The sequence below is a fragment of the Streptomyces sp. 3330 genome (assembly GCF_031456635.1).
GTDB lineage: Bacteria > Actinomycetota > Actinomycetes > Streptomycetales > Streptomycetaceae > Streptomyces.
Map to the genome: position 1 here is coordinate 1 of NZ_JAVDVA010000032.1, position 56,454 is coordinate 56,454.

Sequence of the window (56,454 nt, forward strand, 5' to 3'; positions counted from 1 at the left end):
CCCCCGGACCCCCGGACCCCCGGACCCCCGGACCCCCGGACCCCCGGACCCCCGGACCCCCGGACCCCCGGACCCCCGGACCCCCGGACCCCCGGTCCCCGGACCCCCGGTCCCCGGACCCCCTGACTCCCTGACTCCCCGGACCCCCGGACTCCCCGGACCCCCGGACTCCCCGGACCCCCGGACTCCTGGTCTCCCGGACTCCTGGTCCCCGGTCCCTGGCGACCCTGACGGGTCTCGGACTCCCGGACTCCCGGGCCCTGACGGCCCTGACGGCCCTCAGGGGCGTCGGGCTTCCAGGCCCTGACGGCTCGGCCCTGAAGGGCCTCGTCCTCGGACGCCGGACGGGCCCGCCGACCGGCCGACCGGCCGCCCGTCCGGCGGGCCGGCGGGTCAGACCCCCGAGGTGCTGGTCGGGGACGACGGTTCCGTCTCCGCCACCCGCCGCCTGCGCCGGCGCTTCAGCAGGGCCCAGGGGCCCCGGGGGCCCGTCGGCATCGCCGCGGTGACCTCCGTGCCGGCCTCCGCGGCCGCTTCCGCCGCCGCCCGGGCCACGGGCAGGAACCCCTCGCGGCGGGAGACGTCCGGGCGTTCCTCGTCGGCAGGCCAGAGGCCGAGGGCCGCGCAGACCGTGGGCAGGACCGCCATCGCCGCCGTCGCGTACCCTTCCGCCGAGGGGTGGTAGTGGTCGGGGCCGAACAGCTCGCGCGGATTGGCCTCGAACTCGGGGCCCAGCAGGTCGCCCAGGGAGACCGTGCGGCCGCCCTGCTCCACGGCGCCGATCGTCTGGGCGGCCGCCAGCTGGCGGGACGCCCGGCGGGCCAGCCAGCGCAGCGGCTGCTGGACCGGCTCGATCGTGCCCAGGTCGGGGCAGGTCCCGACGACGACCTCGGCGCCGGCCGTGCGCAGCCGCCGTACCGCCGAGGACAGATGGCGGACCGAACGGGTGGCCGGCATCCGGTGGGTCACGTCGTTCGCGCCGATCATGATCACGCAGACGTCGGGCACCTGGTCGCAGTCCGAGAGGACCAGGGCGACCTGGCGGTCCAGATCGTCGGACTGCGCACCCGGGAGCGCCACGTTGCGCAGCTCCACGGGGCGTTCCGCGACCGCCGCCAGGCCCGAGGCCAGCAGCGCGCCCGGGGTCTGCCCGGAGCGATGGACGCCCTGGCCCGCGGCCGTGGAGTCGCCCAGCATGGTCAGGCGCAGGGGTTCCTTGCCGGGCCCGGGCGCGTCATAGGCGAGGCCGTAGCGGCCGTCCGCCTGCGGGACGTGCGGCTGCGTCCCGTTGTTCACCTGGCGCCGCGCCAGATGCACCTCCGCCAGTACCAGCCCCACGGTCGCCGCCCCGGCCAGCCCGATGCCGCCGCCGCCGTAGGCCGCCCCGGCCGCGATGCGCCGGGCCACTCTCGCCCTCGACATGCTCGTCATGCCTCGACGCCACCTCCTCGTGTCCGTACACCCACTCCTTGCCCCGTACGGACCGTCGCCCAATCTCGACCAGGAGTGAACATGCCGACCCGGCCACCGCCCGGGCCGTACCCTGGCGTCACCACTACGACCACAGTTTTTGCAAGCAACCGGAGACAACGGTGCAATTCCACGACTCGATGATCAGCCTCGTCGGCAACACCCCGCTGGTGAAGCTCAACAGCGTGACCAAGGGCATCCAGGCCACCGTCCTGGCCAAGGTGGAGTACTTCAACCCGGGCGGTTCCGTGAAGGACCGCATCGCCCTGCGCATGATCGAGGCGGCGGAGAAGAGCGGGGAGCTCCTGCCCGGCGGCACCATCGTGGAGCCGACCAGCGGGAACACCGGCGTGGGGCTGGCCATCGTGGCGCAGCAGAAGGGGTACAAGTGCATCTTCGTGTGCCCCGACAAGGTGAGCACCGACAAGATCAACGTGCTGCGCGCGTACGGCGCCGAGGTCGTCGTGTGCCCGACCGCCGTCGACCCCGAGCACCCGGACTCCTACTACAACGTCTCCGACCGGCTGGTGCGGGAGACGCCGGGCGCGTGGAAGCCGGACCAGTACTCCAACCCGAACAACCCGCTCTCCCACTACCACTCCACCGGCCCTGAGCTGTGGGAGCAGACGGAGGGGCGGATCACCCACTTCGTCGCCGGCGTCGGCACCGGCGGCACCATCTCCGGGACCGGGCGCTATCTGAAGGACGCCAGCGAGGGCCGGGTCCAGGTCGTCGGCGCCGACCCCGAGGGATCGGTGTACTCCGGCGGCTCCGGGCGGCCGTACCTGGTCGAGGGCGTCGGCGAGGACTTCTGGCCGACCGCGTACGACCGGACCGTCGCCGACGAGATCGTCCCGGTGTCCGACAAGGACTCCTTCCAGATGACCCGGCGGCTCGCGAAGGAGGAGGGTCTGCTGGTCGGCGGCTCCTGCGGGATGGCCGTCGTGGCCGCGCTGCGCGTCGCCGAGCGGCTCGGCCCGGACGACGTCGTGGTCGTCCTGCTGCCCGACAGCGGTCGCGGATACCTCTCGAAGATCTTCAACGACGAATGGATGGCCGACTACGGCTTCCTGGAGGACGAGGGCCCCAGCGCCCGCGTCGCCGACGTCCTGAACGACAAGGTGCACGGCGCCATCCCGTCCCTCGTCCACATGCACCCCGACGAGACCGTCGGCCAGGCCATCGAGGTGCTGCGCGAGTACGGCGTCTCCCAGATGCCGATCGTGAAGCCGGGCGCCGGTCACCCGGACGTGATGGCCGCCGAGGTCGTCGGGTCGGTCGTGGAGCGGGAACTGCTCGACGCGCTGTTCACCCAGCGGGCCTCCCTCGACGACCCGCTGGAGAAGCACATGTCCGCCCCGCTGCCGCAGGTCGGCTCCGGTGAGCCGGTCGGCGACCTGATGTCCGTGCTCGGCACCGCGGACGCGGCGATCGTCCTCGTCGAGGGCAAGCCCACGGGGGTCGTCAGCCGCCAGGACCTGCTGGCCTTCCTGGCCAAGGGCGGGAAGTAACTTCCGGGGGCGGGGGCCGAAACCTCGGGGAAACCTCCGGTGAACGGCCCTCGCGGGCACCGAACTTCCGTTTGCCTACCGAAGTGGTGGACTTCGCGGAAGTGGTACGAGGGTGTCACGTCCACGCAGCACTCGGTTAACACACGTCCGGCATATTTATGGGTGTCGGCAGGGCGGGAGCGGCTCCCCGCCCCACCGGCACCGAAACGGCGTCACGGACCTCCGGAGCGGCTCCCGGACCTCCACCGACGCCACGGACGCGCAAGCCCGGCCTGACCCGGCCCGCGTCCCTCGCGGGGACCGCCGTCGTCCCGCCCCCCGGTAACGGGGGTGCGGCGGTCCCCGCGCAAGCTTTCACCAGGGCCTGTCCGCCGGACAGGCCCTGGTGCCGTGTCCGGACTCCGTCGCCGCGCGGCCGCCCGGGAGCCGCGGCCGCTGCGGGTGCCGGATCCGCTCCACCCGTACGCGCGCTCCCGGACCGGATGGCCGGCGGGTGCCGCCGGCCCGGCAGGCGCGAACCCCGGCGCCCGGCCCGGGTCAGTCCTCCCAGCCGCCGTCCTTCGGGGAGCGGCGACGGGTGCCGAAGAGCCCGGGGTGGGAGCGGGCGGCCTGGACCACGTTGACGCCGACGATGCCGACCCAGGAGACGATCAGGCCGGGCAGGTGCCCGGTGCCCGCGCCGATCGCGGACAGCGGGATCGCCAGCACCAGCGAGACGATGCCGAAGCCGAAGCGCTCGCCCCACGAGTCCGTCGCCCCGGGCGAGCGGGCGTCCCGGGCCGCCACCATCTGCTGCTCCGCGAACTGCCGTCGCACCCGGCGCTCCACCGCGCCGTCGATGCGCTGGTCGACCTTCTCCAGGAACGAGTCCACCAGCGCGGACTCGTACTCCTCGCCCAGTTCCCTGCGGGTCGCCAAGGTGGCGTCGAGTTCCTTCTTCAGGTCCGTGTCGCGCGCTTCCATGGTGGTCTCCCGTCCCGTCGTCGTGACCAGGCTAGGGAGCCGGAACGCCCGCCGCACTGGGGATAGCCCCCCTGTACGGCGTCGGGTTCGCGGGAGGGACGCGCGTCGCACCGGATCACGCGTCGCCCCTTGCCCGGCTGTATGACGTCATGCAGAGTTCTCGGTAGGTGAATAGCCCGCCGGCGGCCCGGTGGCGATCCGGGGCGGCGGACGACCGGCGGGCAGGAGCGGGTGTCCGGACCGATGGGAGTGCGTGGCCTCATGGCGACTCGGGTGAGGGGAGCCCCCTCCCGGGTGGGCTGCGCCCCCGCCGTCCTCGACGGGGAGGCTCCGGGCGTCGCGGACGGCGTGCGCCTCACCGGCCCGGGGCCCGCGTCCCCCGGCAGGACGACCCCCGCGTACGCCGCCGCGGCCGCCCCCGGTGACCTGCAGGCCTGCTCGGCGCCCGCCCCGCCCGGCCACGCTGTACTCTCCCGGGGCGTCGAGGAACAGGCCGGGCTGCCGGACCGGTTCAGGGACATCTGGAGGGGGATCGGGGCATGAGCGCGGAGACGGACAGCGGTGGGGGAGTGCCGGGACCGGAGGCGCCGGGTGCGCAGGCGCCGGGCGCCGCTGTGCCCGACAGTCCCGCCGCCCGGCTGCAGGCGCTCTTCGAGGGGCACCGGCTGACGCCGACCCAGCGGCGCATCGCGCACAGCATGGTGCGGCGCGCCGCCGACGTGCCGTTCCTGTCCAGCGTGGAGCTGGCCGAGCTCGCGGGCGTCAGCCAGCCGTCGGTGACCCGCTTCGCGGTCGCCCTCGGCTTCGACGGCTACCCCGCCCTGCGCAAGCACCTGCGCGAGGTCGCCCCCGCCGAGCAGACGGCCGGTCCGGTCTCGTACAACGAGTACCAGCAGGCCGTCGAGGCCGAGATCGAGAACCTGAAGCACCTCGCCGACCTGCTCGCCGATCCCCGGCCGGTGCAGCGGGCGGGGAGGCTGCTGGCCGCCTCGCGGCCGCTTCCCGTGCTCGGGCTGCGGGCCGCCGCCTCCCAGGCGTACGGGTTCGCCTACTTCGCCGCCAAGGTCCATCCGGACGTACGGCTGCTGAACGAGGGCGGCACGATGATCCACGACCGCATCGACGCCGCCGTCCGGGCGGGCGCCTCGGCCCTGCTCTGCTTCGCGCTGCCGCGGCATCCGCGCGAGGTCGTCGACACCCTCGCCTACGCCCGGGAGGCGGGACTGAGCGTGGTGACCGTCGCCGACTCGGCGTTCGCGCCGGTCGCCAAGGTCTCCGACCTGCTGCTGCCGGCCGCCGTCGGCACCGGCCTCGCCTTCGACACCGCGTGCGCGCCGATGCTGCTCGGCCGGGTGCTGCTGGAGGCGATGTGCGACGACCTGCCGGACGCGCAGGCCCGGTTGGAGGAGTTCGACGCGCGGGCGGCGGCGCGCGGGCTGTTCGTCGAGTAGGACCTTCGTGTTCTCTCAGACTCGTCTCACGTTCGCTCACTAGTCTGAACGGTCACAGAATGGTGCCGGAGAGACCAGGAGGCGGAGTGGCGCGCGGAGGGCAGGGGCTGGCTCGGGTGGCCGTCGTCGTACGGGCCGGAGCCGCGCCGTTGTGGTGGTGCGGGGTGTTCGCGGCGGGGGTCGGCGTCCTGGTGCCCGGCCTCACGGGACGGCGGATCGGGGTGCTGGCCGGCGCCGCGCTGTTCGTCGTCGCCGTCGCCGTGGCCGCGTGGCGCGGCCGCAAACGGATCGCCGGGCTCGGACGCGGCGCCGCCCGGGCCGGCAAGCACGACGTGCTCCAGGACCGGGCGGTGACCGTGCGCACCTGGCGGCGAGGTCACCGCTGGTGGCTGCTGCTCGCCTTCGTGGCCGCGCTCGGCAGTTCCTTCGTGCTGCCCGCGGCCGCCGGCCTGCTGCTCGCCGGCTGGGGGACGGGACTGCGGCTGAAGGCCGCCTGGCTGGGGCGGCGTGAGCGGGCCGACGACGCGCTGCTGTGGGTGCGCGTCGACTGGCTCGACCGGCGCGGCGGACGCCCGGCGGGCAAGGCCGTCAAGGCGTACCGCAGCACCGGCATCGCGGCCGGCGACGCGGCCCCGGGCGGGTCCCGCCGCCGCACCGCGGCGCTGGTCTAGCCACGGACCGGTCCGGCCGGTCCGGCCGCTCCGGCTACACCTCGAGGTCCTCCTCGATCTTCTTCAACTGGTGGCGGGCCATCGCCAGGTTGGCCCGCTTGGCGTCCAGGACCAGGTACATGAAGAGCCCGTTGCCGCCGCGGCCGCTGATCAGCCGGATCAGGTGGTACTGGTCGTTCAGCGTGATCAGGATGTCCTCGATCTGGCCCTTGAGCCCCAGGTGCTCCATGGTGCGCATCTTGGCGCGCACCACGTCGGTGTTCCCGGCGGCGGCGACGTTCAGGTCGAAGGTCTTGCTGCCGCCCATCGTGCCCAGCGCCATGCCGCTGGTGTAGTCGACGAGTGCCACGCCGGTCGCGCCCTCGATCGAGGCGAGACACTCTTTCAGTGTGGTTTCGGTGTTGGCCATGACTGTGCTCCTCGGTTCCTTCTCAACTTTCCGTGGTGGTGCGCGCGTTGGGCGTCGCCGATCCGCGCGCCGATCTGGTCCGTACGACGGGTGGCTTGGCGGGCGTCCGCACGGGCGCCTTCGCGGGGGGCTTCGCGGGGATCCTGGCGGCCGGCGCGGCGGCGTTCGCCTCCCGCACCTTCGCCTCCCAGGCGTCGACGAGCTCCCCGATGCGGGCCCCGGCCCGGCGGCCCTCCAGATGCAGCCGGCCGACGTTGACGCGGTCCTGTGCGAGCAGGGTCAGCACGGCGCTCTCACCGGCCGCGTAGGTCGCGACATAGCCGTAGACCCCGCGCACGAGCAGCTCGCGGAAGTCGCCCTGGCCGGTCGTGTCCGCCATCCGCACCGCGACGCCGAGGGCGGCGGCGGTCAGCGCGGCCACCACCTCCGGCTCCACACCGGGCGTGTCGTGGGCGAGGACGAGCCCGTCCACGCCGGCCGTGAGGGCGCCGGTCAGCTGGGGCACCCGGGCCCGCAGGCGCCGGAGTTCGTCGAGTATCTCGGGCTCGGACACCATCAGCTCGCTCCTCTCGGCGCGCGGTCGCTGCCGTTCAAAGGGCCTCCAGCGCATCCCTGAGCCTTTTCAGCAGGGTGATGTCGGGATCGTTGACACGGGGCAGGGTGATGCCCGGTGGCGGTTCGGGGTCGGGGGCGACGGGGCTCACGGCGGGACCTGCGGCCGGCCCGGGGCGGAGCGGGGGCGCGGCGGGCTGCGTGCGCGGCGGCCGGGGCGGCGGGAAGAGGGCGGTCAGCAGACCCGCCGCGGCCAGCCGCCGCACGTCCACCAGGGTGTGGAAGGCCTGCCGGCCCAGTTCCCGGGCTATGTCCGACGCGGTGCGCACGCCGTCCACCGAGGCCAGCACCGCGCTCTGCCGGGCGGTCGGCGCGGGCGCCGCGACGGTCTCGGCCCGCCGCAGCGGGGCCCCGTCGGTCAGCGGGTCCGGCCACAGGCGGTGCAGCAGTTCCCGCCGGCGCAGCGTCTCGCGCTCGACCGCCGCGACCGGGACCGGCCGGAGCGTGCCCAGCCAGTGCCCGGCGCCGTACCGGAAGCGGCCGGGGGTGCTGCTGGGGGTGAGCGCGAAGTACGCCGCGTCGTAGACCGCCTCCAGGTGGCACAGTTCCAGCGCGCCGCGCGGGACGCGCCCGGCGTCGAGCAGCAGCCGGGCGACGCCGTACTCCTCGTCGGCCCGGTCCACCGCGTCCTGCCAGACGGCGGGCGCGAGCGTGCCGTGGGCCAGGAGGAGCACGTCGAGGCCCGGGGCGAGGGGGCTCTCGGCGTGCACCACGCGGCCCTCGGCGAGGTAGAGCGAGCCGCGCTCGCGCTCCAGGACACCGGTTGCCCGCTCGGCCGCGAGACGGGTCAGCATCGGCGAAAGGCCGCCGCCGCGCTCCCGGGCGGCGGTCTTCTCCCGCACGGGCAGCCGGGGCGGCGGGGTGGTCCCCTGCGGGGTCGTTCTCACCGCGGTCACCCCAGCACCAGCCGCCCGGCCATCTCGCCCAGCCGGATCCGGGCCAGCGCGAGGTTGCCGTCCGGCCGGGCCAGCCACACGTGCAGGAACACGCTGCTGTCGAAGGACGTCGGTACGAAGCGGAGCACGTGGTAGCTGTCCCGGTTGCTGATGATCAGGTCCTCGACCGGAGGATCGGCGACCCCGCCCCCGCTGCCTCCGCCCTCGGGGCCGCCGGGGCCGTCCTGACCGTCGTAGCCGTCGGGTGCGAACGCCCGCTGTTCCGCCGTGAGCCGGGCCACCTCGGCCGCCTCGGCGGCCGCCGCCTCGTGGTCGCCGCCGGGGAACTCCCCGACCGCGCCCAGGGCGAGCCCGCTGGTCCAGTCGACCAGCGCGGCACCACGGGCACCGGGCAGCCGCATGGCCTCCAGGAGACACTCGTCGATTCCGGGCACCGTTCGGCTCCCCTCCCGCCTTCGGTTCGGATGAGTGAGGAAGAAGCTACGCAACGTAGGCGAGGCGGGGTGAGTGTTCTGGCATTTTCCAGCGGAACATGCGGAGGGCGGCTAACGTGGGTCGACTGACCCCGTTACGGGCTGAATCGGCGCCCCATGCGCCCCTCCTCCACCGTTCAACACCGGCCCACCGGCGCGCGTCAACGGCGCGCGTATTGCTGCGGGGTGGTGAACGTGACAGCGCGCGCCCTCTCTTTCGCTCCCGCGTCCCCGTGTGCCGTGACCCCGGTGCTGCGGCCCGCTGTATTGACTAGTCCTATTCATCAGGTCAGGATGTGAATAACAACAGCAAAAACCGCCGGGATCACCCATCCGCAAGGAGGCCGACCATGTCAGGACCCCGCCCCGTACGAGCGCCACGCGGTACGGAACTGAGCGCCCTGGGATGGCAGCAGGAAGCCGCCCTGCGGATGCTCCAGAACAACCTCGACCCCGAGGTCGCCGAACACCCCGACAAGCTCGTCGTCTACGGCGGCACCGGCAAGGCGGCCCGCGACTGGCGCTCCTTCGACGCGATGGTCCGCACGCTCAGGACCCTCAAGCAGGACGAGACCATGCTCGTGCAGTCCGGCCGCCCGGTCGGCGTCATGCAGACCCACGAGTGGGCCCCGCGCGTCCTCATCGCCAACTCCAACCTCGTCGGCGACTGGGCCAACTGGGAGGAGTTCCGCCGCCTGGAGCAGCTGGGCCTGACCATGTACGGCCAGATGACTGCCGGTTCCTGGATCTACATCGGCACCCAGGGCATCCTCCAGGGCACCTACGAGACCTTCGCCGCCGTCGCCGCGAAGAAGTTCTCCGGCACCCTCGCCGGCACGATCACCCTCACCGCCGGCCTCGGCGGCATGGGCGGCGCCCAGCCGCTCGCCGTCACGATGAACGACGGCGTGGCGATCTGCATCGACTGCGACCCGCGCGCCATCGAGCGCCGCATCGAGCACCGCTACCTGGACGTCAGGGCCGACGACCTGGACCACGCGCTCCGGCTCGCCGTCGAGGCCCGTGACCAGCGCAGGCCGCTCTCCATCGGCGTCCTCGGCAACGCCGCCGAGCTGGTGCCGCAGCTGCTCGCGACGGGCGCCCCCATCGACATCGTCACCGACCAGACCTCCGCCCACGACCCGCTGGCCTACCTGCCGACCGGGATCGCCTTCGAGGACATGGCCGACGCCGCCGAGAAGGACCCGGCCGGCTTCACCGCCCGGGCCCGCGAGTCGATGGCGAAGCACGTCGAGGCGATGGTCGGCTTCATGGACGCCGGCGCCGAGGTCTTCGACTACGGCAACTCCATTCGCGGCGAGGCCCAACTCGCCGGATACGACCGGGCGTTCGCCTTCCCCGGTTTCGTCCCCGCCTACATCCGCCCGCTGTTCTGCGAGGGCAAGGGCCCCTTCCGCTGGGCGGCGCTCTCCGGCGACCCGGCCGACATCGCCAAGACCGACCGGGCGATGCTCGACCTCTTCCCGCAGAACGAGTCGCTGGCCCGCTGGATCAAGCTGGCCGGTGAGCGCGTCCACTTCCAGGGCCTGCCCGCCCGGATCTGCTGGCTCGGCTACGGCGAGCGCGACCGGGCCGGCGAGCGCTTCAACGACATGGTGGCCTCGGGCGAGCTGGCGGCCCCGCTGGCCATCGGCCGCGACCACCTCGACTGCGGTTCCGTCGCCTCCCCGTACCGCGAGACCGAGGCGATGCTCGACGGCTCCGACGCGATCGCCGACTGGCCCCTGCTGAACGCCATGGTCAACGTGGCGTCCGGGGCGTCCTGGGTGTCGATCCACCACGGCGGCGGCGTCGGCATGGGCCGCTCCCTCCACGCCGGCCAGGTCTCCGTGGCGGACGGCACCAAGCTCGCCGGCGAGAAGATCCGCCGCGTCCTCACCAACGACCCCGGCATGGGCGTCATCCGGCACGTGGACGCCGGGTACGACATCGCGGAGTCGGTCGCGGACGAGCGGGGCGTGCGGGTGCCCATGCGTGAAGGTGACGACGCGTGACCTTCCACAGCATGTGGGCGGAGCTGCTGCCGGTCGGCCGCAGCTCCGCCTCCGGCGGCTACCGCCGCTACGCCTGGACCGCCGCCGACGCCGACTGCCGGGCCTGGTTCAGGGACCGGGCCGAGGCACGCGGCCTGACGTACGAGGTCGACCGCAACGGCAACCAGTGGGCCTGGCTCGGGGACCCGGCGGCCGGCGACGCCGTCGTCACCGGATCGCATCTCGACTCGGTGCCGGACGGCGGCGCCTTCGACGGGCCCCTGGGCGTGGTGTCCGCCTTCGCCGCGCTCGACGAACTCCGCGCGCGCGGCGTCACGTTCACCAAGCCGCTCGCTCTCGTCAACTTCGGGGACGAGGAGGGTGCCCGCTTCGGACTCGCCTGTGTCGGCTCCCGGCTCACCGCGGGCCGGCTCACCGTGGAGCAGGCCCACCGGCTCACCGACGGCGACGGGATCACCCTCCCGCAGGCCATGGAGACCGCCGGTCAGGACCCCGACGCCATCGGCGCGGACCCGGAGCGGCTCGCCCGGATCGGGGCCTTCGTGGAACTGCACGTGGAGCAGGGGCGCGCCCTCGACCTGAGCGGCGACCGGGTCGGCCTGGCCAGTGCCATCTGGCCGCACGGACGCTGGCGGTTCGACTTCCGGGGCGAGGCCAACCACGCCGGCACCACCCGCCTCGTGGACCGGCGCGACCCGATGCTGCCGTACGCCGAGACCGTGCTGGCCGCCCGCCGCGAGGCACGGCTCGCGGGCGCCGTGGCCACCTTCGGCAAGATCTCCGTCGAGCCGAACGGCGTCAACGCCATCCCCTCCCTGGTGCGCGGCTGGCTCGACTCCCGCGCCGCCGACCAGGCCACCCTCGACACCGTCGTCGGCGGTGTGGAGAAGGCCGCCCGCGAGTACGCCGAAGGCCACGGCATCGACCTGGACGTCGTCCGCGAGTCGTTCACGCCCGTCGTCGAGTTCGACCACGCCCTGCGCGACGAACTCGCCCGCATCCTCGGCAGCGACACGGACCTCAAGGTCCCGGTCCTGGGCACCGGCGCCGGACACGACGCCGGAATCCTCTCCGGGACCATCCCGACCGCCATGCTGTTCGTGCGCAACCCCACGGGCGTCTCGCACTCCCCGGCCGAGTTCGCCACCGAGGACGACTGCGTGGCCGGGGTGCACGCCCTCGCCGACGTACTGGAAGGACTGGCCTGCCGGTGACCCCCACGCAGCGGACACGGACGTACTGGCTGGAGCACGCCTGGCTCGACACGAACGTCGAGCCGGGCGTCGCCCTGGAGGTGACGGACGGCCGCATCACCGCCGTCCGCACCGGCCTCGGCACCCCGCCGCCCGGCGCCGAGATCCTGCGCGGCCTCACCCTCCCGGGCCTGGCGAACGCCCACAGCCACGCCTTCCACCGAGCCCTGCGCGGCACCGTCCAGGTCGGCTCCGGCACCTTCTGGACCTGGCGCGAGGTCATGTACTCCGTCGCCGACCGGCTCACCCCGGACACCTATCACCAGCTGGCCCGTGCCGTGTACGCCGAGATGGCGCTGGCCGGCATCACGGCCGTCGGCGAGTTCCACTACCTGCACCACGCGCCCGGCGGCACCCCGTACGCGGACCCCAACGCCATGGGCGAGGCCCTGATCGAGGCCGCCGCCGAGGCCGGTGTCCGCATCACCCTCCTCGACACCGCCTATCTGTCCGCCGGCTTCGGACAGCCTCCCGACGCCCACCAGCTCCGCTTCTGCGACGGTGACGCGGACGCCTGGGCCGAACGCTGTTCACTTCTCAAGGAACGGGATCACGCGAGGATCGGCGCGGCGATCCACTCCGTACGGGCCGTGCCCGCCGGGCAACTGGCGACCGTGGCGCGCTGGGCCGAGGAGCGCCGGGCGCCGCTGCACGTGCACCTGTCCGAGCAGACCGCCGAGAACGACGCCTGCCGCGCGGCCCACGGCCGCACGCCCACCGAGCTTCTCGCCGAGCACGGCGTCCTCGGACCGCGCACCACCGGTGTCCACAACACGCACCTCACCGACGAGGACATCGCCCTCCTCGGCCGCTCCGCCACCGGCACCTGCATGTGCCCGACGACCGAACGGGACCTCGCCGACGGCATCGGCCCGGCCGTGGCCCTCCAGGCCGCGGGCTCACCGCTCTCCCTGGGCTCCGACAGCCACGCCGTCATCGACCTGTTCGAGGAGGCCCGCGCGATGGAGCTGAACGAGCGGCTGCGCACCCGCACCCGGGGTCACTGGACCGCCGCCGCCCTGCTGCGCGCCGCCTCCGCCGACGGCCACGCGGCCCTCGGCAACCCGGACGCGGGCACCCTGGAGACCGGCGCGGCCGCCGACTTCACGACGATCGCGCTCGACTCGGTCAGGACGGCGGGCCCGGCGCCCAGGCTCGGCGCCGAGACGGCCGTCTTCGCGGCGACCGCGGCGGACGTACGCCACACGGTCGTCGCCGGGCGCCACGTCGTACGCGACGGGGCGCACACGCTCGTACCGGACGTGCCGCAGGCCCTCGCGCGGGCCGTGGCCGCTCTGCACGCGTAGCGCCCCCCACCGGATCCCGCCCCCACGAGGACACCACGATGAGCAGCAGCACCGGCACGACCACCGTCATCAGCAACATCGCCACGCTGGTCACCAACGACCCCTCCCTCGGTGACGGTTCTCCCCTCGGCGTGGTCCGGGACGCGGCCGTCGTCATCGAGGGCGACCGCGTCGTGTGGACCGGTGAATCAAGCAAAGCACCCGCCACTGACAACCGGGTCGACGCCGGCGGCCGGGCGGTCCTCCCGGGCTTCGTCGACTCCCACTCCCACCTGGTCTTCGCGGGCGACCGCACCGAGGAGTTCAACGCCCGGATGTCGGGCCGCGGTTACACGGCGGGCGGCATCCGCACGACGGTGGCGGCCACCCGGGCGGCCACCGACGGGGAACTGGAGGCGAACCTCACCCGTTTCCTCTCCGAGGCCCTCCGCCAGGGCACCACCACCTTCGAGACCAAGTCGGGTTACGGCCTGACGGTCGCCGACGAGGCCCGCGCCCTGCGTCTCGCCGCCGCCCACACCGACGAGGTCACCTACCTCGGCGCGCACATCGTCTCCCCCGACTACGCCGACGACCCGGCCGGTTACGTGGCCCTGGTCACCGGCGAGATGCTCGACGCCTGCGCCCCGCACGCCCGCTGGATCGACGTCTTCTGCGAGAAGGGCGCCTTCGACGGCGACCAGGCCCGCGCGATCCTCACCGCGGGCCGGGCGAAGGGACTGCACCCCCGCATCCACGCCAACCAGCTCTCCTACGGCCCCGGCGTGCAGCTGGCGGTCGAGCTGGACGCGGCCAGCGCCGACCACTGCACCCACCTCACGGACGCGGACGTGGACGCCCTCGCGAGCGGCGACACGGTCGCCACGCTGCTGCCCGGGGCCGAGTTCTCCACCCGGGCCGCGTGGCCGGACGCGCGCCGGCTGCTGGACGCGGGCGTCACCGTCGCCCTGTCCACGGACTGCAACCCCGGCTCGTCCTTCACCTCGTCCGTGCCGTTCTGCATCGCGCTCGCGGTGCGGGACATGGGGATGACGCCCGACGAGGCGGTGTGGTCGGCGACCGCGGGCGGCGCGGCGGCCCTGCGCCGCACGGACGTGGGGCGCGTGGCCCCCGGCGCCTACGCCGACCTGACCCTCCTGGACGCCCCGAGCCACGTCCACCTGGCCTACCGGCCCGGTGTGCCGCTCGTCTCGGGGGTGTGGCGGCGCGGCGTGCGGGTCGTCTGAGCCGGTTCCGGCCCGCTGCCGCGGTCGGCCACCGAGCGGCCCCAGCCGGTGCCGAGCAGCACCAGCACCGCGCCCACGAAGCCGAGCCACCCCGGCCGGTCGCCGGCCAGCGCGATGCCGACCGCCGCCGCCCACACCGGCTCGGTGCCCAGCAGCAGGCTGACCCGGGACGGCGAGGTGCGGCGGACCGCCCACATCTGGACGAAGAACGCGAACAGCGTGCAGAACACGGAGAGGTAGACCAGCCCGAGCCAGTCGCCGCCGTCGAAGTCCGCGGCCGCCGCCCAGGGCGAGGCGCCCGCCCCCGGCAGCGCCACCAGCACCGCGAACACGGCCACCGCGGAGCCCAGCTGGACCGTGGTCAGCGACAGCGCGTCGGCCCCGCGCACCGAGTCCATGCGCGCCATGGCCAGCACGTGCACGGTCCGGGCGACGGCGGCCCCCAGCATCAGCAGATCGCCCCCGGACGGAGCGGTGAACCCGGCGCCCTGGGTCAGCAGCCCCACGCCGAGCACCGAGAGACCCGCCGCCGCGACGAACGCCCGGGGCAGCCGTACGCCGCGCACCCGGCTCTCCGCGAGCGGCGTGAACACCATGGTCAGGCTGATGATCAGCCCGGCGTTGGTCGCGGAGGTGTGCACGACGCCGTAGGTCTCCAGCAGGAAGATCCCGGCCAGGATCAGGCCCAGCACCCCGGCCCCGCGCCACTGCGGCCCGCTCAGCGCGCGCAGCCGCCGCCACCCCACGACCACCAGCACCGGCAGGACCACGGCGAAGCGCAGCACCAGCACGGCCGGCACGGTGTCCGCCGTGGTGACGCCCTTGGCGGCGAGATAGCTGGAGCCCCAGACGACGGCGACGAGCAGCACGGGAAGGTCGGCGAGCCGCCCGGGTCCGGAGGGACCGCCCGGGGAGGCGGGCGCCGCGGGCGCGGACAGGGGGGAGTCGGACATGGGGCTCCTCATGAGCAGATGACGCGGCTGGCCCAGCGGCTCTGCTGGTCGGAGGGCTGAGCCAGCGTAGTCACCGACGAAGATCCGGCCAGGCGGTTTTCACCATGAGGACACCCGGCATCCGGCGCCGACTCGGCATCCGGCGCCGACCCGGCATCCGGCGCCGACCCGGCACCCGGCACCGACCCGGCACCGGGCACCGACCCGGCACCGGGCACCGACCCGGCACCCGGCACCGACCCGGCACTCGATCCGGCGCTCAGGCCGCTCCCGCCCGCCACAGCTGGTCCCGGCCTTCGTCGAGCGGCTCCAGCGACACCCCGCCGCCCGCGTCCGACGTCAGCGCCGTCAGGATCGCGATCGCCGGGCGGACGGTCCCGTCGTCGTCCACGGTGAACCGCAGGTTCGCCCCGTGGTCGCCGTCCACCGAGGCGCACTCCCAGACCCCCACGCCCTTGTCCACGGATCCTCTGCTGTCCAGGCAGAAGTCCTGGTCGGCGTACGACTGGAGGACCCCGCGCGCGGTGTCCACCCGCCACCGCTGGCTGGGCGAGGCGGAACACGGGACCGTCACGACGTCCGTGCCGTTGTCGAAGTCGCCCGCCACCTCCAGACAGCGCCCGTCGGCCAGGTTCACGACCTGGGCGAACGTCCCGCCGGGCGCGCGGGTCGGTGCCGGGGTGGGCGTGGGCTTCGGCGGGGCGCTCGTGCGGGAGGGGGACGGACGCGGCGTCGAGGACGGCGAGGGAGAGGCGGGGGAGGAGACGGGCGGCGCGGCGACCGTCGCGGTCACGGTCACCGGCGGCACCGTCGACGGCCCGGTGACGACGGCTCCCGCCGCGTCCTGCTGGTCCCCCGGGTCCCCCGAGGTCAGCAGCAGGGCCACCGCCAACGGCACGACGGCCACCCCCAGCGCGGCCGAGGCCAGCGCCACCCGCCGCGACGGCCGTCCCGCGGCCGCCGGTCCGCGGTCGCCGGACGGCTGCCGTTCGTCCCTCACGTACGCCGACCCGCCCCACACCAGCAACCCCTCCGCCAGCGCCTCGCGAGGATCGTCGCGCAGCGCGCACTGTTCCTCGTAGGCGGTCGCGCAGTGCGGGCAGTGCGCCCTGTGGGCTTCGAGGTCGGGGCTGTGCCGCGGGGCGTCCGGCCGGACCGACTGCTCGATCAGCCGGCGGAAGTCCGCGCAGCGCGGGTCGTCCGAGGCGGCGAGCCGGTGCCGCAGGCAGGCCTGGGTCAGGAGCTGGAGGGCGGGGCCGGTGCCGTACGTGACGTCCTCGGGGGTCAGGCCGAGCAGCGCGGCCGTCCGTTCGGCGGGCTCGCGTTCCACGACGCCGTACCAGACGAGGCCCTGCGTGCGGGAGGGCAGCGAACGGAACGCGGCGAGCAGGGGCGGCACCGGGCCGCCGGGGGCCGCGGTGCGCAGGACGAGCAGCAGTCCCGCGTCCAGGCCGCCGGCCCGGTCGTCGAGGGCCCATTCGGTGGTCACCTGCCCGCACAGCAGCAGGAGCCGGTGCCGCCAGGAGCCGCCGGGGTCGTTGCCGCGGGCCGTCTCGCGGGCCGCGAGGGTGAACGCCTCGGCCGCGAGGCGCCGCGCCGCCGCTTCGCCGGTCGTGCAGCGGCGGGCGTAGGCCAGGACGGCCGGGTGGTGACGGGCGCGCAGGGCGCGCAGCGCCGGGTACGCGGCGGCGGGCGCGGCGCGCAGCCGGTCGGTGAGATACGCGTCCGGGGCGTCGGCGCTCATGTCGCCGCCGCCGTCGCCGTCCACGTCGGCACGGGCCATGGGGGTCGCCTCCTCGCCGGACGCGCGGCGCGCCCGGTTGCTGACGTACCGGTCAGTCTGTGGTGGAGGTGACCCTAGTGGCCCAGGGGGCGCCGTGGGGAGGCTTCGGGAGGTAACAAGAGGGGGTCGGAGGCGAGGGGCGGGGTGACACCGGCGTCCGTGCCCGGGAGAGCGCCCGGACACGGACGGGACGGGTCACTCCTCGACCGTCAGCCCCTTCCGCAGCCGCACCAGCGTCCGCGACAGCAGCCGCGACACGTGCATCTGCGAGATGCCGAGTTCCTCGCCGATCTCCGACTGGGTCAGACCGGCGACGAAGCGCAGGGACAGGATCTGCCGGTCGCGGGACGGGAGTTCCGCGATCAGCGGCTTCAGCGACTCCACGTACTCGATGCCTTCGAGTCCGTGGTCCTCGTAGCCGATGCGGTCGGCGAGGGCGCCTTCGGAGTCGTCGTCCTCCGGCTGCGCGTCCAGCGACGAGGCCGTGTACGCGTTGGAGGCGGCCATGCCCTCGACGACCTCCTCGTTGGAGATGCCGAGCCGCTCGGCCAGCTCCACGACGGTGGGCGCCCGGTCGAGCTTCTGGGCCAGTTCGTCGCCCGCCTTGGCCAGGTCGAGCCGGAGTTCCTGGAGCCGGCGCGGGACGCGCACCGACCACGAGGTGTCGCGGAAGAAGCGCTTGATCTCGCCGATGATGGTCGGCATCGCGAAGGTCGGGAACTCGACGCCCCGTGACAGCTCGAAGCGGTCGATCGCCTTGATCAGGCCGATGGTGCCGACCTGGATGATGTCCTCCATCGGTTCGCTGCGCGAGCGGAACCGGGAGGCGGCGAACTTGACCAGGGCGAGGTTCAGCTCGACGAGGGTGTTGCGCACGTACGCGTACTCGTACGTGCCCTCTTCGAGGGACTCGAGCCGCGCGAACAGGGTCTTGGACAGGGCCCGTGCGTCGACGGCGCCCACCTCGTCGTACGGGGGGATCTCCGGAAGTCCGGCGAGGGCGTCGGTGGGGTCGACGTCCGGCGCCGCATCCTGTGCGATGGGATCCAGATGTTCTTGTTCCGGAGGGGGTGTCGACGTCGCTCCGCGGGTAGGCGGTGCGTCGAGCCGGGGTGACATGATGTCCTCCATCGTTCTCGGCGTATGGCTGCCGAAGCCAGTGAGCGCACTGCGGTGTGCGGCGCCTCCAAAGCCGGCCGTGTCGGTTACGTGCTTCTCCTAGCCCTACCCGCTTTACTTGCCCCGCCGCAAGTGCATTTTGTCCGAGTATGTCCGTTTGTGTGTGATTGTTCGGGTGTTGAGGCGCGGGCCGAGGGCGTAGGGTGCGAGGGCGTCAGGAAGCAGTCAACGACCCCAGGAGAAGAGACGGCATGGACCGCGGGACGGTCGGCAGCGCACAGTCTGGCCGGCTTCTGGTCGAGGTGCGGCAAGAGGGCTCCAGCGCCGTGGTGACCCCGGCGGGTGAGTTGGATCACCACACCGCCGATCTGTTGCGTGAGCCACTGGAGGACTGCCTCTCCAAGGGGCTCAGTCGCCTGGTGGTGGATTGCGCCCGTCTGGAGTTCTGCGACTCCACCGGGCTCAACGTGCTGCTCGGCGCCCGCCTGAAGGCGGAGGCGGCCGGTGGCGGGGTCCATCTGGCGGGCATGCTGCCCGTGGTGGCGCGGGTCTTCGAGATCACCGGAGCGGACGCGGTGTTCACCGTGCACGAGACGGTCGAGGCGGCCCTGAGCGACGGGCACGACGAGCGTGACGCGGACGGCTGACTTCCGCCGTCCGCCGGCAACGGGTGCGAACGGACGGGAACCGGGGGTGTTCCGGCGGTTCTCTCGGGCAGGAGACATCCTGAACCCGAACACGTCGGCGGCGATGCCGACGCGAACGCCGTCCGCCCATGGACAGACTTGCAGTGATCCGACTTGTGAATTGTGAACCGGTGAATCGGGGAATCGGTGAGGTGAAGCGCTGATGAGCACCACCCGGCCTTGTTCGCCGGGCGACCGCGGCCCGGAGTCCGGCGACGCACCTGTGGCGTCCGCGGGCACCGCATCGGGAGCCGAGGCGTCCTCAGGGGGCGCGGCGACCGTGGCGTCCGCGTCGCCGGGCGGCCGCCAGGTACGTCGGCTGAGCTTCGACGGCGCCAGCGGGGTCGTCCCGCTCGCCCGCGACTTCGCCCGCCAGGCGCTCTACGCGTGGGACTGGCTGCCCGCGCCCACCGCCGACCGGCGGGCCGCCGCGGAGGACGTGCTGCTCGTCGTCTCCGAGCTGGTCACCAACGCGTGCCTGCACGCCGAGGGGCCGGACGTGATGGTCCTCACCTGCGACAACAAGGTGATCCGCGTCGAGGTCTCGGACCGCGGCGCGGGCCAGCCGGCGCCCCGCACCCCGCACCGGGCGGGCCGCCCCGGCGGCCACGGCATGTTCATCGTCCAGCGTCTCTGCCTGGACTGGGGCGTCGTACGGACCCCGGACGTCGCGGGCAAGACGGTCTGGGCGGAACTGGGCGCCCCGGCCTGACCGCCCCGGCCGGCCTGACCGCCCCGGCCTGACAGCCCCCGGGACCGCGGACGTCCCGCGTCTTCATGGTCCGGGGGCTGCCGTTCTCGCGGCCCGGGCCTGCCGTCCTGGAGTCCGGGGCCTGCCGTCCTGGAGTCCGGGGGCTGCGGTCTCCAGGGCCCGTGGCCTGTCGTCCTCATGGCTGAGCTCCGTCGTCTCCAGGGCCTGGGGTCTGCCGTGCACAGGGGCCCGGGGTCTGTCGGTCGTCCCCAGGGACCGTTTCCGGCCGCCCCGTTCACCCGGTTCCCGGGGACGGGCGGTGAGCCGGACCGGCTGTTCCGCGGCGGCGCCCGCCGCCGACGGCACGGTCGCGTTCCCGCCGCCCGGTTCCCGGAGCGCCGCGGCGGCGCGGAGTTCCTCCCGTTCCCGAAACCCCCTGAACCCACGCGCCGGATCGCCACAACTCCGGCGCGCACCTTCTCTTCCCTCCTCATCGCCCCGGGCGTACCTTGACGGCTCAATCTGATGCCTCGTCAGTAAGGGCGGGGCGGTGGGAGTGAGGGGACGGGACCGTGTCGAACCGGAAACGAACCGCCGCGCTCGCGACTGCCGCGGCCCTGGCCGGCTCGGCGGTGTGGATGGCCGCCCCCGCGGCCATGGCCCAGGTCGTGAACGTGAACTACGCCTGCAAGACGCCCATCGGCGACAAGAGCGCCGTGTCGCCCATCGACATCAAGGGTGTCAGGAGCGGCGACGGCTACAAGATCACCATGTCCTGGCAGAAGGGCGTCTCCTCCAGCCCCGTCGAGCTCGGCGCGGGCTCCATGAAGCCGAGTGCCACGATCAGGCTGGGCGGCGCCGACAGCGGCACCCTCCAGGTGACCGGCCCCGCCAACCAGGCCGCGATCCCGGAGAACACCCCCATCAAGATCAACGACCTGAGCGGCACGTACACGCCGAAGAAGACCGGCAAGGTCACCTTCACGCCCGGCGTGCTCACCATCAAGGCGCTCGGTACGACCACCACCTGCACGCCCACCAACAACGCCGGCCCCGCGCTGACCCTCGACGTGACCGCGTCGGGCGGCGGCGGCACCAGCGGCGGCAGCAGCGGCGGCGGTACCAGCGGTGGCACGGCGAGTGACGGCGGTTCCGGCGGCGGCCTCCCGCAGACCGGCCCCGAGGACTCCGCCATCGCCCTCGGCACCCTCGGCGGCACGGTGCTGCTCGCGGGCGCGGCCGGCACCCTGTGGCTGACCCGGCGGGGCCGGACGGCACGCGTCCACCGCTGACCGTCCCCCCGTACGAGTGCTGGAGCCGCCGATGCCGTACGCCGCCGCCCGTGCCCTGCTGCTGACCCTGTCGCTGCCGCTGCTGCTCGCGGCCACCCCGGCCCCGCCCGGCGGCTGGTCGGTCGCGCCCTCCGGCGGGGGACGGCCGTCCTTCTACGCGGAGGGCACGCCGGGGGCGGTGCTCCAGGACACGCTCGCCGTGACCAACCGGGGCACGCGGCCGCTCACCGTACGGCTGCGGGCCACCGGCGACGGGCTCCGCGTCGCCTTCGCCGAACCGGCCCTCGGCATCCCCGCCCGCACCCGCGCCGAGGTGCCCTTCACGGTGACGGTCCCGGCGGACGCGGCCCCCGGCGACCGCGCCGGTGACTTGCTCGTACGGGACGCGGCGGGCCGTGAGTCCGCCGTCCGGGTGCTGATCCGGGTCGGCGGTCCGGAGCTGGCCGCGCTGACCGTCGAGCACGTGGCCGTGCGCGGCGACCGCATCACGTACGAGCTGGTCAACCGGGGCACCACGGCCCTGGTCCCGCGGCTCGCCGTGCACGCGGACGGCGTCCTCGGCGCCGTCCTGGACCGCGCCCCGCGCACCCTGCCGGTCCGGCTGCCCCCGGGCCGCCGCCTCGCGCTGGACGAGCCGTGGCCGGACCGCCCCGCCCTGGACGCCGTCACCGTCCGTCTCACGGTGACCGCGCCGGGCGCGGCGCGGGCCACCGGGCGGGCGTCGGCGCGGTTCGTGCCGTGGGGCGCGGCGGCGGGCACGGCGGCCGGCGCGCTGTCGGTCGCGGCGGCCGCGGTGGCCGTACGGCGACGCCGCCGGACGACGGCCACGGCGGCGGCCACCCCGGCGGCCATGGAGAGGGGAGGACGGACATGAGAGGCACGCCCCGGATCGCGGCGCTGCTGCCCGCCCTGCTGCTGACGCTGCTCCCGCTCGCCCCGCCCTCGGCCGGCCCGGCCGCCGCGGCGGAGGGCAAGCCGGCCGTCACCCTCTCGGCGGCGCAGGCCGGGACGGGCGGTTCGGTCACCGTCAACGGCACCGGCTGGCCGTCGCGCACCCTGCTCATGCTGCTGATCTGCGGGCGGGCGACACCGGCCCGGGGCGTGGTCGGCGGCACCAACTCCTGCGCCAACGCCGACGGCCGCGCCGTCACCACCGATGCCGACGGCCGTTTCAGCCGGGCGCTGCCGGTGACCGAGCCGCCGGCGCCGTGCCCCTGTGTGGTGCACGTGGCCACCGCGACCGGAGCGAAGGCGCAGGCCGACGCGGTGTTCCAGGTGGCCGGGCACCCGGTCGAACCGCTTCCCGCGCAGACGGCCGGCGGACGCCTGTCCGTGCTCACCGACACCCGGCTCGACGGCTCCGGCTCCCTGCTGACGTGGTTCGGCGCGCCGCCCTCCCGCACCCTGGCCTTCACCGTCGGCAACGTGGGCACCGCGGCCGTGGAGAACCCCGTCTTCCAGGTCGGCACCGCCCACGGGGTGTTCGCCCCGCAGTGGGACGAGCGGGAGTGGCACGGCACGCTCCGGCCCGGCGAGAAGGCCCGGGTCGAACTGCCCGTCGAGCTCGGCGCCGGAGCCCACGGCGACTACACCGTCTCCCTGAAGTACGGCGGGAAGGTGCTCGCCGAACAGCCGTGGGGGGTGGGCCGCCCCTGGGGCGTGACCCTGTTCTGGATCCTGCTCTGCCTGGTGGTGCCGACGGCGGTCTTCCGCGTCGGGATGGCGGTCGTCGACCGGGTGCGCCCGCTCCGCGCCGCCCGGCGGCCCGCGCGCCCCCCGGGCCACGGACGCAGGCGCAGGACGGCGATCGCGCCCCCGAGGCCCGCGCCCCCCACCTCGAACGCGACCCTGCCGTGGTTCACCCCGGACACCGGTCCGGGCCCGGCGGGCCGGCTCTCCGCACCGCACGACGACCATCCGACGAGTCCCACGACTCCCACGACTCCCGGCAGGAAGGGATCCACGTGAGTGAGAGAGCCGCATCACCCGACCGTGCGCCCGCACGCAAGCGAGCGGCGGCGGCGGGCGCCGTCGTCCTGTTCACCGGGGCGGCCGTCCTGCTGGGCGTGAGCGCCGGGCAGGCCCAGGCCGCCGAGGTCGCCTACGCCACCAAGTGCGTTCCGCCCTCGGGCATCGGCCTGCCCGACGTCAACGGCACCACCAAGGTCGAGATCACCGCACCGGCGACGGCGAAGGTCGGCGACACCGTCGACGTCGTCTGGAAGTTCACCCAGGCCGCGTCGAAGAACCCCGACATCATCGACCTGCCCGCGAACTCGGTCCAGCCGTCCGGCACCCTCAAGGCGGCCGGGGCGCAGACCGCCGACATCGCGATGCAGGGGCCGCGCGAGAACCCGGCGATCCCCAAGGGCGGCGCAATGACGCTGTCCGACATGAAGGGCACGCTGAAGCTGACGGCGGCCGGACAGGTGACGCTGACCCCGGACGCGTACGTCGTCAACGCGCTGTCCACGGACACCAAGTGCGCGCCGACCGAGGCCGTCCAGCCGGCGGCGACCATCACCGTGACGGCGGGGGAGGGGAGTTCGGGTACCGGCTCGGGCTCGGCCTCGCCGAGTACGTCCCCCGACCCCTCGCAGAGCGCGAGCCAGTCCCCCTCGGCGAGCGCCTCCGGCACGCCGAGCACCTCCCCGTCGGCGTCCGGGACGAGCGGCGGCACCGACTTCACCGGCAAGGTCGTCGACATCCCCTACACGTGCCAGTCGCCGATCGGCGAGAAGAGGGCGACCTCGCCGATCCAGATCAACGCCAAGAAGAACAGCGGGAGTTACGACCTCACCGTGCAGTTCAAGAAGTCGGTCATGGACAGCCCGATCGACATCCCGGCCGGCAAGGTGAAGCCGACCATGCAGATCGTGCTGGGCGGCGCGGACTCCGGTTCGGTCAAGGTGGAGGGCCCGCTGAACTCCGCGCCGATCCCGCAGAACGAGCCGATCGAGATTCCTGACCTCACGGGCGTCTACAAGCCCGGCGCGACCGGCGAGTCCACGCTCTCCCCGGGCGTCCTCACGATCGAGGCCATGGGGACGACCACCACCTGCACCCCGGACAGCACGGCCGTCTCGCTGACCCTCGACACCGCGGAACAGGCGAGCGGCGCGTCCGGCGGCGGCTCCTCGTCGTCCTCGGGCGGGTCCGCGTCGACCGGCGGCGGCCTCGCGGAGACGGGCTCCGGCGACCACGGCGCCCTCAAGGCGCTGGGCCTGGTGGCGGGCACGGCGATCCTGCTGGGCGGCGCGGTCTTCACGTTCATGCCCAGGAGAAGGGCGGACTGAGCCGCGCGAGCCGGAACGCCGGAGGGCCGCCGTACCCACGCGGGTACGGCGGCCCTCCGGCACGCGGCTGAGCGGACGTCAGTGGACGTCGCCCATGAGGGTCTTGACCTTCTTGCGGTACATCCACACCGCCACACCGGCGATGACGGCGAGCACCGCCTCCAGGGCCACTATCCCCGTCTTGTTGAGGTCGACGCCGGCGATGGACAGCAGACCGGTCGTGGCGTCACCGGCGGTGACGGCCAGGAACCAGACGCCCATCATCTGCGAGGCGTACTTCGCCGGAGCCATCTTCGTGGTGACCGACAGGCCGACCGGGGAGAGGGTCAGCTCGCCGACGGTCTGCACGAAGTAGATCGCCGCCAGCCACAGCGCGGCCGCCTTGTGACCGCCCTCGGCGATCGCCAGCGGGGCCAGGAAGAGGAAGAAGGACGCGCCGACCAGGACGAGGCCCATCGCGAACTTCGTCGCGGTGCTCGGCTCCTTGCCGTGCCGGGCCAGGGCCAGCCAGGCCCAGGCGAAGAGCGGGGCCAGGGCCATGATCAGGACCGGGTTGACCGACTGGTACCAGGAGACCGGGAACTCCCAGCCGAGGACGCTGTTCTTGGCCGAGGACTCGGCGAACAGGGACAGCGTCGAGCCGCCCTGGTCGTAGATCATCCAGAACACGGCCGCGGCGACGAAGAACCAGATGTACGCGGTCAGCTTGGACTGCTCGGCGCGGTCCAGCTCCTTGTCGCGCTTCATCCGGGCGATGACGAGGACCGGGATGACCAGGCCGGCGACGGTGATCGGGACCAGCAGCCAGTTCAGCGTGTAGACGCCGGAGACGCCGACGACGGCGTAGAAGACGATCGCGACGGCCGCCCAGAACGCGGCCTTCCGCAGCGTGGCCGCCTTCTCCTGCGCGGACAGCGGCGTGGGGACCACGTCCGAACGGGAGCTCAGGTGGCGGCTGCCGAGCAGGAACTGGGCGAGGCCCAGACCCATGCCGAGCGCGGCCAGCGCGAAGCCCAGGTGCCAGTTGACGTTCTCACCGATGGTGCCGATGATCAGCGGCGCGGCGAACGCGCCCAGGTTGATGCCGATGTAGAAGAGCGTGAAGCCACCGTCGCGGCGCGGGTCGTCGGGCCCGTCGTAGAGGTGGCCGACCATCGTCGAGATGTTGGCCTTGAGCAGACCGGAGCCGATGGCCACCAGGCCGAGACCGCCGTAGAAGGTGCCGGCGTTCGGCAGCGCGAGGGTCAGATGGCCGAGCATGATGATCGCGCCGGCGACGGCGACGGTCTTGCGGGGGCCGAGCACACGGTCCGCGAACCAGCCGCCGGGCAGGGCGAGCAGGTACACGAGCGACAGATAGACGGAGTAGATCGCCGTCGCGGTCGCCGCGCTGAGGTGCAGGCCGCCGGGGGCGACCAGGTACAGCGGGAGCAGGGCCCTCATGCCGTAGTAGGAGAAACGCTCCCACATCTCGGTCATGAAGAGAGTGGCCAGTCCGCGGGGGTGGCCGAAGAAGGTCTTCCCGGAGCCGGGTGTGCCCGGGCGGACCGAGTCCTTCGTCAGGCTGGACGCCATGTCGTTCCTTGCTGCTCGGGACGCGCGCCGCAGTGGAGCCTTGCGCGCCCGGTGGGGGGCGGCCGGCACCGGCGAGCCGCGTCGTCCACCCCCACGCCCCGGGGGAGTCCGCTCCGGGTCTCGGAGCGGCGGACGGCGACCACCGGGATCCACGCCCCCTCGATGCGGGGGCCCGGCCACAGGTCATTCCTTTGGAGGCCGGCGGGGACCGGCCCGCACACGAAGGAGACCCTCGGCGTCGAGCCGACCGCCGAAGGTCCATGCGTGCTACAGGCGTTACCTCACCATACGGCAGCACAATGCCTGATATGGAAGGACTTGAGACGCGGATCACAGGTGATCAAGGAACCGCGAGCAAGGTTTCGAAGGTCTCCACCAGGATGCCATCGCCCGACCGTAGGTCCGTACCAACATCGGCGGAGGGGTGGCCGGCCGCCCGGCATGCCGTCTGTCCGGCATGTCCGTGAGTAAGAAACAGCCGGGCGATCACACTTCGGCCGCCGCCCGGCGCGGACTACCATCAGCTCATGACCCGTGTACTGCTCGCCGAGGACGACGCGTCCATCTCGGAGCCGCTGGCCCGCGCCCTGCGCCGGGAAGGTTACGAGGTCGAGGTGCGTGAGGACGGCCCCACCGCGCTCGACGCCGGAATGCAGGGCGGCGTCGACCTGGTCGTGCTCGACCTCGGGCTGCCCGGCATGGACGGTCTGGAGGTGGCCCGGAGGCTGCGCTCGGAGGGCCACGCCATCCCGATCCTCATCCTGACCGCGCGCGCCGACGAGGTGGACACCGTCGTCGGTCTGGACGCGGGCGCCGACGACTACGTCACCAAGCCCTTCCGGCTGGCCGAACTGCTGGCCCGGGTCCGGGCCCTGCTGCGGCGCGGCGCGTCCGAGCCCCAGCAGCCGCCCGCCACGCACGGCGTCCGCATCGACGTCGAGTCGCACCGCGCCTGGATGGGCGAGGAGGAACTCCAGCTCACGGCCAAGGAGTTCGACCTGCTGCGGGTCCTCGTCCGGGACGCGGGCCGGGTCGTCACCCGCGACCAGCTGATGCGCGAGGTCTGGGACACCACCTGGTGGTCGTCGACCAAGACCCTCGACATGCACATTTCCTGGCTGCGCAAGAAGCTCGGCGACGACGCGGCGAACCCGCGCTACATCGCCACGGTGCGGGGCGTCGGGTTCCGCTTCGAGAAGAGCTGAGCGCTCCGCCGGGCGGCCCCGGCCATGCGCGTCGCGTGGCCGGGTGCGGGTCGGCGGGGTCGGCCGGGCAGTTCCCCGCGCCCCTGAGCCGGTTTCCCGCACCGGTCTTGTGAAGTCACCGTCCGGAGGGCACCGTGCGTCGCCGTCTCATCCAGTCCACCCTCGCCGTGGTGCTCGTGGTCATCGCCGTCTTCGGGGTGTCCCTCGTCATCGTCGAGACCCGCACGATCAGCAACAGCGCCCAGGAACGGGTGGACTCCGAGGCGCTGCGGCTGGCCAGCATCGTGGACAGCCGGCTGGTGGGCTCGGAGGACGTCACCGCCGAGATACTGCGCGACCAGGTCACCCAGGACCGCTACGCCGAGATCCGGATCCCCGGCCGGACGGTCATCCGGGTCGGCACCGAGCCCCGGGGCGATGTGATCAAGGCGACGGCCCGGGGCGAGGAGGGCGAGACCGTCCTGGTCCAGGAACCGCGCTCCACGGTCACCCGGGAGGTCGGCCGCACCCTGCTGATCATCGGCCTGGTGGCGCTGCTCGCGGTGATCGCGGCGGTGCTGCTCGCCATCCGCCAGGCCAACAGGCTCGCCTCCCCCCTGACCGACCTCGCCGAGACCGCGGAGCGGCTGGGCTCGGGCGACCCGCGGCCCCGGCACAAGCGGTACGCCGTGCCCGAGCTCGACCGGGTCGCCGACGTGCTGGACGCCTCCGCCGAGCGCATCGCCCGCATGCTGACCGCCGAGCGCCGCCTCGCCGCGGACGCCTCACACCAGCTGCGCACGCCGCTGACGGCCCTCTCCATGCGCCTGGAGGAGATCACCCTCACCGACGACCCGGAGACCGTGAAGGAGGAGGCGACGATCGCCCTGACGCAGGTGGAGCGCCTGACGGACGTGGTCGAACGCCTCCTGACGAACGCCCGGGACCCCCGCACCGGCTCGGCGGTCACCTTCGACCTCGACGAGGTCATCCAGCAGCAGCTCGCCGAGTGGCGCCCCGCCTACCGCGGGGTGGGCCGGGCCATCGTCAGCTCCGGAAAGCGCCATCTGCGGGCGGTGGGCACGCCCGGCGCGGTGGCCCAGGTGCTGGCCGCCCTGATCGAGAACTCCCTCATGCACGGCGGCGGCACGGTGGCGCTGCGCACCCGTGTCACCGGCAACCAGTCCGTGGTGGAGGTCACCGACGAGGGGCCCGGCGTCCCCGCCGACCTGGGCGCCCGCATCTTCGAGCGGGCCATCAGCGGCCGCAACTCGACGGGCATCGGCCTGGCGGTGGCCCGCGACCTGGCGGAGGCGGACGGCGGCCGGCTGGAGATGCTGCAGGCCCAGCCCCCGGTCTTCGGGCTGTTCCTGTCCCGCACGGCCCCGCAGAAGCGGGCCGCGGAGGAAGGCGGGCCGACGGTCAGGTAGCCGGGCGGGCCGACGGGCGGGAAGCCGACGGCGGTCGGGCGGGCCGACGGGCGGGAAGCCGACGGCGGTCGGGCAGGAAGGCAGGGGCGCTCGGTCGCCGCCGGGCGGCGCTTTCTCGGCCGGCCCGGGGCTCGGCAGGTCAGCCGACCCGCTGGCCGGCCCTGGGCTCGGGCCCCCGGGACTGCTCGGTCACCGTCAGGAACGACTCGGCGCCGACCACGGTCTCCGGGACCGGCAGCGCCCGGAACACCCAGGTGCGGTACGACCAGAACCGGAAGAGCGTCGCGATGCCGATGCCGACGAACTTGAACACGTTGCTCTGGAGCGGGCTGTCCCAGCCGAAGCCGTACGTCGCCGCGAACAGCAGGCCGTTCTCGATGACCAGGCCCACCGCGCTGAACAGCAGGAACAGCGTCATTTCCTTCGTCCGGCCGCTCTTGTCGCGGTCACGGTAGGTGAAGTAGCGGAACCCCACGTAGTTGAAGGCGATCGCCACGACCGTGGCTATGACGCTCGCCCGCACCACCTGGAGGTCGGTGAGATGCCGGACGAGATTGAAGACTCCGAGGTTGACCAGCAGCCCCGCGCCGCCCACGGCCCCGAACTTGGCGAGCTCGCGGACGACCCTCCTCAGCCCCGAGGAACCATGCGCCATGGTCGTACAGGCCCCCGTCCGGGTTCGGTTTCGTCAACCCAGCCATGCTAACCACCACTCTTGTCGGTTTCCTGTGGTCGGGCTCACGGGCCGGTGACCAGCGGGGCAGAAGCGCGGAAACGGTCGGTATGAGACGGGAAAGGCCCCGGTAAGAGGCGCGGAATTCGGCCGCGCCGACGTGGCCGATACTCTGGGGTCGTGACGTTCCCGGTAGTCGGCATGGTCGGCGGGGGTCAGCTCGCTCGTATGACACACGAGGCGGGCATCCCGCTCGGCATCAGGTTCAAGCTCCTCAGTGACACCCCACAGGATTCCGCGGCGCAGGTCGTGAGCGATGTCGTCATCGGCGACTATCGCGATCTCGACACGCTCCGTGAGTTCGCGCGCGGGTGCGATGTGATCACCTTCGATCACGAACACGTACCCACCGAGCACCTCAGGGCGCTGGAGGCGGACGGCATTCCCGTCCGCCCGGGCCCCGACGCGCTGGTGCACGCCCAGGACAAGGGGGTGATGCGCGCGCGGCTCGACGCCATCGGCGCCCCGTGCCCCCGGCACAGGATCGTGACCGACCCGGCCGACGTCGCCGCCTTCGCCGCCGAGGGCGACGGCTTCCCGGTGGTCCTCAAGACCGTCCGCGGCGGCTACGACGGCAAGGGCGTGTGGGTGGTCGACTCGGTCGAGGAGGCCGCGGATCCCTTCCGCGCGGGCGTCCCCGTCCTGGCGGAGGAGAAGGTCGACTACGTCCGCGAGCTCGCCGCGAACGTCGTCCGCTCCCCGCACGGCCAGGCCGTCGCGTACCCGGTCGTCGAGTCGCGGCAGGTGGGCGGCGTCTGCGACACCGTGATCGCGCCCGCGCCCGGCCTGGACGGGGCCCTCGCCCTGCGCGCCGAGGAGCTGGCCCTGCGCATCGCCAAGGAACTCGACGTGGTCGGCCACCTCGCGGTCGAGCTCTTCGAGATCCGCCACGCCGACGGGACTCCCGGGGTCCTGGTCAACGAACTGGCGATGCGCCCGCACAACTCGGGCCACTGGTCGATGGACGGCGCGATCACCTCGCAGTTCGCCAACCACGTCCGCGCCGTCCTCGACCTCCCCCTCGGCGACCCGCGCCCGCGCGCCGGGTGGACGGTGATGGTCAACGTCCTCGGCGGCGACTACCCGGACATGTACTCCGCGTACCTGCACTGCATGGCCCGCGACCCCCAGCTGAAGATCCACATGTACGGCAAGGACGTGAAGCCCGGCCGCAAGGTCGGCCACGTCAACACCTACGGCGACGACCTGGACGACGTCCTCGAACGCGCACGTCACGCAGCCGGTTACCTGAGAGGCACGATCACCGAATGAGCGCTGTGAGCCCTGTGGGCCCTGTTGTCGGCATCGTCATGGGGTCGGACAGCGACTGGCCCGTCATGGAGGCCGCCGCGCAGGCCCTCGACGAGTTCGAGATCGCCTACGAGGTCGACGTCGTCTCCGCGCACCGCATGCCGCGCGAGATGGTCGCGTACGGCGAGCAGGCGGACGGCCGCGGACTCAAGGTGATCATCGCGGGCGCCGGCGGCGCCGCCCACCTCCCCGGCATGCTCGCCTCCGTGACCCCGCTGCCGGTGATCGGCGTCCCCGTGCCCCTGAAATACCTGGACGGCATGGACAGCCTGCTGTCGATCGTGCAGATGCCGGCCGGCGTGCCCGTCGCCACGGTCTCCGTGGGCGGCGCCCGCAACGCCGGTCTGCTGGCCGCCCGCATCCTCGCCACCCAGGACGAGGAGCTGCTCGCCCGCATGCGCGAGTTCCAGCAGGAGCTGAACGACCAGGCCACCGAGAAGGGCAAGCGACTGCGCGCCAAGGTCGAGGGTTCGAACGGCTTCGGTTTCGGAAAGTGACGGAGATGACCTCACTGGACGCGGCCCGCGAGCTCCTGCGCGAGTTCCCCGTCGTCGACGGCCACAACGACCTCCCCTGGGCGCTGCGCGAACAGGTCCGGTACGACCTCGACGCCCGCGACATCGCCGGCCACCAGCACGCCCACCTGCACACCGACATCCCCCGGCTGCGCGCGGGCGGCGTCGGCGCGCAGTACTGGTCGGTGTACGTGCGCGCGGACCTGCCCGACGCGGTCCCGGCGACGCTGGAGCAGATCGACTGTGTGCGGCGGCTCATCGCCCGCCACCCGCGTGACCTGAGCGCCGCGCTGACGGCCGCGGACATGGAGACGGCGCGCGCGCAGGGCCGTATCGCCTCGCTCATGGGGGCGGAGGGCGGTCACTCCATCGCCAACTCGCTCGGCACCCTGCGCGGCCTGTACGCGCTCGGCGTGCGCTACATGACGCTCACCCACAACGACAACGTGGACTGGGCGGACTCGGCGACCGACGAGCCCAAGGCCGGCGGCCTGTCCGCCTTCGGCCGCGAGGTCGTGCGCGAGATGAACCGCGAGGGCATGCTGGTCGACCTCTCGCACGTGGCGGCGACGACGATGCGGGACGCGCTCGACGCGACGGCCGCGCCGGTGATCTTCTCGCACTCCTCGGCGCGGGCGGTGTGCGACCACCCCCGCAACATCCCGGACGACGTCCTGGAACGCCTCCCCGCCAACGGCGGCATGGCGATGGTGACCTTCGTGCCGAAGTTCGTCCTCCAGGCGGCCGTCGACTGGACGGCCGCCGCCGACGACAACATGCGCGCGCACGGCTTCCACCACCTCGACACCACGGCCGAGGCGATGAAGGTCCACCGGGCCTTCGAGGAGACGCATCCCCGCCCCGTCGCCACCGTCGCCACGGTCGCCGACCACCTCGACCACATGCGCGAGGCCGCCGGCATCGACCACCTCGGCATCGGCGGCGACTACGACGGCACCGCCTTCACCCCCGACGGCCTCGACGACGTCTCCGGCTACCCCAACCTGATCGCGGAGCTGCTCGACCGCGGCTGGTCCCGGCCGGACCTCGCCAAGCTGACCTGGCAGAACGCGGTCCGCGTCCTCGGCGCGGCGGAGGACGTGGCCCGCGGCCTTCAGGCGACCCGGCCGCCGTCCCACGCGACGATCGAGTCGCTGGACGGCTGAACCGGCCCGTCGGCCAGGGCGGGGCAGTCGGTGTAGCCGACCGCCCCGCCCACGTACATCAGGTACCGGTCCCGCAGGGGGTTCAGCGGCGCCCCGAGGCGCAGCCGGTCCACCAGATCGGGGTTGGCCAGGAACGGCCGCCCCAGGGCGATCAGCTGCTGAGCGCCGACCGCACGCCCGGCGGCCACCGGGACTACCCGGAGCGGGCCGTCGAGCGGGTCGTGCTCATCGAGGAGCTGTTCGCCGCCGGGCTGCACAGCGCCAAGATCGCCCAGCTGCTGCCGTGCATGCGGGACGCGGACGGGGGCCCCTCCGCCGTCGCCACCCCGCGGCTGGGGGCCGACCTCACGGCCGAACGCGACCGCATCGACCGTACGATCGCCGACCTGGTCCGCTCCCGGGAGACCCTGGACGAGGTGATCCAGGTGGCGGAGGGCGCCTGACCGGGGCGTCCGGCCCCCGGACGCCCCGTCCCCCGAACGCCCCGTCCACCAGGAAGCCGGCCGTCCGCCGTGCGACGGTGACCGTACTGCTGATCGACGTACGGAGACCGCCATGGCCGACCTCCATGACGAGCCGCGCACCCTGCCCGAGGTCGGTGAGCTCGACGGCGAGGTGCGGGCGGCCGCGTCCGGCCCGTACGCGCCGCTCAGGACGGAGAAGGCCGCCGCCGAGGACGGCCGGGCAGCCGGGACCGCCGAGGACGGCCGGGGCGACGGCCGGGACGACGGCCACGACGGCCCGGAGCCCGAGAGCACCCCGCTGGAGCGCGCCCGCGCCCTGCTCGCCGCGCACCCCGTCGCCGACGGCTACAGCGGGCTGCCGTCGGCCCTGCGGCACCTGCCCTGGTACGACCTCCAGCTCGGCGAGAGCGCCGTCGACACCGACGTGCCCCGGCTGCGCCGCGGCAACGTCGGCGCGCTGCTGTGGTCGCTGCACCTGCCCGAGGGCCTCGCCGCCGGCCGGCCCGTCGGCGCCACCCTGGAGCAGCTGGACCTCGTCCGGTCGGTGATCGCCGCGCACCCCGAAGGGCTGCGGCTCGCCCACAGCGCCGGACAGGTCATCGACGCACGCAACTGCGGCCGCGTCGCCGTGGTCCTGGGGCCGGCCACCGCCGCCGCCCTCGACGACTCCCTGGCTGTCCTGCGCATGCTGCGCTCTCTCGGCCTGCGCGTCCTCACCCTCACCGGGACCTCCTGGGCGGGCGAGGCGGGGCTGACCCGGTTCGGCGAGGAGGTCGTGCGTGAGATGAACCGGCTCGGGGTGCTCGCCGACCTCTCCGGCGCCTCCGACGCCACCGTGGGCCGCGTCCTCGCCCTCTCCAAGACGCCGGTCCTGTGCACCCGCTCCGCCGCCCGCGCGCTGCGCCCCCACCCCGCCAACCTGTCCGACGACCTGCTCGCCGGCCTGGGGGAGGCGAGGGGCCTCTGCCTGGTGCCGCTGACCGCCGAGCAGACCGGACCCGGCCTGCGGGACGTGGCCGACCACCTCGACCACGTCCGCGCGATCGCCGGCCCGGCCTGCGTGGGCCTGTCCGGCCTCTACGACTCCGGCGCCGCCCACCCGCAGGGCCTCGCCGACGCCTCCGGCTATCCGCACCTGATCGCCGAGCTGCTCCGCCGGGGCTGGCCGGAGGCCGATATCGCCCTGCTGACCTGGGGCAACGTCCAGCGCGTGCTGCGCACCGCCGATTTCGCGGCCCGAGCGGCCCAGGACCGCAGGGAACCGTCGACGGTCAGGATCGCCGAGCTGGACGGCTAGGGCGCCCGGGCCGGGCCGCTACGGGCGCTCGATGCGGCACAGGCAGAACGGATGCCCCGCCGGATCGGCGTACACCTGGAAGTCCTTCTTCTCCCGGTCCTCCAGATCCAGCGGCCGCGCGCCCAGCGCCAGCACCCGCTCGTGGGCCGCGTCGATCTCCGCCCAGGTGGCGCCGCCGTCGAGATCGAGGTGGAACTGCTGCGGATTGCGGTCGGCGCGCGGCCACTCCGGCGGGGTGTACCCCTCCACCTGCTGGAACGCGATCCGGGGACCGCCGGGCACGTACAGGACGACCCAGTCGTCCTCGCCGTCCTCGGCCTCGGGCGTGCCGCCCAGGACCGCCGCGTAGAAGTCGGCGAGCGCGCGCGGGTCGGGACAGTCGAGGACGACGGAACGGAAGCGGGCGACGGGCGGCATGGAACCTCCTGGTTCGAGCGCGGTACGGACGTCGGCGGTCGTGCGGGCGACGGCGGTGGAGCGGGCCCGGGCCGCCGTCGTGCGGGCAGGGGCGGCGGGACGGGGATCGGCCGTCCGCCGCCTCAGCAGGCGCACAGGCAGAACGGGTGCCCCGCCGGATCGGCGTACACACGCCAGGCGCGCGAGCGGTCCTCCGCGTCCAGCGGCTTCGCGCCGAGCGCCAGCACGCCCCGCTCGGCCGCGTCCAGGTCGCCCACGGTCAGGTCCAGATGGAACTGCTGCGAGTGCTCGGGCGCGGGCCACGCGGGCGGTACGAACCCGGCGGCGGCCTGGAAGGCCAGCGCCTGGCCGCCGGGCAGCTTCAGGTCGACCCAGTCCCCCTCGCCCTCGACGGTGCCGCCCAGCACCTCGGCGTAGAAACCGGCCAGCGCGCCCGGATCGGGACAGTCCACAACGACGACACCCAGCTCGGCGAGAGCCATGACTTCCTCCAGCGGTCGGGCCGGCGGGCGGGACGGCCCGAGCCGGCCATGGGTTACCCCCAGATGCGGGCAACAGGTAACGGTTACTGCATGCTCCCCCATGGGCGGTAACGTCGCAAGCATGAATGACCGATCGGCGGCGCCCGGCAGCCTGGCCCTGGTCGAGGCCCTGGTGAACACGCTGGACCTCGAGTCGGGCGCGGACGCGCTGGACACGGCCGAGGGCCGGGCGCGACTCGGGCTGCCGGAGGACACCGGGGACGCCGCTGAGGAGCTGGCGCGCGTCCGTGAGCTGCGGGAGTCCCTGCGCGCGGCTCTGCTGGCCCACGCGGGCCATCCGCCGCACCGCGAGGTGACCCCGCTGGGCGAGCTGCTGGCGGCGGCGCCCCTGCTGGTGACGGTCGACGAGCGGGACGGCTCGGCCCGCCTGGCCGCAGCCGGACCGGCCTCGCTGCTCTCCCGTACGGCCGACGCCGTGGCTCAGGCGCTGATCGCTGGCACCTGGACCCGGCTGAAGGCCTGCGAGGCCGTCACCTGCCACTGGGCGTACTACGACCGCAGCCCGGCGGGCCGGGGCCGCTGGTGCTCGATGCAGGTGTGCGGGGCGCGCGCCAAGATGCGCCGGTACCGGGCGAAGTAGTTCACCGGCCGCGGCACAGGCCGGTGGTGCAGAATGCAGCAAGGCGCCGGTTCGGCCGACTGAGCCTCGGCCGAACCGGCGTCGCCCTGTCTGCCTGTGCCCGCGCCCCGCCCGTGCCGGCCGGCGGCCGTGCCCGCGGGCGTCCAGCCACGAGGCCCGGCGGCTACGCGGCCGGGCGGCCACGTGGCCGGGCGGGCGCGGCCGGGCGGCCGGGCGGCTACGCGGTCGGGCGGCCCATCGCCCGGTACGTCCATCCGGCCTTGCGCCACAGGACCGGGTCGAGCGCGTTGCGTCCGTCGAGGACCAGCCGGGTCGTCGCGACCTCCCCGAGCTGCGCCGGGTCGAGCTCGCGGAACTCCTGCCACTCGGTGAGGTGCAGTACGGCGTCGGCGCCCCGGACGGCCTCCAGGGCCGAGTCCGCGTACGCGAGCGTCGGAAAGACCCGGCGGGCGTTGGCCATGCCCTTCGGGTCGTACACCGTGACCTGTCCGCCCTGGAGGTGTATCTGACCGGCGACATTGAGGGCGGGCGAGTCCCGTACGTCGTCCGAGTCGGGCTTGAAGGTGGCGCCTAGCACGGCGACCCGCTTGCCCAGGAAGGAGCCGCCGCCCAGCGCCTGCCGAGCCAGCTCGACCATCTGGCCGCGCTGGCGCATGTTGATGGAGTCGATCTCGCGCAGGAAGGTCAGCGCCTGGTCGGCCCCGAGCTCGCCGGCCCGGGCCATGAAGGCCCGGATGTCCTTCGGCAGACAGCCGCCGCCGAAGCCGATCCCCGCCCGCAGGAACTTCTTCCCGATCCGGTCGTCGTAGCCGATGGCCTCGGCGAGCTTGGCGACGTCGCCGTCCGCGGCCTCGCACACCTCCGCCATGGCGTTGATGAAGGAGATCTTGGTGGCGAGGAAGGAGTTCGCGGAGGTCTTCACCAGCTCGGCGGTGGGGAAGTCGGTGACGACGAACGGCGAGCCCTCGCCGATCGGCGTCTCGTACACCTGCCGCAGCAGCGCCTCGGCCCGCTCGCTGCGCACCCCGACGACGATCCGGTCCGGGTGCAGGGTGTCCTGGACCGCGAAGCCCTCGCGCAGGAACTCCGGGTTCCAGGCGAGCTCGGCGTCCGCGCCGGCGGGCGCCAGCTCGGCGATCGTGCGGGCCAGCCGGTCGGCGGAGCCCACCGGCACGGTGGACTTGCCGACGACCAGCGCGGGCCGCGCCAGATGCGGCGCGAGGGAGCCGATGGCGGACTCGACGTACGACATGTCGCACGCGTACTCACCGTGCTTCTGCGGGGTGTTCACGCACACGAAGTGGACGTCGCCGAAGGCCCCCACCTCGGCCCAGTCCTGGGTGAAGCGCAGCCGTCCGCTGGACCCCTCGAACCCGGGGACGTGCCGGCGCAGCAGCTCCTCGAGCCCCGGCTCGTACATGGGGGTCTCGCCGCGTTCCAGCATCTCGATCTTCTCGCGCACGACATCGAGAGCGAGCACCTCGAATCCCAGCTCGGCCATGGCCGCGGCGTGCGTGGCGCCGAGATAGCCGGTGCCGATCACGGTGATCTTGAGGGCCATGAATGCTCCAGGTGGGGATGTCGTCGCTGCGCGCCCGAGCATAGTCGGGGCGTGCCGGCTCCCCTCACCGGGCAGTTGTCAGGTGAAGGCGCATCCTTGTCGCCAAACTCACGTATCACTCGGGTCGGCGGCCCCCTAAAATTTGAGTTACTTAACGGTAATTAGCGTCGGTGAACGTAGCGTTTTTGGAGCGTGAGACACCTTGGCCGGATCGGCTGACTTCGACCTGTACCGCCCGTCCGAGGAGCACGACATGCTCCGCGACGCCATCCGCTCGCTGTCCGAGGCGAAGATCGCGCCGTTCGCCGCCGCGGTGGACGAGGAGGCCCGCTTCCCGCAGGAGGCGCTGGACGCGCTGGTGGCGAGCGACCTGCACGCGGTGCACGTCCCCGAGTCGTACGGCGGCGCGGGTGCGGACGCCCTCGCCACGGTGATCGTGATCGAGGAGGTCGCGCGGGCCTGTGTGTCCTCCTCGCTGATCCCCGCGGTGAACAAGCTGGGCTCCCTGCCGGTGATCCTCTCGGGCTCCGAGGACCTGAAGAAGAAGTACCTGACGCCGCTCGCCAAGGGCGACGCGATGTTCTCGTACGCCCTCTCCGAGCCGGACGCGGGCTCGGACGCGGCCGGGATGAAGACGAAGGCGGTCCGGGACGGCGACCACTGGATCCTGAACGGCGTGAAGCGCTGGATCACCAACGCGGGCGTCTCCGAGTACTACACGGTGATGGCCGTGACGGATCCCACGAAGCGCTCGAAGGGCATCTCGGCCTTCGTCGTGGAGAAGTCCGACGAGGGAGTCTCCTTCGGCGCCCCGGAGAAGAAGCTGGGCATCAAGGGGTCCCCGACCCGCGAGGTCTACTTCGACAACGTCCGGATCCCGGCCGACCGCATGATCGGCGAGGAGGGCACGGGCTTCCTCACCGCGATGAAGACCCTGGACCACACCCGCATCACCATCGCCGCGCAGGCGCTGGGTGTCGCCCAGGGCGCCTTCGACTACGCCAAGGGCTACGTCCAGGAGCGCAAGCAGTTCGGCAAGGCGATCGCCGACTTCCAGGGCATCCAGTTCATGCTCGCCGACATGGCCATGAAGATCGAGGCCGCCCGTCAGCTGACGTACGCGGCGGCGGCCAAGTCCGAGCGGCTGGACGCCGACCTCACCTTCCAGGGCGCGGCCGCGAAGTGCTTCGCCTCGGACGTGGCGATGGAGGTCACCACGGACGCGGTGCAGCTCCTCGGCGGCTACGGCTACACGCGGGACTACCCGGTGGAGCGGATGATGCGCGACGCGAAGATCACGCAGATCTACGAGGGCACCAACCAGGTGCAGCGCATCGTCATGGCGAGGAACCTGCCGTGACCCGTCGCTGAGCCGACACGTGGAGGGCGCCCGTGGGGACAGGGGCGTCCTCCGCCGTTCCCGGCCCGCGGCCGGCGGAGGCCCGTTCCGCGTGGTGGCGGAGGGCGCCCGGCGGGCCGGGGGCGGGTCTCCCGTGCCCGGGCGCCCGCCCGCTCAGTCCTGGAGCCCCTCGGCGACGCGGCGCTCGCGCAGTTCCCTGATGGCCCGGCGCCGGGCCAGCCGGTGGGTGCGGCGGATCTGGGCCTCCTGGTACCGCCGCTTGTCGCGTTCCGTCTCCGGGAGGACCGGGGGGACCACGCGCGGCTTGCCGTCGGCGTCGACGGCGGCGAAGACCAGATAGGCCGAGCCGACCTGGGTGGGCGGAGTCGACTCGTTCCAGCGCTCGGCCAGGACCCGGACCCCGACCTCCATCGACGTCCGGCCGGTCCAGTTGACCTGGGCCTTCACATGGACGAGGTCGCCGACGCGGACCGGCTCCAGGAACACCATCTCGTCCATGGACGCGGTGACGGCGGGCCCGCCCGAGTGCCGTCCGGCCACCGCGCCCGCCGCGTCGTCCACGAGTTTCATGATCACACCGCCGTGCACCGTGCCCAGCAGATTGGTGTCGTTGTGGGTCATGATGTGGCTGAGGGTGGTGCGGGACGCGGATGTGGGCTTGCCCGGGATGTCCGGGGTGCTGCCCGAGTCCGCCGCGGTGACCTGGTCTGTCATGTCCTCCACCTTATGCCGACGGGGACAAGCCGGGACTTTGTGTCAGCTTGGCAACAGCGGGGCCCTGATTCTCCGACGGCCCTTGTAAGGCACACAGCCCTGCCCTGCACACTGGTCCGCATGAACGATTGGCCCGAGGGATGGTCCGACAGCGACCGCGGCAACCGGTACGGCGGCGGCAGCGCCAACGCGCAGCCCGAGAGCCCGCGTGTCATGCGGCAGGTCCGCCGCGGCCCGGCCGCGCCGCCGCAGGGCGCCGGCGTCCCGCAGCAGCCGTCGTACGTCAACGGCCAGGGATACGGCGACTACACGAACGCCCAGAACACCGGGTACGACAGCGGCTACAGCTCGGGCGAGGTCTACGGGGGCGGGGGCGACCCCGGCGGTCCGGGGGCCTACGGCACCCGCGCCCCGCGTCCCGCGCCGAACTGGCGCCGGCGCATCAAGTGGACGGCGATCACCGTGCTGACCGTGCTGGTCGTCACCTCCGTGGGCACCTACTTCTGGGCCGACGGCAAGCTGAACCGCGAGGTCGACCTGTCGAAGGTCATCGACCGGCCCGAGGCGGGCGAGGGCACGAACTACCTGATCGTCGGCTCCGACAGCCGTGAGGGCATGTCCGCCGAGGAGAAGAAGGAACTGCACACCGGGTCCGCCGAGGGCAAGCGCACGGACTCGATGATGATCCTGCACACCGGCTCCAACGGCGACACGCTGATCTCGCTCCCGCGCGACTCCGACGTGGAGATCCCGACGTTCGTCGGCTCCGAGTCCGGCAAGACCTACAAGGGCACCGGCCGGCACGTGAAGCTGAACGCGGCGTACGCCGAGGACGGCCCCGAGCTGCTGGTGCGCACGGTCGAGTTCAACACCGGTCTGCGCATCGACCACTACGTGGAGATCGGCTTCGCCGGCTTCGCGAACATCGTGGACTCGGTGGGCGGCGTCGAGATCGACATCCCGCAGGACATCAAGGACACCAAGTCGGGCGCCGACTTCAAGAAGGGCAAGCAGACCCTGAACGGCGAGGAGGCCCTCGCGTTCGTCCGCACCCGGTACGCGCTCGCGGGCTCCGACCTGGACCGTACGAAGAACCAGCAGAAGTTCCTCGCGGCCCTGGCCAACCAGGTGGCCACCCCGGGCACGGTCCTCAACCCGTTCAAGCTCTACCCGACCCTGAGCGCGGGCCTGGACACCCTGATCGTCGACAAGGACATGGGCCTGTACGACCTGGGGTCGATGTTCTTCGCGATGAAGGGCGTCAACAGCGGTGACGGCAAGTCGATGAACATGCCGATCTCCGGTTCCACCGGCGGCAACCTCGTCTGGGACAAGGCGAAGGTGAAGACCCTGGTCAGCCAGCTGAAGAACGACGAGAAGGTCACCGTTTCCGGCAACTGAGCCGGTCGCGCGGCCGCATCACCATCACCAGGGGCACCCCGTACAGGGTGCCCCTGAGTTCGTCCGGGGCGTTCACATGGTGGCGCCCGCCATCGTGCGGCACATCTCGGCGCAGCGGCGACAGGACTCGGCGCAGCGCATCATCTGCGGATCGTCCGGCATGGCCATACACGCCTCGGCGCACATGTCGCAGGCCTTGGCGCACATGGCGCACATCTCGGCCGACATGGGCGAGCGCCGCATCATCATGTCGGCGCACATGCGGGTCGTCTCGGAGCAGTCCATGAGCGCGCGCATGATCTGCATCTGGGCCTGGCCGCCCCTCTGCATGCAGGAGCTCATGGTCTCCTCGCACATGCTGTGGCAGGACATGCACGCCTCGACGCAGTCCTGCATCTCCTTGCTCATGGTGGTCATGGTTCCGGGCTGGGTCATGGCTCCTCCAGGGGGTGAGGGGGCCCGGCGGGCCCCGTGCCTGCCCTTCCGTCGTACGCCTCCCGGGCACCCCGCGCCATCGGGCGGACGGATCCGTTCCGTACGTTTCGCACCAGAAACGCACATCCGCCTAGGAGCAGCCCACTTCGTCTCCCCGGACCACCGACGGTTCGCCCTGCTCGACCTGGGCCCCGCGCACCTTGCGGACATGGTGGAAGTCCGTCCCCGCGATGACCTTCAGCGTGGACCCGAGGCCCTTCACCGCCCGCAGTTCGCTGCCCGGCAGGGCCGTCGCGAGCGACTTCGCGGAGCGGTCCCAGCGGGGGTCGTAGGCGACGACCGTGCGCCGCGTCGAGGGGTCGGCCGCGCTGACCGGCTGCCGGGTCGTGCGGAAGCCCGTCGCCGCCAGCGCCGCGTCCACCCGCCGGCCGAGCCCCGCCGTGCGGGTGCCGTTCTCGACCTGGACGCGGATCTGCTGCGGGGCGACGTCCACGCGTGCGGCCCCGCCGTCGCGCGGCCGGGCTCCCGCGGCGGCGAGGGGTTCGTCGTCGCGCAGGGCCCGGAAGAGCCGCTGCGCCTTCTCCGTGTCCCACTTCAGCGTCGAGCCGAGGCCCTTCACCATGTATCCCATCCGGCCGATGGGGACGGTCGTGAACTCGGAGGAGGAAGGGGAGAAGCTGCGCATCGCCCGGCCGAGGTCGAGGAGTTCGTCCGTGCCGAAGCCCCGGTCGGCCCGTACCGAGCCGAGCACCGCCCGCGTCACGTCCCGGAACCTCAGCGGGTTCAGCAGCACGCCGGAGGAGGTGGCCCGGTCCACCAGGGCGGCCAGGAAGCGCTGCTGCCGCTTCATCCTGCCCAGGTCGGAGGAGGCGTCCGTGTGCCGGGAACGGACGTACTGGAGGGCCTCGCCGCCCATGAGCGTGTGCGCGCCCGGCGCCAGGTCCAGGCCCGTGTAGCGGTCCTTCAGGGGCTCCGCCGTGCAGATCCGCACGCCGCCGAGCACGTCCACCGTCTTCATGAAGCTGGTGAAGTCGACCTCCAGGTAGTGGTCGATCTTCACGTGCGTCATGTTCTCGACCGTGCGGACGGTGAGCTGCGGACCGCCCTCGGCGTAGGCCGAGTTGATCTTGATCGGGTGGCCGCTGTGCTCCTTGCCGGTGACCTGGTCGGTGTGCGGCGGCGTCTCGGCGTAGGAGTCGCGCGGGAGGCTGACGACACTGGCCCGCTCCCGGTCCTCCGAGATGTGCACGATCATGATCGTGTCCGTGCAGTGGCAGGGGGCCCCGCCCAGCCGGTAGCGGCGGCGCTCCGCCTCCGTGATGTGGTCGCGGCCGTCGGTGCCGACCAGCAGGACGTTCATCCCGTGACCGGCCCGCGGACGGTTCTTCATGTCCTTGAAGGGGTCGACCCGGGCGATGTCCGCGTCGAGGCCGGCGACCACCGAGTGACCGATCCCGGCGGCGGCCAGCAGCACCACCGAGAGCGTGGTCGTCGCCCGCATGGCCCAGCGGGGGCGCCCGCGCCGGACGGAGCGACGCGCCCGCATGGCCCAGCGGGGGCGCCCGCGCCGGACGGAGCGACGTGGTGAACGGCGTGCCGGGTCAGGGCGACGCGGGGACCGGGACGGGGTGGGGGGCATAGGGGGCACCTCCGGGCGGCGGCCGTGGGCGGTGGTGGCCGTTGGAACGGTAGGCCCATACGATCTGCCGACCGGCGCAGCGCACCCGGCGGGGCGGGCCCTGTCCCCCGTTCGCGGTAACGTGAGCCCTCTATGAACGCCAAGCCCGACGTGCAACTCCCCGCGGTGTCCGTCATCATGCCCGTCCTGAACGAGGAGCGGCATCTGCGCGGAGCCGTCCAAGCGATCCTCGCCCAGGAGTACGCCGGCGAGATGGAGGTCGTGATCGCCATCGGTCCCTCCACGGACCGTACGGAAGAGATCGCGGCCCAGCTCGTCGCCGAGACGGCCTCCGGCTCCCAGCGCGTGCAGACGGTCCCCAATCCCTCCGGGCGCACGCCGGCCGCGCTCAACGCCGCGATCAAGGCGTCCCGCCATCCGGTCGTCGTCCGCGTCGACGGGCACGGCATGCTCTCCCCGGACTACATCGCCACCGCCGTACGGCTGCTGGAGGAGACCGGCGCGCAGAACGTCGGCGGGATCATGCACGCCGAGGGCGAGAACGACTGGGAGCACGCGGTGGCCGCGGCCATGACCTCGAAGATCGGGGTCGGCGACGCCGCCTTCCACACGGGAGGGCAGGCCGGCCCCGCGGAGACCGTGTACCTCGGCGTCTTCCGGCGGGCGGCGCTGGAGCAACAGGGCGGCTACAACGAGGAGTTCGTCCGGGCCCAGGACTGGGAGCTGAACTTCCGGATCAGGGAGGCCGGCGGTCTCATCTGGTTCTCGCCCGAGCTGAAGGTGTCCTACCGGCCGCGGCCCAGCGTCAGGGCGCTCGCCAAGCAGTACAAGGACTACGGCCGTTGGCGGCACGTCGTCGCCCGCTACCACGAGGGCTCCATCAACCTGCGCTACCTCGCCCCGCCCACCGCGGTGTGCGCGATAGCCGCCGGGATCGTCGTGGGCGCCGCGCTCACCCCCCTGGGCTTCGTGATCCCCGCGGGTTACCTCGCGGCGATCGTCGCCGGGTCGCTGCCGGCCGGCAAGGGGCTGCCGCTGAAGGCGCGGCTCCTGATCCCCGTGGCCCTCGCCACCATGCACATGTCGTGGGGCTTCGGCTTCCTGACCAGTCCGAAGGCGCTGGCCAGGAAGGTCATCGCCGCGCGGCGCCCCGCGGTCCTCACCGAAGCGCACTGAGCACCCCGCGCCGCTCCGGCAGCGCGGGGGGCGCGCTCCCGGAGCACGTCCGGAGCGCGCCCCCGGGACACCGAGGGACCCGGGCTACCAGGTGTAGTTCGGGTCCACGTGCATGCACTGGCTGGTGTCCGACGCGTTGATCGCCCCGGCCGTGTCGGGCGTGGTGTCGTCCTTCACCGGCGCCTTGTACGTCGTCCCCGACCGCCAGTCCGCGCCCACGACGACCGTGACCCCGGAGACCTCGGTGGACTTCTTCACCTGGCCCGTCGGGATACCGAGGGCCTTGGCGACCGCCTCGGCGTCGCCCTCCAGGTCGGCGCTCGGATAGCGGACCACCGTGGCGCCCACGGCCGTGGCCGCCGAGGTGTCCGCGACGGCCTCGGTGAAGCCCTTGCCCGTCAGCAGGTCCTTCACCGCCGTCGCCCGCCCGCGGACCGCCGCGAGCGTGCTCGTGGACGTCCCGTTGTGCACCTGCACCGCGATCTCGCCGGGCGCCGCGGCCGGGTCCGTGACCGTCGGCGACGGGCTCGCGGTGGCCTTCTTCGCGTCCTTGCCGTCCAGGGCGATGTCCTCGCGCACCAGCCGGAACAGCTGCTTGGCGTCCTCCGTGGGCACCACCCGGCTGCCCTGGTACCGGTTCGGCATCGTCGTCATCGTGATGCGCTCGGTGGGCACCTTCTTCAGCTCGCCCGCGAGGTCGTACATCTTGGTGATGGTGTCGAGGCCGTCGTCGACGGTGATCGCCTTCGTGGCGGCCTCGGCGAGCTTGCGCAGTTTGTTGGGGTTGGTCAGCTTGGCGTTGGCGCGCAGCTCGCGGACCATCGAGTTCATGTACATGTGCTGCGCCTTGGCGCGGGCCAGGTCGGTGTCGTCCTCGAAGCCGTAACGGGTGCGCAGCCACTGCAGGGCCTGCTTGCCCTTGACGGCGTGCGTGCCCTTCTCCAGCTTCAGACCGGAGCCCTTGCCGGTGCTGGTGTGCGAGTAGACGTTGGCGTCCACACAGACGGGGACGCCGCCGATCGCGTCCGCCATCGACACCACACCGGAGAAGTCGATCATCATGAAGTGGTCGATGTGGATGTCGGTGAGCTTCTCCCAGGTGGCCACCGTGCAGCCCGGGCCGCCGCGGCCGAGCGACACGTTCGTCATCTCGTCGGTCAGCGCCCCGTAGGTGGTCCCGTCGTCGGGGTCCGTGCACTTGGGGATGTCCAGCAGCGTGTCGCGCGGCATGCTCACCACCGACATGTTGCTGCGGTCCGCCGATATGTGCAGCAGCATCTGGACGTCCGCGAGCGGGGGACCGTCGAAGGTGTCCTTGGCGCCGCCGAGCTTCTGGTTCTCCGCGGTGTCACGGGCGTCCGAACCGATCAGCAGGATGTTCAGCGCCGTCTGCCCCGCGGAGTTGGCCTCCGTCCTGGCGGCCCGGTCCTTCTCGTCGCCGATGTTCAGGTCGTCGCTCTTGATGTTCGCGTTGAGGTGTTCGTAGTAGAGGTATCCGGCCCCCGCGCCGCCGAGTATGACCACCGCGAGCACCGTCGCCGACCAGCGCAACGCGCGTCGACGCCGGCGTCTGCGATCCGCGGTGCGGCCCGCGCCGCGTCCGCCGCCCGGCCCGCCGTCCTCCTCGGACGCGGGCTCGTGCTCCTGTTCCCGTCCCGCCGGGGACCCCGTGTCCTCGACCGCGGGAACCTCTCTCCGCACCCCACTGCTCCCCGCCAATTCCCCTGCCCCTCCCCGCCGTGCGCCTGACACGGGCCCGTCCCGCGTCAAGTCAGACGCACGACGGGCCCGAAGGGTTACCTACTTGGCGCACTCGACCTTGTCCGCCGTGGACTTCTGGACCGTGTCCGGCACCTTGGTCGGAGCGGTGAGCGAGACGCCCGCGCCCTTGAAGTCCTTGCCCAGCGTCAGCGTCATCGTCGGCAGACCCTGGGAGTTCTCGACGCTCTTGCCCGGCTTCAGAGCGGTGCCCGGCAGCCCCATGATGGCGGCGAGCTTGCGTGCCTGGTCGGCCTGGTCGGGCGCGTACTCGAGCGTCGTCTTGCTCAGTGACGCGGGCGCGTTGCCCGCGTTCTCGGACTTCGTCACGCCCTCATCATTCTGCAGCCAGTTAAGAGTTTCCTGTGCGCTGCCCGCCGGGGCGCCGCCGTTCATCACCTGCACCCGCACCGCGGAGGCGGCGGACTGGGTGCCCTTGAGGCGGGCCGCGGCGGCCGCGGCGGCCGCGTTCTTGGACGCCGCCGCCTGCTCCTTCACCTCGGTGAAGGAGACGTCGTCCTTGATCATCTGGAACACGGTGGGCGCTGTCGAGCTGTTCACGACGACCGTGGCCGCGACCTTCTCGGCCGGGTTGTCGACCACCGGCACGGTGGTGAAGGTCAGGTTCTTCACGTTGAGCTTGCCCAGCTCCAGACCCAGGTCCTTGAGCTTGTCGATGGTGTCCAGCTGGGAGTCGACGGTCAGCGCCTTCGTGCCCGCCTCCGCCAGCTTGATCATCTTGGTCGGGCTGGTGAGCGTGTCGTTCGACTTCAGCTTGCGCATCAGCGCGCTGAGGAACTGCTGCTGGAGCTCGATCCGGCTCAGGTCGCCGCCGAAGCCGACGGAGTGCCGGGTGCGCACGAAGGCCAGCGCCTGCTCGCCCTCGATGGTGTGGGTGCCCTTCGACAGCTTCAGGTGCGAGTCCTCGTCGTCGATGTCCTTCGCCAGGCACACCTCGACGCCGCCGACCGCCGTGGTCAGCGTCTTGACCGCGTTGAAGTCGGCCACCATGAAGTTGTCCGCCTGGATCCCGGTCAGTTCGGTGACCGTGCGCACGGTGCAGCTCGGCGTGCGGTCGTCCTGCCCGAGGCTGGTGTTGAAGCGGACGTTGTCCGAGCCCGGGATGACCTTGGTGGAGCCGTCCTCCTGCTTGGTCTCGCAGTCCGGGACGTCCACGATCAGGTCGCGCGGGATGCTCAGCGCGGTCGCGTTCGTCCGGTCCTTGGAGACGTGCAGCAGGATCGTGGTGTCCGCGTGGCCCACGCTGCCGGAGTCGCCGTAGCCCTCGTTGCCCGAGCCGGTGCGCTTGTCCGTGCCGATCACCAGCAGGTTGATGGCCTTGTCCTTGCTGAAGCCACCGGTGCTCGCGCCGTCGTCGGAGACGGACGTGATGTTGTCGTTGAGGTGCTCGAGATAGAGATAGGCCGCACCCGCCGTACCCACCAGGACGAAGGCCATGATCCCGCCGGTCCACAGCAGGACCTTCTTCGCCTTCGACTTCTTCTTCACCGGCCGGCGGCCTCGCCGGTTCGCCGCCGCGTCCTCCGGCGGCGCGCCCCGGCGACGGCGCGGCGAAGGCACCTCCGGGTCCGGCGTCTCCTCGGGCGACGACGACTCCCGGCCCTGCGCCGGCTTACGGCCGCGCGCCGGACCTCCCGCGCCACCGGTCCGGCCGGAGTCGGATCTGCGCGGTCCCGGCACCGCTGATTGCGGTGCGGAAGGGGTCAGTCGCAGTTCGTATTCACCGGTGTTCGGATTGAGCACCCACTGGTCTGCGGGGTCGATGTTGTCCGCCCGCCCACGGCCTTGCGCGTCCACGGTTGTCCGAATCCTCCGTCGGGGCCACGCGGCGCCTTTCCCCCTCGAGGCGCTCGGGTCTCGGTCACTCGGTGCGCGACCCCAGGAAGACCTCGTGGCCGGGGGCACCGGATCGCTCACACTATCCGCCAGGTTCGGCGCCGAGCGACGGCCGTGACAAATTCCACGCCCCTACAACCGGGCAATCCGCCCTATTTCTTTGAACTTGTGTTCGTGGCGAGAGGTCGGCTTGGCAAGCGCTTTACCCGCAGCCGTCCTCGGCGGCGGTGTTCCCGCGGAACGTCGGGGCGGGCGGAGTGGGCGAAACCGCCCCGGAAGCCGCAGGCCCCGGCGCCAGGAAGCCGAACGGACCGTAGTCGCCCGACTCCGTGGGGGTGGGGTTCGTGGGAATTTCCTGAGAAACCACCACCGGCGCGTCCGTTCGCAGCCGTTCGAAGAGTTTCTCCGCCTCCGGCTCCACCAGTTGGTCGCGATTGGCGTTGTAGACGTACGACTCCCGTGGAACGGTCAGGAATTGCACATGTTCGGTGGGAATGTCCCGCAATCCGCGCACGAGTTCGTACAGTCCGCGCAGACTCGCCAGATCCGGGTCGGTGGTGAGCGAGGAGGTGGCCGCGTCCAGCAGCGGATACAGCTTCACCGGATTCAGCAGGACGTCATTGCTCTGCACCTTGTTGACGAGCGCCCCGAGAAACCGCTGCTGCCGGTCCATCCGGTCGGTGTCGCTGCCGTTGCCGAGGGACTTGCGGGCCCGCACGTACCCGAGCGCCTGCTCCCCGTCGAGCGTGACCCTCCCGGCGGGCAGCCGCAGCTTCGCCGCCTTGTCGTCGATCGGCTCCTTCAGGCACACCTCGACCCCGTCCACGGCGTCGACCATGTCCTTGAACCCGCTGAAGTCGACGACCATGTGGTGATCGATCCGCACGCCCGTCAGCTTCTCCACCGTCCGGATCGTGCAGGCCGAACCCCCGCTCTGGAAGGCGTAGTTGAACATCGCGAACATCGGCTCGGTCCGCTTCCCGTCCGGCCGCAGGCAGCCGGGCACGTCCACCATCAGATCGCGCGGGAGGGAGACGGCGGTGGCGCTGCGCCGCCCGGCCGCCAGATGCAGCAGGATCGTCGTGTCCGAGCGCTCGGTGCCGGAGTCCCGCCCGTACTTGCGGTTCCCGTCCCCCGACCGCGAGTCGGACCCTATGAGCAGGATGTTCTGCGCGTCCTTCACCAGCGAGGTCGGCCGCTCCCGCGCGTACCGCTCGAGCTCGGCGGCTGCCGTGTCGTCGGGCGTGATGTTCCCGTCGAGCTTCGCGTAGACGACCCACCCCGCGACCCCGACCCCCAGGACCACCACCCCCACCGCCACCGCCCCGTACCGGATCCATCGCCGCCGGCGCCGCCGTATGAGCCCCCGCCCGTCGGCGGACGCCCCCACTCCCGGCCCGAGGGGCCCATCGGTACCCGCCGCTTCCCTCACGTCCGGTCCACCCCTCCCGCCTCCGGGCCCGCTTCGGCCGTACGAGCGTGTAGAGCTGTCCCTACGACGATGCCGCGAAGCGGGCGGCGAGGGGCGGCGGGCGTGGGCCGAACGGGTGAGGTGGGCCTCGGGGGAGGTCGCGGGCGGGGCACGCGGGACCGGCCCGTCTGCGGTGCGGGTGCGGGTGTTGTGGAGGGGAGGGGGTACGCGGATGCGGCCTGTCCGGTGCCGAGGGGGGGTGTGGGTCCAGCCCGTCCGGCCTCGGGCGATGAGGCCCCGGCGCGGCCGAAGGGAGGGCCGGGGCGCCGGCCCTCCCGCCCGGAGGGCTACCGCGCGGTCGCCGTCACCCGCTCGCTCTCGACCCGCTTGGCCAGGGTCTCCTCGCCGGCCTCCGCCAGGTTCCGGCACAGCACCACGGACCCGCCGCTCGCCAGCGGCGCGTACAGCCCGGCGCTCAGCCCCTCCCACGTGTCGTACCCGAGACCCGACAGCAGCCGGGAGCCGGGCCCCGTCAGTCCCAGCCCGGACGCCTCGGCCCGCGCCCGCTCCACGACCTCGGCCCCGGTATACCCGGCCCCGGCCACGATCAGCGCGGGCTCCTCGGGGTCGACGGGAACGTACGGCGCGAAACGGTCCCCGAAGGTCGGGACGTTCACGGCGTAGTCGTCGTACCCCTCCGGCGGGCCGGGCACGAAACGTCGGCCGAGCGGCGCCAGCGACAGCGCGTACCGCTCGCCCCGGCACGCCAGCCCCGCCTCGAACGAACCGGGCCCGGCGACGACGAAGTCCGCCCGCGCCGGATCCCCGGCCACGTCCGCGACGACGCCCACCGACGAACACGCCAGCAGCCACACCGCCGTCTGCCAGTGCGCGGGCAGCAGCAGTGCGACCCGGTCGCCGGGCTCGGCGGACAGCCCGTCCTGGAGGAGATTGGCGGTTTTGGCCACCCAGTTGGCGAAGGTGGCCACGGACAATTCGACCCGCTCGCCCGTGGCGTCGTCGTAGAAGGTCACCAAGGGGCGCGCGGGGTCCGCGGCCAGCGCGGAACGCAGCAGGTCGGCCGGGGTGCGATCGGTGGCAGTCACCCGCGCAAGCGTACGCGCCGCCCGCGGCGCGCAAGCGGTCGCCGGGCCCTCCCGGAGCCACCGGTTCGGCCGAACGCGCCCGACGGCCCGTCAATTCCCCGATGGACAGAAATCTATGGATATGTCCAGGATCGTTGGCATGCGCGGATTGCTTGCTACCTCGATCGGTGTCACCTGTGCGGCGGCACTCGCCCTCCCGCTGACGCCGCCCGCCAACGCGGCGACGGCGCGACCGGCGCCGGCCGCGGAGGCGGCGCCCAGCGGGAAGGCCAGGGCCACGAGCCCCGACACCCCATCCCTCTCCGACCGACCGGCCCACCCGGCTCGGTCGGCCCACTCGACTCTCCCCGACCTCCCGGGCAGCACCCAGTCGCTGCCCCTCACCTCCCTGGCCCGCGACCGGGTTTCCGGCTCCGCCGATCTGGGCCTGCCCCGCCGGGACGTACGGCACTTCTCCCTCCTCGGCGTCGTCTGGGACGACCCGGCCGCCGAGCTCCACGGCCGCGTCCAGGTCCGTACCCGCACGTCCGACACCGGCGCCTGGTCCGGCTGGCAGGACGTCGAGACCCACAACGCCGACCACGGCGCCGACCCCGGCACCGCCGAGCGCGCCTCGGGCCGGGTCCGCGGCGCCACCGCCCCGTTGTGGGTCGGCGACTCCGACGGCGTCGAGATCCGGGTCCATCCGGACACCGAACGCCGTACGGAGGAGACGGCGGCCGCCGCCCTGCTCCCCTCGGGCCTGCGCCTGGAACTCGTCGACCCGGGCTCGGCGCCCCCCGAGCACGCCCCCGCGGGCCCCCCGCGCAACCGGACACCGACCACCGGGTCCGGCCCGGCCGACGCCCCGGAGGCGCCGGACGCGCCCGACGCGGCGACCGAGAAGACGGCCGAGGAGGCCGCGGCAGGCGAAGGAACCGAGGACGCCGAGGGCGTCGAGCCCGCGGCCATGACGCCCATGACCGCCGGGGCGACCGAGTCCTCCGCCGCCAACGCGCCCCTCGCCCCGCTCGGCGCCACGGAGATCCCGGCCCTGGACCGCCTGGGCACCGAACGCGAACTCCTCGCCCTGCGCGGGGCCGAGTTGACGTCGGCCCAGCGGGCGAAGCCGTACATCGGCCCGCGGCCGAGCATCGTCACGCGGCGCGGCTGGGGCGCCGACGAGAAGCTGCGGGAGAGCGGCTTCCGCTACACGACGAAGGTCAAGGCCGCCTTCGTGCACCACACCGCCTCGGGCAACAGCTACAAGTGCTCACAGGCCCCGTCGGTCATCCGTGGCATCTACCGCTACCACGTGAAGAGCATGGGCTGGCGCGACATCGGCTACAACTTCCTCGTCGACAAGTGCGGGAAGATCTACGAGGGTCGCGCCGGGGGAGTGGCGAAGCCGGTCCTCGGCGCCCACACCCTCGGGTTCAACACCAACAGCATGGGCATCGCCGTCCTCGGCACGTTCACCTCCGCCAAGCCGACCACCGCCACGGTCGACGCCGTCGCGCGTCTGACGGCCTGGAAGCTCGGCCTGTTCGGGGCGAATCCCCAGGGGAAGACATACCTGAAGTCCGGAGGTGGCAATCTCTACGGAAAGGGAAAGAACGTACGACTGAATGTGATCTCGGGTCACCGGGACGGGTTCGCCACGGAATGCCCAGGCAGGCAGCTCTACGGCAAGCTCGGCCCGGCCCGCTCCACCGCGGCGCGCTACCAGGGGCGCTGAGGCGGACGATCCGGTTCGGGAGCTCCGGGGCCCTGGGGAGGCCCCGGAGGCCGCGCGCCCCCGGACGGCCGGAGCGCACATCCAGAAGGGGGCACATTCAGCAGCCGTCGGGGGGGACAGTCTCCTGGGACTGGGACGGAACACCAACGGCCTGGAAGTCGCCACACAACGGTCTGCATACACTGGCCGGTCGAATGACGGTTCGACCGGTCCCGGCAGGAAGCAGAGACGACGGTGACAGAAGCGATCCTCCTGGTCGGCGGCAAGGGCACCCGGCTGCGCCCGCTCACGGTGCACACGCCCAAACCCATGGTCAGGGCGGCGGGGGTGCCGTTCCTCACGCATCAACTGGCGCGGGCGAGAGCGGCGGGCGTGGACCACATCGTCCTGGCGACGAGCTACCTCGCGGAGGTCTTCGAACCGTACTTCGGCGACGGCTCGGCACTGGGCCTGCACATCGAGTACGTGACCGAGGACGAACCCCTGGGCACGGGCGGCGCCATCCGCAACGTGGCGTCCCGCCTCCACTCGGGCCCCGACGACCCGGTGCTGATCTTCAACGGCGACATCCTCACCGGCCTGGACATCCGAAGGCTGGTGGCCACCCACGAGGCGACGGCGGCGGACGTCTCCCTGCACCTGACGAAGGTGACGGACCCGAGGGCCTACGGCCTGGTCCCCACCGACGGGACGGGCAGGGTCCTGGCGTTCCTGGAGAAGCCGCAGACCCCGGAGGAGATCGTCACCGACCAGATCAACGCGGGCGCGTACGTCTTCCGCCGCTCGGTCATCGACACGATCCCGCAGGGCCGCCCGGTGTCGGTGGAGCGCGAGACGTTCCCCGACCTCCTCTCGGCCGGAGCCCATCTCCAGGGCATGGTCGACTCGACGTACTGGCTGGACCTGGGCACCCCGGCGGCCTTCGTCCGGGGTTCGGCGGACCTGGTCCTCGGCCGCGCCCCGTCCCCCGCGGTCCCCGGCCGCTGCGGCGACCGCCTGGTCCTCCCGACGGCCAGGGTCGCCCCCGACGCGAAGCTGACGGGCGGCACGGTGGTGGGCGAGGGCGCCTTCGTGGCGGAGGGCGCGAGGGTCTTCGGCTCGACGATCCTCCCCGGCGCCGTCATCGAACCGGGCGCCGTCATCACCGACTCGCTCATCGGCACCCGGGCCCGTGTGGGCGAACGCTCCGTCCTCACGGGCACGGTCATCGGCGACGGCGCGATCGTCGGCCCCGACAACGAACTCCGCGACGGCGCGCGCGTGTGGTGCGACGCGAGGATCCCGGCGGGCGCGGTCCGCTTCTCGTCGGACCAGTGACCGGCACGGCCCATGCGGCCCGTGCGGTCCGTGCGGACCGTGACGACGGCGATCGTCCGGCGTGCCCGGACCGGCGGTCCGTCACCCGGCGCCCCGGGTGAGGACGGGACGGACACGGCCAAGGCGGGGCGGGGGCGGAAGTTACCCCGCCCCGCCCTCGCGTGAAACCCTCGCGTGAGGCCCCCCCGCGCGGTCCCCTCCGCGCAGCCCCTCACAACCTCCCGATGTCCCACCGGGGCATCTTCGGCACCCGGCGGGGCGGCACCCGTCCGCTCAGCAGGATCAACCGGGCCGCCCGATGCCGCTGTCCCGCATAGGGCTCCAGCAACTCCAGCATCACGGAGTCGTCGGCTTCCCGGTCTCCGGCCAGCGCCCACCCCACGATCCCCGGCAGATGCAGATCGCCCACGGTCACCGCATCCGCCGCCCCGTGACTGCGCTGCACGGTCTCCGCGGACGTCCACGGCCCGATGCCCGCGACGAGCTCCAACCGGGCCTGGGCCTCCGCCGGCGCCATCCGCACCGCTTCCTCCATCCGCCCGGCGACCCGGACGGCCCGCAGAATCGTCGACGCCCGCTTGTCGTCGACGCCCGCCCGATGCCACTCCCAGGACGGGATCAGCGCCCACGTCCGGGGCGCCGGCATCACCTGGAGCCGCCCGTCCGCCGCGGGTCCCGGCGCGGGCTCCCCGAACTTGCGCACCAGCAGACGCCAGGCGCGGTACGCCTCGTCGGTGGTGACCTTCTGCTCCAGCACGGAGGGGATCAACGACTCCAGCACCAGCCCGGTCCGCGTGAGCCTGAGCCCGGGCCGCCGGTGCCGGGCGGTCGCCACCACGCGATGCCGGGGCACGAACGCCTCCGGCGTGTCCGAGGCCCCGAGCAGTTCCGGCAACCGGTCCAGCAGCCACTCCGCGCCCGGACCCCACGCCTCCCCGCGCACCGCTCCGCCGACCGCGGTCACGCGCAGTGTGCCCGGCCCGGAGGGGGTGAGACTGGCCCGCCACACGGATCCGTCCGGCGTCGTGCGGAACGTCGGATCGCCCGGCCCGCGCCGCAGGGGCCCGAGGACCAGTCCGAGGTCGAGCGGCCCCTCCGGCACCCAGTTCCGCACCCGCCCGGCCGCCGAGGCCTGCCGCGGCACTCCGGCGGGCACGCCGACCTGCCCACCGCGCACGGTCGTACGCGTGGGCCGGGGAGAGAACCGTCCTGACAAGTGAAGTCCCGGAGAGAGGAGAAGAGGATGCTACGAGAGTAGGCGCAGCCAGGCACAGTCCACCGCACGAGGCCCGTCACGTTCCCCACACCTCACCGCCGGCCCGGTTCACCGCCCGCCGGAAGCCATGTCCCGGCGCGGCCGGTCGCTCCCCGCCGGGGATCATGTCCCGGCGCGGCCGGTCACCGCCCGCCGGGGATCATGTCCCGGCGCGGCCGGTCGCTCTCCGCCGGGACACAGGCCACTCCCGCCGGAAGCCATCTCCCGGCGCGGCTCACCGCTCGTCCCGCACCGCCGGGCCGTGTCGCTCACCGCACCTCGACGAAGTCCGCCACATCCCGCTCGCCACGGGCCCGGGGCTCCGCCGCCGCGTGCCCGACCGCCACCGCCCCCATCGGGTCCCAGCTCTCCGGCAGCTCCAGCACCTCCCGCACCACGTCCCGGCAGAACATCGTCGACGACACCCACGCGGACCCCAGCCGCTCCCCGGCCAGCGCCACCAGGAAGTTCTGGACGCCGGCCCCGGTCGCGACCACGAACATCTCCCGCTCGGCAGCGTCCCGCCGCGCGTCGCCGTAGGTGTGCGACCCGTCCGTCACCATGCACGGCACGACCAGACAGGGCGCGTCGCGCAGGACGTCGCCCCGTCGCACCCGCTTGGCGATGGACTCCTCGGACTTCCCGTCCCGCCGCAGATCCGCGATCCACGCGTCCCGCATGGCGTCCAGCAGCCGACGCCTCGACCCCGCCGACTCGAGGAGCACGAACCGCCACGGCGTCGTGTGATGGGGCGCCGGCGCGGTGACGGCCGCAGCCACCGCCCGCCGCACCGCCCCGGGATCGACCGGCTCGTCGGTGAAGGAGCGCACCGTCCGCCGCTGGGTGACCGCCAGCCGCACCGCCTCGGACGTCCCGAGCCGGAACATGTCGTCCCGCGCGCCGCGCACCAGGGCCCGTGCCCCGGTGAGCCCGCCCCCGGCGTTCTCCGCGTGGCCGCTCGCCGCACCGTCCGCGTTCGCCGCACCGCCGGTGTTCTCCGTGCCGTCGGTGTCCTCCGCCACGACGACGTGCCCCAGCCCCCGCACCACGGCCACCGGCAGCCCGGCGGCCTTCCCCTTCACGAGGTCCCCGGCGCCGGCCAGCTCGTCCGCCGTGGCGACGACCGTCGCGTTCAGCGGATTGCCGTACGCGTCCGTGCCGCCGCGCAGGTCGTCCAGCACCCGCACCCCGGCGGCGCCGATCGCCACGTCGGTGAGCCCGGCGCGCCAGGGCCGTCCGAAGGTGTCGGTGACGACGACCCCGACGTCCACACCGAGCGCGTCCCGCAGCCCGGCCCGGATCGCGCGCGCCGAGGCGTCCGGATCCTCGGGCAGCAACAGCACGGTCCCCGGTGGGGTGTTGGAGGCGTCGACACCGGCGGCGGCCATGATCAGCCCCTGCCGGTTCTCGACGATCCGCAGCGCCCCGCGCCGGGCCACGACCCGTACGGTCTCGGCGTCGATCGCGGCCTCCCGGTCGTCCGCCCGGACGACCCGACCCTCCGCCTTGGACACGATCTTCGAGGTGACGAGCAGGACGTCACCGTCGGCCAGGCCGGGCTCGGCGGTCGCGATCAGCTTCGCGAGGTCGTCCCCGGGGCGCACCTCGGGCAGTCCGCTGACGGCCCAGACCCGGTACCCGGTCTCGAAGGACCCGCTCATGCCCCGCGCACCTCCTCGGCCAGCGCCAGCGCCTCCCGGGCCATCCGCGCGGTCGCGTCGAGGTCGCTCATCATCAGCGGGACGGCCCGGCAGCGGATGCCCGCCGCCTCCACGCGCTCCACGGCGCCCGCGTCCACGGTGTCGACGAGCCATCCGTCGAGCAGACCCGAGCCGTAGTGCTCGGCCACCGCCGCGGCCGTCGACTCCACGCCGACCGCCGCGAGCACCTTGTCGGCCATGCCGCGCACGGGCGCGTCCCCGACGATGGGGGACAGGCCCACGACCGGCACCCCGGCCTCGGCGATCGCCTCGCGGATGCCCGGCACGGCGAGGATCGTGCCGACCGAGACGACCGGGTTGGACGGCGGGAAGAGGATGACGTCCGCCGCCGCGATGGCCTCCAGCACCCCCGGCGCCGGCTTGGCCTGTTCCGCGCCGACCGGCACGACCGCCTCCGCGGGCACCGACGCCCGCAGCCGCACCCAGTACTCCTGGAAGTGCACGGCCTTGCGCTCGCCGTCCACCTCGACCGCGACATGGGTCTCCACCCGGTCGTCGGTCATCGGGATGAGCCGCACGCCCGGCTGCCACCGGTCGCAGAGCGCCTCGGTCACCGCGCTGAGCGGATACCCGGCGCCGATCATCTGCGTCCGCACGATGTGCGTGGCGAAGTCCCGGTCGCCCAGCCCGAACCACCCGGGCCCGGCGCCGTACGCGGCGAGCTCCTCCTTCAGATGGAAGGTCTCGTCGGCCCGCCCCCAGCCCTGCTCCTCGTTGATGCCGCCGCCGAGCGTG

The 56,454-nt window shown here is 73.0% G+C and carries 52 protein-coding genes and 1 pseudogene (1 of these 53 only partly in view); 27 read left to right on the forward strand and 26 right to left on the reverse strand.

Annotated elements, in window-relative coordinates; all coding sequences use genetic code 11:
- Window positions 1–393: 393 nt before the first annotated feature.
- Window positions 394–1,431 carry an SGNH/GDSL hydrolase family protein gene (locus J2X68_RS34965; RefSeq protein ID WP_310436629.1) on the reverse strand — a complete coding sequence of 346 codons (1,038 nt, stop codon included), beginning with the start codon at window positions 1,429–1,431 and terminating at the stop codon, window positions 394–396.
- 161 nt (window positions 1,432–1,592) lie between these two features.
- Between J2X68_RS34965 and J2X68_RS34970 the strand changes: the two genes are divergently transcribed.
- Entirely contained in the window at window positions 1,593–2,981 is a 1,389-nt protein-coding gene (locus J2X68_RS34970) for a cystathionine beta-synthase (RefSeq protein WP_310436630.1), read from the forward strand.
- A 537-nt stretch (window positions 2,982–3,518) separates the two neighbouring features.
- On the opposite strand, the gene J2X68_RS34975 is transcribed toward J2X68_RS34970, so the two are convergent.
- The gene (locus J2X68_RS34975) at window positions 3,519–3,944 is read right to left on the reverse strand and encodes a hypothetical protein (RefSeq protein WP_310436631.1); all 426 of its coding nucleotides are present in this window, start codon (window positions 3,942–3,944) and stop codon (window positions 3,519–3,521) included.
- 261 nt (window positions 3,945–4,205) lie between these two features.
- Between J2X68_RS34975 and J2X68_RS34980 the strand changes: the two genes are divergently transcribed.
- The 3 genes from J2X68_RS34980 to J2X68_RS34990 all read left to right on the forward strand — a co-directional run bounded on the left by J2X68_RS34980 (window position 4,206) and on the right by J2X68_RS34990 (window position 6,066).
- Window positions 4,206–4,487, forward strand: a complete 282-nt coding sequence (locus J2X68_RS34980) for a hypothetical protein (RefSeq protein WP_310436690.1) — start codon at window positions 4,206–4,208, stop codon at window positions 4,485–4,487.
- Window positions 4,484–5,395: a MurR/RpiR family transcriptional regulator gene (locus tag J2X68_RS34985; protein ID WP_310436632.1), complete on the forward strand. Its 912-nt coding sequence runs from the start codon at window positions 4,484–4,486 to the stop codon at window positions 5,393–5,395. Before J2X68_RS34980 ends, J2X68_RS34985 begins: the two co-directional genes overlap by 4 nt.
- 86 nt (window positions 5,396–5,481) lie before the next feature.
- Complete coding sequence (locus tag J2X68_RS34990; RefSeq protein WP_310436633.1) at window positions 5,482–6,066, forward strand: hypothetical protein; 585 nt, start codon at window positions 5,482–5,484, stop codon at window positions 6,064–6,066.
- A 34-nt stretch (window positions 6,067–6,100) separates the two neighbouring features.
- Here J2X68_RS34990 and J2X68_RS34995 read toward each other — a convergent pair whose 3' ends face one another.
- From J2X68_RS34995 to J2X68_RS35010, 4 genes are read right to left on the reverse strand one after another with little or no spacing between them, the layout of a single operon-like run.
- Window positions 6,101–6,475 carry a hypothetical protein gene (locus J2X68_RS34995; RefSeq protein WP_020128504.1) on the reverse strand — a complete coding sequence of 125 codons (375 nt, stop codon included), beginning with the start codon at window positions 6,473–6,475 and terminating at the stop codon, window positions 6,101–6,103.
- A gap of 22 nt (window positions 6,476–6,497) precedes the next feature.
- The gene (locus J2X68_RS35000) at window positions 6,498–7,031 is read right to left on the reverse strand and encodes a roadblock/LC7 domain-containing protein (RefSeq protein ID WP_310436634.1); all 534 of its coding nucleotides are present in this window, start codon (window positions 7,029–7,031) and stop codon (window positions 6,498–6,500) included.
- Between the two features lie 34 nt (window positions 7,032–7,065).
- Complete coding sequence (locus J2X68_RS35005; RefSeq protein ID WP_310436635.1) at window positions 7,066–7,983, reverse strand: transcriptional regulator; 918 nt, start codon at window positions 7,981–7,983, stop codon at window positions 7,066–7,068.
- Window positions 7,980–8,417 carry a hypothetical protein gene (locus J2X68_RS35010; RefSeq protein WP_310436636.1) on the reverse strand — a complete coding sequence of 146 codons (438 nt, stop codon included), beginning with the start codon at window positions 8,415–8,417 and terminating at the stop codon, window positions 7,980–7,982. The genes J2X68_RS35005 and J2X68_RS35010 overlap by 4 nt, the downstream gene beginning before the upstream one ends.
- A 389-nt stretch (window positions 8,418–8,806) precedes the next feature.
- On the opposite strand from J2X68_RS35010, the gene hutU reads away from it, so the two are divergent.
- The 4 genes from hutU to hutI are packed head-to-tail and all read left to right on the forward strand — an operon-like array spanning window position 8,807 to window position 14,257.
- Window positions 8,807–10,471, forward strand: coding sequence for a urocanate hydratase (gene hutU / locus J2X68_RS35015; RefSeq protein ID WP_310436637.1), 1,665 nt, complete (start codon window positions 8,807–8,809; stop codon window positions 10,469–10,471).
- Window positions 10,468–11,685, forward strand: coding sequence for an allantoate amidohydrolase (locus tag J2X68_RS35020; RefSeq protein WP_310436638.1), 1,218 nt, complete (start codon window positions 10,468–10,470; stop codon window positions 11,683–11,685). The genes hutU and J2X68_RS35020 overlap by 4 nt, the downstream gene beginning before the upstream one ends.
- Entirely contained in the window at window positions 11,682–13,031 is a 1,350-nt protein-coding gene (locus tag J2X68_RS35025; RefSeq protein ID WP_310436639.1) for a formimidoylglutamate deiminase, read from the forward strand. The genes J2X68_RS35020 and J2X68_RS35025 overlap by 4 nt, the downstream gene beginning before the upstream one ends.
- 38 nt (window positions 13,032–13,069) lie before the next feature.
- Window positions 13,070–14,257 carry an imidazolonepropionase gene (hutI, locus tag J2X68_RS35030; protein ID WP_310436640.1) on the forward strand — a complete coding sequence of 396 codons (1,188 nt, stop codon included), beginning with the start codon at window positions 13,070–13,072 and terminating at the stop codon, window positions 14,255–14,257.
- Here the strand turns inward: hutI and J2X68_RS35035 are convergent.
- From J2X68_RS35035 to J2X68_RS35045, 4 genes are all read right to left on the reverse strand, one after another.
- Entirely contained in the window at window positions 14,197–15,195 is a 999-nt protein-coding gene (locus J2X68_RS35035) for a DMT family transporter (protein WP_399041595.1), read from the reverse strand. The genes hutI and J2X68_RS35035 overlap by 61 nt on opposite strands.
- 114 nt (window positions 15,196–15,309) lie before the next feature.
- Complete coding sequence (locus J2X68_RS40370) at window positions 15,310–15,462, reverse strand: hypothetical protein (protein WP_399041598.1); 153 nt, start codon at window positions 15,460–15,462, stop codon at window positions 15,310–15,312.
- A gap of 7 nt (window positions 15,463–15,469) precedes the next feature.
- Window positions 15,470–16,993 (reverse strand): RICIN domain-containing protein, encoded by a 1,524-nt coding sequence (locus tag J2X68_RS35040; RefSeq protein ID WP_310436642.1) that lies wholly within the window; start codon window positions 16,991–16,993, stop codon window positions 15,470–15,472.
- A gap of 195 nt (window positions 16,994–17,188) precedes the next feature.
- Window positions 17,189–18,124, reverse strand: coding sequence for an RNA polymerase sigma factor SigF (locus J2X68_RS35045; RefSeq protein WP_310436643.1), 936 nt, complete (start codon window positions 18,122–18,124; stop codon window positions 17,189–17,191).
- A gap of 239 nt (window positions 18,125–18,363) precedes the next feature.
- Between J2X68_RS35045 and J2X68_RS35050 the strand changes: the two genes are divergently transcribed.
- From J2X68_RS35050 to J2X68_RS35075, 6 genes are all read left to right on the forward strand, one after another.
- Window positions 18,364–18,759, forward strand: a complete 396-nt coding sequence (locus J2X68_RS35050) for an STAS domain-containing protein (protein ID WP_310436644.1) — start codon at window positions 18,364–18,366, stop codon at window positions 18,757–18,759.
- Window positions 18,760–18,961: 202 nt separating this feature from the next.
- The gene (locus J2X68_RS35055; RefSeq protein ID WP_310436645.1) at window positions 18,962–19,510 is read left to right on the forward strand and encodes an ATP-binding protein; all 549 of its coding nucleotides are present in this window, start codon (window positions 18,962–18,964) and stop codon (window positions 19,508–19,510) included.
- 551 nt (window positions 19,511–20,061) lie between these two features.
- Window positions 20,062–20,781, forward strand: coding sequence for an LPXTG cell wall anchor domain-containing protein (locus J2X68_RS35060; protein ID WP_310436646.1), 720 nt, complete (start codon window positions 20,062–20,064; stop codon window positions 20,779–20,781).
- 31 nt (window positions 20,782–20,812) lie between these two features.
- Window positions 20,813–21,655 carry a hypothetical protein gene (locus J2X68_RS35065; protein WP_310436647.1) on the forward strand — a complete coding sequence of 281 codons (843 nt, stop codon included), beginning with the start codon at window positions 20,813–20,815 and terminating at the stop codon, window positions 21,653–21,655.
- Window positions 21,652–22,749, forward strand: a complete 1,098-nt coding sequence (locus J2X68_RS35070) for a hypothetical protein (RefSeq protein ID WP_310436648.1) — start codon at window positions 21,652–21,654, stop codon at window positions 22,747–22,749. The genes J2X68_RS35065 and J2X68_RS35070 overlap by 4 nt, the downstream gene beginning before the upstream one ends.
- Window positions 22,750–22,817: 68 nt before the next feature.
- Window positions 22,818–24,077: a hypothetical protein gene (locus tag J2X68_RS35075; protein WP_310436686.1), complete on the forward strand. Its 1,260-nt coding sequence runs from the start codon at window positions 22,818–22,820 to the stop codon at window positions 24,075–24,077.
- A 78-nt stretch (window positions 24,078–24,155) separates the two neighbouring features.
- On the opposite strand, the gene J2X68_RS35080 is transcribed toward J2X68_RS35075, so the two are convergent.
- A complete protein-coding gene (locus J2X68_RS35080; protein ID WP_310436649.1) occupies window positions 24,156–25,652 on the reverse strand; it encodes an oligopeptide:H+ symporter in 1,497 nt (498 codons plus the stop codon).
- 527 nt (window positions 25,653–26,179) lie between these two features.
- Here J2X68_RS35080 and J2X68_RS35085 point away from each other — a divergent pair.
- Both J2X68_RS35085 and J2X68_RS35090 read left to right on the forward strand, forming a co-directional pair.
- On the forward strand, window positions 26,180–26,857 hold the full coding sequence (locus tag J2X68_RS35085; RefSeq protein WP_020128522.1) for a response regulator transcription factor: 678 nt from the start codon (window positions 26,180–26,182) through the stop codon (window positions 26,855–26,857).
- A gap of 134 nt (window positions 26,858–26,991) precedes the next feature.
- Complete coding sequence (locus J2X68_RS35090) at window positions 26,992–28,266, forward strand: ATP-binding protein (protein ID WP_310436650.1); 1,275 nt, start codon at window positions 26,992–26,994, stop codon at window positions 28,264–28,266.
- A gap of 139 nt (window positions 28,267–28,405) precedes the next feature.
- Here the strand turns inward: J2X68_RS35090 and J2X68_RS35095 are convergent, their stop codons facing one another.
- Complete coding sequence (locus J2X68_RS35095; protein ID WP_310436651.1) at window positions 28,406–28,921, reverse strand: GtrA family protein; 516 nt, start codon at window positions 28,919–28,921, stop codon at window positions 28,406–28,408.
- A gap of 198 nt (window positions 28,922–29,119) precedes the next feature.
- Here J2X68_RS35095 and J2X68_RS35100 point away from each other — a divergent pair, with 198 nt between their 5' ends.
- From J2X68_RS35100 to J2X68_RS35110, 3 genes are read left to right on the forward strand one after another with little or no spacing between them, the layout of a single operon-like run.
- The gene (locus J2X68_RS35100; RefSeq protein WP_310436652.1) at window positions 29,120–30,271 is read left to right on the forward strand and encodes a 5-(carboxyamino)imidazole ribonucleotide synthase; all 1,152 of its coding nucleotides are present in this window, start codon (window positions 29,120–29,122) and stop codon (window positions 30,269–30,271) included.
- Window positions 30,268–30,807 (forward strand): 5-(carboxyamino)imidazole ribonucleotide mutase, encoded by a 540-nt coding sequence (gene purE, locus J2X68_RS35105; RefSeq protein WP_310436653.1) that lies wholly within the window; start codon window positions 30,268–30,270, stop codon window positions 30,805–30,807. Before J2X68_RS35100 ends, purE begins: the two co-directional genes overlap by 4 nt.
- Before the next feature lie 5 nt (window positions 30,808–30,812).
- Window positions 30,813–31,991, forward strand: a complete 1,179-nt coding sequence (locus J2X68_RS35110) for a dipeptidase (RefSeq protein ID WP_310436654.1) — start codon at window positions 30,813–30,815, stop codon at window positions 31,989–31,991.
- Here the strand turns inward: J2X68_RS35110 and J2X68_RS35115 are convergent.
- Window positions 31,940–32,164, reverse strand: a pseudogene (locus J2X68_RS35115) (alkene reductase); the annotation flags it as partial. The gene J2X68_RS35110 and the pseudogene J2X68_RS35115 sit on opposite strands and share 52 nt — an antisense overlap.
- Here J2X68_RS35115 and J2X68_RS35120 point away from each other — a divergent pair.
- Together J2X68_RS35120 and J2X68_RS35125 are read left to right on the forward strand one after the other, a co-directional pair.
- On the forward strand, window positions 32,108–32,434 hold the full coding sequence (locus J2X68_RS35120; protein ID WP_399041600.1) for a MerR family transcriptional regulator: 327 nt from the start codon (window positions 32,108–32,110) through the stop codon (window positions 32,432–32,434). The pseudogene J2X68_RS35115 and the gene J2X68_RS35120 overlap by 57 nt on opposite strands.
- Before the next feature lie 112 nt (window positions 32,435–32,546).
- The gene (locus J2X68_RS35125; protein ID WP_310436655.1) at window positions 32,547–33,752 is read left to right on the forward strand and encodes a dipeptidase; all 1,206 of its coding nucleotides are present in this window, start codon (window positions 32,547–32,549) and stop codon (window positions 33,750–33,752) included.
- A gap of 18 nt (window positions 33,753–33,770) precedes the next feature.
- On the opposite strand, the gene J2X68_RS35130 is transcribed toward J2X68_RS35125, so the two are convergent.
- Complete coding sequence (locus J2X68_RS35130; protein ID WP_310436687.1) at window positions 33,771–34,169, reverse strand: VOC family protein; 399 nt, start codon at window positions 34,167–34,169, stop codon at window positions 33,771–33,773.
- Between the two features lie 122 nt (window positions 34,170–34,291).
- Window positions 34,292–34,651: a VOC family protein gene (locus J2X68_RS35135; protein WP_310436656.1), complete on the reverse strand. Its 360-nt coding sequence runs from the start codon at window positions 34,649–34,651 to the stop codon at window positions 34,292–34,294.
- 121 nt (window positions 34,652–34,772) lie between these two features.
- On the opposite strand from J2X68_RS35135, the gene J2X68_RS35140 reads away from it, so the two are divergent.
- A complete protein-coding gene (locus tag J2X68_RS35140) occupies window positions 34,773–35,291 on the forward strand; it encodes a CGNR zinc finger domain-containing protein (RefSeq protein WP_310436657.1) in 519 nt (172 codons plus the stop codon).
- A 217-nt stretch (window positions 35,292–35,508) separates the two neighbouring features.
- Here the strand turns inward: J2X68_RS35140 and J2X68_RS35145 are convergent, their stop codons facing one another.
- Window positions 35,509–36,852, reverse strand: a complete 1,344-nt coding sequence (locus J2X68_RS35145) for a UDP-glucose/GDP-mannose dehydrogenase family protein (protein ID WP_310436658.1) — start codon at window positions 36,850–36,852, stop codon at window positions 35,509–35,511.
- Window positions 36,853–37,054: 202 nt separating this feature from the next.
- Between J2X68_RS35145 and J2X68_RS35150 the strand changes: the two genes are divergently transcribed.
- Complete coding sequence (locus J2X68_RS35150; protein WP_310436659.1) at window positions 37,055–38,212, forward strand: acyl-CoA dehydrogenase family protein; 1,158 nt, start codon at window positions 37,055–37,057, stop codon at window positions 38,210–38,212.
- A gap of 153 nt (window positions 38,213–38,365) precedes the next feature.
- Here the strand turns inward: J2X68_RS35150 and J2X68_RS35155 are convergent, their stop codons facing one another.
- The gene (locus J2X68_RS35155) at window positions 38,366–38,926 is read right to left on the reverse strand and encodes an acyl-CoA thioesterase (RefSeq protein ID WP_310436660.1); all 561 of its coding nucleotides are present in this window, start codon (window positions 38,924–38,926) and stop codon (window positions 38,366–38,368) included.
- Window positions 38,927–39,046: 120 nt separating this feature from the next.
- Between J2X68_RS35155 and J2X68_RS35160 the strand changes: the two genes are divergently transcribed.
- Window positions 39,047–40,327, forward strand: a complete 1,281-nt coding sequence (locus tag J2X68_RS35160; protein ID WP_310436661.1) for an LCP family protein — start codon at window positions 39,047–39,049, stop codon at window positions 40,325–40,327.
- Window positions 40,328–40,399: 72 nt separating this feature from the next.
- Here J2X68_RS35160 and J2X68_RS35165 read toward each other — a convergent pair whose 3' ends face one another.
- Both J2X68_RS35165 and J2X68_RS35170 read right to left on the reverse strand, forming a co-directional pair.
- Window positions 40,400–40,762, reverse strand: coding sequence for a four-helix bundle copper-binding protein (locus J2X68_RS35165; RefSeq protein WP_310436662.1), 363 nt, complete (start codon window positions 40,760–40,762; stop codon window positions 40,400–40,402).
- Between the two features lie 130 nt (window positions 40,763–40,892).
- The gene (locus J2X68_RS35170) at window positions 40,893–42,263 is read right to left on the reverse strand and encodes an LCP family protein (protein WP_310436663.1); all 1,371 of its coding nucleotides are present in this window, start codon (window positions 42,261–42,263) and stop codon (window positions 40,893–40,895) included.
- Window positions 42,264–42,533: 270 nt separating this feature from the next.
- On the opposite strand from J2X68_RS35170, the gene J2X68_RS35175 reads away from it, so the two are divergent.
- The gene (locus J2X68_RS35175; RefSeq protein WP_310436664.1) at window positions 42,534–43,577 is read left to right on the forward strand and encodes a glycosyltransferase family 2 protein; all 1,044 of its coding nucleotides are present in this window, start codon (window positions 42,534–42,536) and stop codon (window positions 43,575–43,577) included.
- Between the two features lie 84 nt (window positions 43,578–43,661).
- On the opposite strand, the gene J2X68_RS35180 is transcribed toward J2X68_RS35175, so the two are convergent.
- From J2X68_RS35180 to J2X68_RS35195, 4 genes are all read right to left on the reverse strand, one after another.
- The gene (locus J2X68_RS35180; protein ID WP_310436665.1) at window positions 43,662–45,278 is read right to left on the reverse strand and encodes an LCP family protein; all 1,617 of its coding nucleotides are present in this window, start codon (window positions 45,276–45,278) and stop codon (window positions 43,662–43,664) included.
- Window positions 45,279–45,377: 99 nt separating this feature from the next.
- Window positions 45,378–47,153, reverse strand: coding sequence for an LCP family protein (locus J2X68_RS35185; protein ID WP_310436666.1), 1,776 nt, complete (start codon window positions 47,151–47,153; stop codon window positions 45,378–45,380).
- Between the two features lie 241 nt (window positions 47,154–47,394).
- Window positions 47,395–48,624 (reverse strand): LCP family protein, encoded by a 1,230-nt coding sequence (locus J2X68_RS35190; protein WP_399041585.1) that lies wholly within the window; start codon window positions 48,622–48,624, stop codon window positions 47,395–47,397.
- 326 nt (window positions 48,625–48,950) lie between these two features.
- A complete protein-coding gene (locus J2X68_RS35195; protein ID WP_310436667.1) occupies window positions 48,951–49,709 on the reverse strand; it encodes a TIGR03089 family protein in 759 nt (252 codons plus the stop codon).
- A 139-nt stretch (window positions 49,710–49,848) separates the two neighbouring features.
- Between J2X68_RS35195 and J2X68_RS35200 the strand changes: the two genes are divergently transcribed.
- Window positions 49,849–51,426 carry an N-acetylmuramoyl-L-alanine amidase gene (locus tag J2X68_RS35200; RefSeq protein ID WP_310436668.1) on the forward strand — a complete coding sequence of 526 codons (1,578 nt, stop codon included), beginning with the start codon at window positions 49,849–49,851 and terminating at the stop codon, window positions 51,424–51,426.
- Between the two features lie 234 nt (window positions 51,427–51,660).
- Window positions 51,661–52,743 carry an NDP-sugar synthase gene (locus tag J2X68_RS35205; RefSeq protein WP_310436669.1) on the forward strand — a complete coding sequence of 361 codons (1,083 nt, stop codon included), beginning with the start codon at window positions 51,661–51,663 and terminating at the stop codon, window positions 52,741–52,743.
- Window positions 52,744–52,954: 211 nt separating this feature from the next.
- Here J2X68_RS35205 and J2X68_RS35210 read toward each other — a convergent pair whose 3' ends face one another.
- The 3 genes from J2X68_RS35210 to cofD form a co-directional block, all read right to left on the reverse strand.
- A complete protein-coding gene (locus J2X68_RS35210; RefSeq protein WP_310436670.1) occupies window positions 52,955–53,959 on the reverse strand; it encodes a DNA-3-methyladenine glycosylase 2 family protein in 1,005 nt (334 codons plus the stop codon).
- A 308-nt stretch (window positions 53,960–54,267) separates the two neighbouring features.
- Entirely contained in the window at window positions 54,268–55,659 is a 1,392-nt protein-coding gene (locus J2X68_RS35215) for a coenzyme F420-0:L-glutamate ligase (protein ID WP_310436671.1), read from the reverse strand.
- Window positions 55,656–56,454, reverse strand: partial view of a 2-phospho-L-lactate transferase gene (cofD, locus tag J2X68_RS35220; RefSeq protein ID WP_310436672.1) — the 3' portion only. It continues 161 nt past the right edge of the window; the window shows 799 of its 960 coding nt (coding positions 162–960); its start codon lies off the right edge, out of view; it ends in the stop codon at window positions 55,656–55,658. The genes J2X68_RS35215 and cofD overlap by 4 nt, the downstream gene beginning before the upstream one ends.

Coding starts and splice junctions, on each gene's coding strand:
- J2X68_RS34965 (WP_310436629.1), bottom strand. CDS start 1,431: ATGACGAGCATGTCGAGGGCGAGAGTGGCCCGGCGCATCGCGGCCGGG.
- J2X68_RS34975 (WP_310436631.1), bottom strand. CDS start 3,944: ATGGAAGCGCGCGACACGGACCTGAAGAAGGAACTCGACGCCACCTTG.
- J2X68_RS34980 (WP_310436690.1), top strand. CDS start 4,206: ATGGCGACTCGGGTGAGGGGAGCCCCCTCCCGGGTGGGCTGCGCCCCC.
- J2X68_RS34985 (WP_310436632.1), top strand. CDS start 4,484: ATGAGCGCGGAGACGGACAGCGGTGGGGGAGTGCCGGGACCGGAGGCG.
- J2X68_RS34995 (WP_020128504.1), bottom strand. CDS start 6,475: ATGGCCAACACCGAAACCACACTGAAAGAGTGTCTCGCCTCGATCGAG.
- J2X68_RS35000 (WP_310436634.1), bottom strand. CDS start 7,031: ATGGTGTCCGAGCCCGAGATACTCGACGAACTCCGGCGCCTGCGGGCC.
- hutU (WP_310436637.1), top strand. CDS start 8,807: ATGTCAGGACCCCGCCCCGTACGAGCGCCACGCGGTACGGAACTGAGC.
- hutI (WP_310436640.1), top strand. CDS start 13,070: ATGAGCAGCAGCACCGGCACGACCACCGTCATCAGCAACATCGCCACG.
- J2X68_RS35040 (WP_310436642.1), bottom strand. CDS start 16,993: ATGGCCCGTGCCGACGTGGACGGCGACGGCGGCGGCGACATGAGCGCC.
- J2X68_RS35045 (WP_310436643.1), bottom strand. CDS start 18,124: ATGGAGGACATCATGTCACCCCGGCTCGACGCACCGCCTACCCGCGGA.
- J2X68_RS35050 (WP_310436644.1), top strand. CDS start 18,364: ATGGACCGCGGGACGGTCGGCAGCGCACAGTCTGGCCGGCTTCTGGTC.
- J2X68_RS35055 (WP_310436645.1), top strand. CDS start 18,962: ATGAGCACCACCCGGCCTTGTTCGCCGGGCGACCGCGGCCCGGAGTCC.
- J2X68_RS35065 (WP_310436647.1), top strand. CDS start 20,813: ATGCCGTACGCCGCCGCCCGTGCCCTGCTGCTGACCCTGTCGCTGCCG.
- J2X68_RS35070 (WP_310436648.1), top strand. CDS start 21,652: ATGAGAGGCACGCCCCGGATCGCGGCGCTGCTGCCCGCCCTGCTGCTG.
- J2X68_RS35080 (WP_310436649.1), bottom strand. CDS start 25,652: ATGGCGTCCAGCCTGACGAAGGACTCGGTCCGCCCGGGCACACCCGGC.
- J2X68_RS35085 (WP_020128522.1), top strand. CDS start 26,180: ATGACCCGTGTACTGCTCGCCGAGGACGACGCGTCCATCTCGGAGCCG.
- J2X68_RS35095 (WP_310436651.1), bottom strand. CDS start 28,921: ATGGCGCATGGTTCCTCGGGGCTGAGGAGGGTCGTCCGCGAGCTCGCC.
- purE (WP_310436653.1), top strand. CDS start 30,268: ATGAGCGCTGTGAGCCCTGTGGGCCCTGTTGTCGGCATCGTCATGGGG.
- J2X68_RS35110 (WP_310436654.1), top strand. CDS start 30,813: ATGACCTCACTGGACGCGGCCCGCGAGCTCCTGCGCGAGTTCCCCGTC.
- J2X68_RS35125 (WP_310436655.1), top strand. CDS start 32,547: ATGGCCGACCTCCATGACGAGCCGCGCACCCTGCCCGAGGTCGGTGAG.
- J2X68_RS35130 (WP_310436687.1), bottom strand. CDS start 34,169: ATGCCGCCCGTCGCCCGCTTCCGTTCCGTCGTCCTCGACTGTCCCGAC.
- J2X68_RS35135 (WP_310436656.1), bottom strand. CDS start 34,651: ATGGCTCTCGCCGAGCTGGGTGTCGTCGTTGTGGACTGTCCCGATCCG.
- J2X68_RS35140 (WP_310436657.1), top strand. CDS start 34,773: ATGAATGACCGATCGGCGGCGCCCGGCAGCCTGGCCCTGGTCGAGGCC.
- J2X68_RS35145 (WP_310436658.1), bottom strand. CDS start 36,852: ATGGCCCTCAAGATCACCGTGATCGGCACCGGCTATCTCGGCGCCACG.
- J2X68_RS35155 (WP_310436660.1), bottom strand. CDS start 38,926: ATGACAGACCAGGTCACCGCGGCGGACTCGGGCAGCACCCCGGACATC.
- J2X68_RS35160 (WP_310436661.1), top strand. CDS start 39,047: ATGAACGATTGGCCCGAGGGATGGTCCGACAGCGACCGCGGCAACCGG.
- J2X68_RS35165 (WP_310436662.1), bottom strand. CDS start 40,762: ATGACCCAGCCCGGAACCATGACCACCATGAGCAAGGAGATGCAGGAC.
- J2X68_RS35170 (WP_310436663.1), bottom strand. CDS start 42,263: ATGCGGGCGACGACCACGCTCTCGGTGGTGCTGCTGGCCGCCGCCGGG.
- J2X68_RS35175 (WP_310436664.1), top strand. CDS start 42,534: ATGAACGCCAAGCCCGACGTGCAACTCCCCGCGGTGTCCGTCATCATG.
- J2X68_RS35200 (WP_310436668.1), top strand. CDS start 49,849: ATGCGCGGATTGCTTGCTACCTCGATCGGTGTCACCTGTGCGGCGGCA.
- J2X68_RS35215 (WP_310436671.1), bottom strand. CDS start 55,659: ATGAGCGGGTCCTTCGAGACCGGGTACCGGGTCTGGGCCGTCAGCGGA.